The following is a 57,671-nucleotide window of genomic DNA, read 5'->3' as shown; positions in this document are numbered from 1 at the left end:
ATAACTATAATGGTACTAAATCACTTAATGGGGCTTTACACTCATCCAAAACAAGAGTGGCAAACAATTGAAAAAAATCACGAAGCACTGAAAAGTAGCTTAAGTCATGTGTTACTTATCGCACTAATTCCTGCAGTATGTTCATACTTTGCTACAGCCCATATTGGTTGGCATCCTGGTGTGGGCGAACCACTATTTTTAACCTCTAAAAGCGCAATGTTTATGTCTATTGGGATGTACTTCGGCTTGATTGTTGGCGTATTGGCATTAGCTTATTTGGCATTTTGGATGGGAAGAACGTTTGATGCAGATCCCACATATACTCAAGCACTAGAACTTGCTGCATATACTGCAACCCCATTGTTTATGGTCGGGTTATCCGCTTTATATCCTGTGCTTTGGTTTATTATGGTGGTGGGGTTAATTGGATTGGCTTACTCGGTATATCTGCTTTACGCTGGGGTCCCTATTATTATGAACATACCCGAAGAGAAAGGCTTTATTTACGCAAGTTCTGTAGTTACTGCGGGGTTGGTACTATTGGTCGCTTTGATGGCTTCAAGTATCATTTTATGGAGTGTGGGTTTTGGCCCTATGATGCAATAAAACCCTAAATCCTCGATATAAAAAAGGCGCTGCTAGCGCCTTTTTTGATCGTGCTATTTATCAATTGTACTCACTATGCGAACGTATCGCGCAGTGGCACCGTTAAGTTAAAGACTAAATGTTCTGCACTTGAGTCTTTACTATCAGCGCAAAAGTAACCTTCACGTTCAAATTGATAGGCTTTTTCAGCTTCAGCGCTCACGAGGCTTGGCTCAACTAAACCATTCACAACAACTAAAGACTCTGGATTAATCACTTCATCCACTGTCTCAAATGCTGCTGGGTTTTCATTGGTGAATAAACGATCATAAAGACGGAACTCAGCAGGTTTAGCCGTGCTGGCTTCAACCCAATGGATAACACCTTTTACCTTACGGCCGTCTGCTGGGTTTTTACCTAGCGTGTCAGCATCGTAAGTACAGTAAATAGTTGTGATGTTACCTTCAGCATCTTTATCACAGCGTTCAGCTTTAATGATGTAAGCATTACGTAAACGCACTTCTTTGCCTAAAACAAGGCGTTTGAAGTGTTTATTGGCTTCTTCTTTAAAGTCTTCAACATCAATAAACAGCTCGCGACCAAAAGACAGCTCGCGCGTCCCCATCGCTTCATTGTTAGGATGTGCTGGAGCCGTGATTTTTTCAGGCGAGGTATTAATGTAGTTTTCTATAACCACTTTAACTGGCCTTAATACTGCCATTGCACGTGGCGCATGTTCGTTTAATTCTTCACGAATACATGCGTCCAACATACCGACTTCAATCAAGTTTTCCTGTTTAGTCACGCCAATGCGTAAACAAAACTCACGAATAGAAGCGGGTGTATAACCACGACGACGTAATCCAGCAATAGTTGGCATACGCGGGTCATCCCAGCCATCAACCAATTTGCGAGTGACTAAATCGTTTAACTTACGCTTTGACATCAAAGTGTATTCAAGATTTAAACGAGAAAACTCATATTGACGTGTGCGATTAGGCGCTTGGAAATCATCTAAATGATCGAGTACCCAGTCGTACAAGCGACGATTGTCTTGAAACTCTAATGTACAAATTGAATGAGTGATATTTTCAATCGCATCCGAAATACAATGCGTGAAGTCATACATTGGATAAATGCACCACTTGTCACCGGTTTGATGATGATGAGCAAAACGAATACGATAAATAATCGGATCGCGCATACACATAAAAGGTGATGCCATATCAATTTTGGCACGAAGCGCACACTCACCTTCTTTGAACTCACCCATGCGCATTTTTTCAAATAGCGCGAGGTTTTCTTCAGGGCTAGTGTCACGGTATGGGCTATTTTTACCCGGCTCTTTTAATGTGCCACGGTACTCACGAGTTTGTTCGCCATTTAAGAAGCAAACATAAGCCAGACCTTTGGTGATGAGCTCCACTGCATACTGATGCAATTGGTCAAAATAATTTGATGAATAACGAATATCGCCAGACCATTGAAAGCCTAACCAACGCACATCTTCCTGAATAGACTTAACATAGTTAATGTCTTCTTTTTCAGGGTTAGTATCGTCAAATCGTAAGTTACATTGACCTTGGTAATCTTTTGCAATACCAAAATTTAAGCAAATAGACTTAGCGTGTCCAATATGCAAAAAGCCGTTAGGTTCTGGCGGAAAACGAGTATGAACTTGGCTGTGCTTACCGCTACTTAGGTCTTCGTCTATAATATTACGAATGAAGTTACTAGGACGTACTTCGGTGTCCACATGACTCATGGAATTCCTCTTGGCACACAATGGCAATATGAATAAAAAACAGATGATCCTACAGTTCTTCAGCAGTTACAACTACTAGCGCGGAAAAAGATCGTCAGATAAACAAAAAACATCAAATCACTCCAATAGAACCTGATTAGAAGGCTGTTTTCTTTCTTGAAAAGTAAAAACCCAGCTAGGCTGGGTTTTCAGTTTAACGTTAACTGTCCGACAATGGTTATTCAGTCACAATACGGATCCCAGGAATAATCTGTTGAGCTTGTCTGCCTTTTTTACTTAACCACATGTAAAAAGCAACTAATGCCACCGCAAAGAATCCAATCCAACTGGCCGACTGTAAAGGGTGTTGAGTAAACGTCGCCCCCTGATAGATAACTGTAGCTGAGCCGTATGCTAATGAAAACGTCCAAATTGCTGCAAATCGAGCCCACTTAGCGCCAAACTCATTAACTAAAGCCCCCATTGCCGCCACACAAGGTGTATAAAGCAATATGAACAATAGATATGAAAAAGCGGCTAACTGGCTTTTAAAGCCACTCTGTAACGCGCTAAAGGTTGAAGTATCAACAGACAACTCTGCTGCGGCTTCATCTAAATCAGTAATACTCGCTATCGCAATAGATAATGGATCATCTGGCTCAATACCCAATAAATTGGTAGGGATTGTGGCTAGGCCAACTTTAACGCTATCCCATATAGACAGCATTTCTTCTTCATCGCCATCAGCTGTGCTATATAAACTATTTAACGTACCTACCACCGCTTCTTTGGCAAAAATACCGGTAATAATACCCACAGTGGCTGCCCAGTTGTCTTGTTCAATGCCCATTGGTGCAAATAACGGCGTAACCTGTTGGCTGGCGACACTTAATAATGACTCTTTACTATCTTCATGGCCAAAAGAGCCGTCAGTACCAATTGCATTAACGAAGTTAAGCAAGGTTACAACAATAATAATGGTTTTACCTGCGCCCATAATAAAGCTTTTAGTGCGCTTTGTAGTGCGAGAAAACACCGCTTTAGTTTTAGGCATTTCATAACTTGGAAGTTCCATTACCACTGCGCTGCTTGTACCTGGTAATACTGTTTTACGTAATAGTAACCCAGTGCCAATAGCAGCAAAGATACCAATGATATACAGAAGGAACACTAAGTTTTGGCCAGATTGCGGGAAAAACGCTGCCGCAAATAACGCATACACTGGCAAACGAGCACTACAAGACATAAACGGGGCCATCATGCCTGTCACGATGCGTTCCCGTTCACTGCCTAGGGTTCTGGTTGCCATAATAGCCGGTACTGAACAACCAAAGCCGACAATCATAGGTACGAATGCTTTGCCAGGTAAACCGATGCGACGCATTAAACCGTCAACCACAAAGGCTGCTCGGGCCATGTAACCAGACGCTTCTAATACCGATAATGCTAAAAATAACGCCGCGACTACCGGAATAAACGTTGCAACAGTCTGAATACCTTGGCCAACCCCGCCAGCTAAAATGGTCACTAACCAATCAGGCGAGCCCATTGATGTTAATAACGCACCAAAGTGATCGACAAAAATTGACCCTGCTGTGATATCGAAGAAATCAATAAATGAGTTACCTACGTTAATACTGAATAAAAACATTAAGTACATAACGAACAGGAATACAGGAATACCCAAAACCGGATGCAACACCACTTTATCTAATCTATCAGAAGCACTGATGTGCTTTCCTTGGTTTACTGAAGATTCAAATACTTTTTGCACATAATCATATCGCGTCGTCGCGATCATAATCTCAATATCTTCGCCATTTTGCTCTGCACGTTGAGCACATTGTTGCACGGTCTCGTGTAGCTGTACTTCACTGGTACCACAAGCATTACCATGACAGTTAGCTAAAATAGATAAGGCTTGACCCCGGCTAAGTGTTGGTAGGTCTTGACTATCATTCTGGTTCTGTAACGCATTGATACTGGCTTCAATATCGTCAGAATATTGCAGGACTAAAGGTTTTGTTGCCTCGTTGCTGTTTAATAAGGTCAATACATCTGATTGTAATTGCTCAACATCAGCTTGATTACGAGAACTGATGGCAATAACAGGACAACCTAAACGGCTAGACATATCTGCAACATTGATATTGATGCCCAGCTTTTTGGCCGCGTCAATTTTATTAATAACAACAATAATCGGAATACCGAGCTCACGCAGCTGAGTCGTTAGGTAGAGATGACGCTCTACGTTTGTAGCATCAACAAGGTTAATAATGGCATCAACTTGTTGATTGGCTAGATAGTTTTGAGCAATTTGTTCATCTAAAGAACAATCACAACTGTTGCCGGCTGGCAATAAATCATAGATGCCGGGTAAGTCGGTGAGAGAGATTTCAACGCCAGAGTAATTGAATTTACCGGTTTTCTTTTCGACGGTGACGCCAGACCAGTTACCCACTTGTTGATTGGCACCAGTGAGCGCATTAAAAAGGGTCGATTTACCCGCGTTTGGATTACCTACCGTGACGCAATGGAATTGTTTAGTCATTAGTTATTACTACCTCAATGATATCGGCTAAATCACAACGCATACATAATTTACTGCCACGTAAATCTAATTCAACCCCAGATCCCATCGGTGCTCGGCGAATAAAAGAAAAATGTGTATTGGGTGTTATGCCCATTGATAACAACTTACGCTTTACGGTTTGCGGTAACGTTAATTGACCGATTTCAGAGATAATGGCGCGGTCACCTGCTTTTAGTTCACTCAGCTTCATGTAACATATACCTTCAACAACATTATTAACGTCTGAAATTTTATCTGAGCTTAGCCGGCGAAACTCGAATCTAGATCAAAGTTTTACCTGCTAACGAGAATAGTTTTCACTTGTATTACGTATTATGTGACAAATGCCCAATAGAATACAGTGCATGATGCAATTTATTTTCTATTTATGCGTAATATGAATACACAATTACAACCTTTGCGACGTTAATAAACCTAAGTAACAATCATCAAACCAAGTGCCATTTATGCAACTGTGTTGTCGTAATGTTCCCTCCAAAATAAACCCGACTTTCTCAAGAACGCGCTGTGATGCAATATTTTCACTGGCACAAATGCCAAAAAACTTATGCATGTTATATTGTAAAGATCCCCAATCAATAACAGCGCGTAAGCTTTCGGTGGCAAACCCCATACCTTGCTGGGATGGCGCAATCAAATACCCTACTTCTGCGCGCTTTAGCAATAAATCATCACACCTAAAACCTATTACCCCAACAAATTCGTGGGTATCAAAACGCTCAATGACTAAGGATAGCCATTCACCTGCCTCGAATACCCAAGGCTCAATGCGCTGAGCAAAAATAGCTTTGATATTGTCTTCACTCTCTACTGGGCGAATGTATTGTTGTACTGATGTATCTAAATGCAATGATAGAAAATCATCCCAATCCGCTAAGGTCAAATTACGTAACACCACTTTATCGGCGTATAACATTGCTTGCATAGTTAGCCTTCATGATTCTAAAAACGATTTAACATCCATAAAAAATGGCAGCCTAGGCTGCCATTTCCTCAATTAATGCATTAAGCATTAACCACGACTAGTCACTTCAAGTAAGTGATAACCAAATTGAGTCTTAACTGGGCCTTGAACAACATTTAACGGGGCACTAAATACCACCTCATCAAACTCTTTGACCATCATACCTGGACCAAAAGAACCCAAGTCGCCGCCTTGAGCGCCAGAAGGACAAGAAGAATTTGTTTTAGCGACATCTGCAAAGTCCGCACCGGCTTCAATTTGTTGCTTTAACGATTCGCATTGCTCTTGCGTGCTAACGAGTAAATGTCTTGCTGTTGCTTGTACCATATAAAGGCTCCTAAAAAATATTCTCAATTAAAAAATAACACTAACATAATGACACTAAGATGACACCGCAGGCTTGTTGATATGTAAAGGTTAAATAACCTAGAAAATCAACAAGACCTTAAGCACTCTATTCTAAACCATTATTTGGCTGATTCGGTTTTTATCCAAGTCGCGATCTTATTTTCCATTACGGCCATTGGTAACGACCCCGTAGTTAATAGTTGATCATGAAAACCTTTTAAATCAAACTTATCACCTAATGCTTTTTCAGCATCAGCACGTAAACGTAAAATCGTCAATTGACCCACTTTGTATGACAAAGCTTGACCAGGGATCGCCATATAGCGCTCTACTTCAGCGACGATATCAGACTCAGCCATTGGCGAATTGTCTTTCATGTATTGAATAGCTTGCTCACGGCTCCAACCTTTAGCGTGCAGCCCGGTATCAACCACTAAACGCATAGCTCTGAGCATTTCATCAGAAAGCTTACCAAAATATTGATATGGGTCATTGAACACGCCCATTTCAATTCCTAAATATTCTGCATACAAAGCCCAACCTTCTTCAAAGGCAGTATATCCTTGGAAACGTTGGAACTGAGGCACATCCGTTAATTCTTGTTTGATAGCTATCTGGAAGTGATGACCTGGAGCGGCTTCATGTAACGATAGCGTTGTCATTCCCCATTTAGGCTGGGCTTTTAAATTATACGTATTGATATAAAAAATACCCGGACGAGATCCATCTACAGCCGGAGATTCATATGAAGCACCTGCAGCCGATTTCTCCCTAAAGGCTTCTACAGGTTTAACGATATAATCGGCTTTTGGCATTACATCAAAATATTGAGGTAAAACCGCATTAATCTGATCTTTAATAGTCATATAACCATCAATCAAATCTTGTTTATCAGTAAAAAAGTATTGAGGCTCAGAAGATAATGAAGCAAAAAATGCGGTTAGATCGCCTTTAAACCCAACCTGTTCTCTGACCTTGTCCATCTCTGATAAAATTCGAGCGACTTCAGACAAGCCTATCTGATGTATTTCATCTACAGGCAATGTTGTGGTTGTATGGCTATTGGCCAGTTGTTGATACCAATCTTTACCATTTGGTAACCCCCACCAACCATCTGATGCTCTTGCATTTGGCAAATATACGTCATTAACATATTGACGTAACTGAGCTAAAGCGGGCAGTAATTCTTTTTCAATCACCGTTTGATATTGTTGAGTCAGATCAGATTTTTCATCCGCACTAAAACTCTCTGGCATCAAATTAATAGGCGAATAGAATAAGCTGTTCTTCGCACCTTCCACTAATTGGGCATCTAACTGGGGAATGATTCTTTCAACTAACACTCGAGGAAGTACGACTTTACTTGCTATCCCCTCATCCATACGTTGTTGAGCTAATTCTGTCCATTTAATGAATCCACGAAGCCTTGATAACCAATTTTTATAATCTTCTATCGTTTTAAATGGTTGTGCACTTTCACCCGTGCCCAATTGAACCATGGTAAACACGGTACTATAAAACTGATTAATGGGTAAAAAACGTTCTGGATACGTTTCGCCAATAAGCTCCATGTTGCGATCATACACAAACATGTCATAGCTTAATTTAAGCGGAGCAGATAATTGTTCGACATCTATTGATTTGGCTAAATCAAAATAACGGCTATTGAGTTGATGACGTTCGGTTAAGTATGCGTCAGTTAATGAACCACCAAATTGGTCGTTATAGTCGTTAACCCCAACAAAAGTAGCATAAATGGGTTCAAGTTTTAGCTGGTCATTAAAAAAAGCATCGACCATCGCCAAGTATTTTTCGGAAGCAGTTTGTTCCACAACCAAGCTCTTTGAAGCGCTTTGCGTATTGTTCACTTCAGGCGCAATAGTATTATCTGAACACCCTTGAGTGGCGATTAATAATGACACAGACAATGCCAACATCGTTTTTTTCATTGTTATTATTCCTTAACACATTCACACAGGGTTATAGGCTCACGCTGAAGGACACAGAATTAAGTCCATCTGTAAGCAATTTAAAAACTTGGATAAAATCATGACTACATTGTATCTATGCAGCGCATCACTTGAAACTAAACTTATTCAAATACACATAAATTAACAATTTAGTACACAATCCATGAGCAACCACTAAATATCAGGCAATAAAAAAGCCCCTAAAAAGGGGCTTTTTTTACTAACACTAGTCGTTAAAGCGTGACGTTGTGAATACGCGCTTTTTCTTTAATATAAGAAATATAGCTTCTTGCACTACGTTCAGTCTTCTTATCGTTGGCAGCAAGAACTGCACGATTATAAGCTGACTTGTACTTTTTCAAACTGAGGTACGCTAAAGCTAACTCAAATTGAGCTTCGCCAGGGTTATCAATCCCTGCATCAAGTGCTTTTTTGAGCACTGGAATTGCATCATTGAATTTTTGTTCTAAAGCTAAGATACGACCTTGCTTTAAGAATAAATCACCCTTATTGCTAACAGCAGCAGCTTTACCATAATAGTAAGCAGCTTCTTTTAGCTCTTTAGCATTATGATAAAAACCAGCAAGAGTAGATAAACTCTTCTCGTTTTCAGCAATAAGACCTGACTTCATGTGCTTTTCAAAAATTGTTGCCGCTTTGTAAGGCGAACCTTTTTGCGCTAACAATTGAGCTAAACGAGTAATGTTACCGTCTGTCTCTAAAAAGCCATTTTTATAAGCCAAATCATAAGTTGCTAATGATTTATCATAATCTTCAGTCATTAAGTAAAACTGAGCTAACTGAACCCATAGACGCTTGTCGTCTTGGAACAAAGGAACCATAACTTCTAATACTTTTACGGCTTCTTTGTACTTTTTCTGGTTAAAGTAAGCAGTTAACTTCATCTGATACAGACCTTTATCAGGTGCTTCAGCTAAAGATAAACCCTTATCAGCGACTTGCAGTACTTTGTTCCATTCTTTCAGTTCAGTGTGAGCAATACCGATTCGGCGATACATTTGCGCATCAGCTTTACAGGTAAAGTCCATCCACTTGTAATAGTATGGAATCGCTTCTTTAAACTTTTTTTCCTGTAGTAATAAATCCGCATACAAACGCATTGTTGCAGCATGATCTGTACCACCAAGAATATCAGCGTTTACAGCAGTCTTTAAATACTTGATTGCTGTACCCATCTGACCTTTTTCAGCGTAGAAGTTACCTAACATGCGATCAACATAAGCTTTGTCGAAATCGTTTTTAGCATTAGCTTCAAGCAATATTGAAATGGCTTGATCTAAATTACCTTCGGTATACGCTTCAAAAGATTTTTGTACTTTTTTAGCTGCACTTTCGCCTACTGCACGAGATTGACGCTTATCAATCTCACACTTTTCAGCTGCAAATGCAGCACCAGACAACATTGTACTTGTACAGACTGAAAGTAATAACGCTGTAGCGATACTAGTAACTTTACGCATTATCTACCTCCCTTCTCTAAAGTAAAATCAAGTTGTACTGTCATGCCAGTTTGTCTTAATGGCTTACCATCAACAATCTTTGGCTTATATTTCCACTTCTTCAATGCGCGAATCGCTTCGCGATCGAATAAACGCTTAGGTTCAGCTTTGATAACAGATACATCATCAACACCACCTAGTTCGTTAATAGTAAAGGTAAGTTGAACCCAACCCTCTTTACCATCTCGAGCTGCAGCAATTGGATACTGAGGCTCAATACGAACGATAGGCGTAGCATCACCATCACGGGTCATCATATTGCCTAGCTTGAAACCTGTACTTGGACCACCAGATTCAATCCCACCCATATTGAACGCCAAGTTGGTGTCAATATTAGATGTTGAATCAGGCGGAGTAGTATCCGGCTTCGGTGGCTGCTCCGGTGGTGGAGGTGGCTTAGGTGTAACCCTTGGTTTTTTCTGTGCCTTCGAATCCTGTTTATCCATCGTAATTTCAATAACAGGGGATTCCGCTGAATCGCCGTTGCGCTGCGCACCGCCGCCGACTAGGAAAGCCATGAAAGCAAACAGCCCAAAAGTCACTGCAGCACCAATGATTATTGATACGAGTGCTCTTAGCATATTACTCATTCCCCGCTGATACTGAAATTTTGTCAATACCCGCAGCTTTCACGTTATCAAGCACTTTAACAACTAGACCATGTAAAGCGTCTTTGTCTGCTTGAATCAATACAGCTGCTTCAGGTGCTTCAGCTAACATACGTTCTACGTTAGCGGTTACACGTTCGATATCAACCTGACGGTTTTCCATCATAATGACGCCAGTTTTGCTGATGCCAATAAAGATGTTTGCCGATGGTTTAGACGTAGCCTGTGACGCTTTAGGCTTGTTGTAGTCTAAGCCAGATGGCTTAACAAACGATGTGGTTACAATAAAGAAGATCAGCATGATAAACACGATGTCTAGCATCGGGGTCATATCAATTTGAGCTTCCTCTTCCATACTGGAATGCTTCTTACGTGCCATGTTCAATCTCTCTCTAGTGGTGAGGCATGCTGTCTTTTAGCTTTTCTAAACTGATTCTCATTTTTGAGTCTAAACGAGTGCTAAAGAAAACACCCGATAGAGCTGCAACCATCCCTGCCATAGTAGGCATGGTGGCCATAGAGATACCAGCGGCCATTAAACGAGCATTACTCGTCCCCTGAACTGCCATCACATCGAATACTGAAATCATACCGGTTACGGTACCTAATAAACCAATCATTGGACAAATGGCTACTAGGGTTTTGATTAACAGCATACGTGCATTCAAATCTTGCTTCGCTTGGGATACCCAAGCTTCACGGATACGGTGAGCATGCCAAGAAGTTGTTTCTTCTCTTGCTTCCCACGAGGCAATTACTGCTTGATGTTGTTTAGGTGATATCCAATTTAGATACCAATAACGTTCAAGCATTAACACCCACATTAGGAATAGCACTGCTGCAACCAACCAGAGGACATCGCCTCCGGAGGCCATGAAGCCCCTGACGGAATCCCATACGTCCATCAGGATTAGCATCATTAGTCAGCCCTCTTCTCAGCATGTTCTGCAATAATACCAGCACTTTGTTCTTCAAGAACTTGAACAATAGACTTACTACGTGCAACAACGATTGCATGCAATAACATTAACGGTAATGCAGCGATAAGACCTTGAACCGTAGTGATAAGCGCCATAGAGATACCACCAGCCATCAATTTAGGGTCACCAGTACCGAATAACTGAATTGATTGGAAGGTTGCGATCATACCGGTAACAGTACCTAATAGACCCATCATAGGTGCGATAGCAGCGATAACTTTAATAATAGAGATACGCGCTTCTAAAGCTGGCGTTTCTTTTAGAATAGCTTCATCCAGTTTTAACTCTAATGTTTCAACATCAACATCTTTGTTAGACTGGTAAACTTTCAAGATACGGCCTAGAGCATTGTTACCTGGGTTATCGATGTTCTTACGCTGACTATTCACTTTACCGCCAATAACAGTAAGTGTAACTAAGCGCTCAAGGGCAATTAATGCACCTAATGCAAGTAGAGCCAAAATAATATAACCAATTGTACCACCGGCTTCTAAACGGTCTTCAAGGCTAGCCTTGTTAGTGAAGATGTTTAGTAACACGCCACGTGCAGGGTCGATATAGAAAGGAGCATTACCAGAAGTGGTATTTTCCCATGAACCAACTGCACTCACTTGGTAACCTTCAGGCTGTTGAGATAACTCTTGAATCAAGCTTAATTCTGGCTTGTAAACAACATATTTACCTTCAGCAGTTAAGTTAAATGGACCAACACGGTGAATAGAAGTATTCACAACGTTACCGTCAATAGCAGTAACCGCGCCCTCAAACTTAACAACTTTACCCGATTGAACCATTTCAAATAATTGAGCTTCCCAGAATTGTTCTAGTTCTTCAATTTTTGGCAATGATTTACGAGCGCCTAAGTCAGCAATAAATGTATCGCGACCTGGAAACTGTGCACTGATATTCGATGCAGCAAGTTTACCAGCGAAATCGCCAGCTTCACCTTTAACAACACCGAACATTTCACCCAAGTCACCTTGAGCAGTTTTTAAGTCTTCTTCTAACTGAGCAATTTTACGCTCGTTATCTAAGAAGGCTTGGTTTAAATCTTTACCGCGCTGTTTTTCAGCAGATAAAGCGTCTTTTTCACGCTTAAGTAGAGCAGCTTTATCGCCACGTTCTGCTTGGAATTCTCTTTCGCGTTTAGCGTTGGTTTTACCGTCATTTGCACGATCAACTTTAACTTGCTGTAACAGCTGGTCAATAGTTTTCGGTGCATCAGCAGCAGAAACCATACCGGCTGTTAAAGAGAAAGTTGCAGCCACTAGCGCTGATGTAATTAACTTCTTCATTATTGTGCAGTCTCCGCAGCAGGAATTGGTAATGCGAATAGGTCTAGAGCGCCTTGCTTACGAGCAATACGAATACCTTTTGTAATATCGCGTAGGTAGCTGTCTTCTAACTTGTTCCAAGTTTTAGCGTCAGCGTCATACATCCATGCTATTTTCTGATCTAAGCTTTGTGCGTAAAGTGCAACGCGACCTAGGTTGAAGAAGTCAACTAACACTTCTTTACCGTCTAAGCTTAATTTACCAGTGTGAACTGCAACGAAGCTACCGTATTCACGTTCAATGCTGTATGCATCAAGGATTAAACGGTATTTCTCAGCAAGAGTTACTTCTGCTGTATTAAGAATACTTTTTAGGTTCTCAACACGTGCTTTACGAACTTCAGTGTTGAATGGAAGATCTAGGTTAACAAACTGATCTAGAGCCTCAACCATTTTAAACATTAATGGAACAACACCTTGACGTAATTTATCAACGCCATTGATGTCAGTTTGAATTAAATCAAGTGTTTTTTGTTGATCAGCTACCAAGCCTGCAACGTAATCATTATATGATTTTAATGACTCACGTTCGTCAGCAACGCTGCCATACTCAAAAAGCATGTCTTGTGCTTGGTCAAAATATTTGTCGACTTTCTGTTGTGACGCGGCAGACGCAGCATTAAGGCTGCTATCAGCTTTTTGAACGTCAGCTAGAGGACCTGCAACAACGAAGTTGCTACCCGCTAAAGCCAGTGCGCCAACAAGTGCAGTAGCGATTTTTGTTCTATTGCTTACCTTGGACATAGTTCCCAACCAATTTGAAGTGAATTAAAAAGTTCTACTAGAGCGTAAATAACGAATGATAAAAATTTGTTATCAATGTTAATTCGACTAAGTGTGTCTTTTTCTTGTGATTGTTAGTTTTTCTTCCCTTTTCTACGCCAGCTAAGGCGCAGACCCGTTGGCATCATTTCACAAAATGTTGACCTGTGTCAACATTTGCAAAGCGTAAAAACGACTAGAAAGAGCTGTTAAGACTAGCAATGTAAATGAAAGGTGAATAAATATACATCTTCAGCATAATTTTGTAGGATTGAATTGTTATTCTTGAAAAAGAAATTAATTTAAATCATTGACTTAAATTATAAAAAACGGACTTTTTTCTTCATACCGTATCGTTAACCTATGACACTAACGACTTTTCTAGCATCTAAATACCAGCCTAAAATTTCTTTTTGCTCATTTTTAAGAACTTTTACTTCATTTAACGTTAATGAGTTTTGCTTAAAAATAGCAATGAATTTGGCTAGTTTGTTTTCATCAAAAGAAGCGTTAACCAATTCCGTTAGCCTTAACTTTAACGTATCCATTTGTAATTTAATGAATTCGATAAATTGTTGCTTTTTTGCTAAAGGCCAAAATACCCCTTCTTTAAAAAACTGAGCAATGAACGTCATTAATTGGCTGTCCTGAGCAGATAGCTCATCATATTCAACTAAAAATTTAATCGATTGGTTGATTTTTATGCGCACACTTTCACAAACAGGATCTTGCTTTATTCGTGTAATATCATGTGCAGTTGTCATCGGTCCCATAGCAATTGCAATTTCACTTAAATATTCAATAAGCTCACTTGTTTGTGGTAAATCAATAAAACTTAATATTTTTTTATTTCTATTCAATATCATTGAATTATCATGATGGAAAACAATCGAAAATTGACCGTTCGCTCTAAGTATTCTTGAAGCTTCTTTTAGTGACGATTCTATACTGGAATATTCAAACCCAAACTGCGACATGTAAAGATCAATTGACTCATTCTCAAAAGGTAACGTTTCGCAGGCTGTATTTGATATCAATTCGATTTCAATTGTTGAATTTTCACTCTTATTATTTTCAGATAATTGCACTTCAGCAAGATCAACACCATACACCTTGCCGACTTTAGCGCTATTGCTTAATGATTCTCTTAATAATAAAGGAACAGAACCGTTACCTGTGCCGACATCTACCGCTATAAAATCAGTTTGCAAGATAGAAAAGGTATTCTCCCAAACGGACTGTAATATACCTTCATAATTACTAGATAATGAATCACCAAATGATGTTGTATGCCCTTGCCGCCAATACTCAGTCCAATGTTGAGTCACACTAAATTTTCCTTATAAAAGTTTCTATTATAATTTTTAGGATAAATACCATCGATATGTGATATATCAATCAAAAAGTTCATTCTGATTAAAGTTTTTCATATTAGTTTTACTTTTTTAACCTAAAAAAAACACTGATTAATAAAATTAACCAGTGTTTTTGTTATCTAACAATATTGATTAAGATTAGAAGTTCCATTCACCTGCTAGTGTATAAGAACGACCAATATGTCCTGAACTATATAGGGCATCATAACCATTACCGTATTGACCATTACTATCAAATACTGGATCTTCATCAGTGATGTTACGAGCACCTAGGGTATATTTACCATAAGCACCTGCATCATATGAGTAAGTCAAGTTATGGGTCATAAAGCTATCATTAGAACCATTAGTAGACAATGAACCAGTTAAGTTACCGCTACTGTCAGAGGTAGGCGTTTCATAGCTACTTGTAGAAGGAATATAATCAATGTTCCAAGCAAGTGAGTGATCATTCATCATCCACGTTGTTGTAAACTGAGTTTTATATTCTGGCTGTAGTGAGAAACCACCTTGATCTTGCACTGGTCCACCAACATACGAATCAGAATTATATTCAAAGAAATAGTTGGTACTAGAATTAAATCTAATATCACCGATAGAAGATGTTTCTAATAAATACGTTACGTTTACATTAGTACCAGTAACTTCCAAACCAGGACCATTAATAGTCGAAGTTCTAAATATAGGTTGACTAGCTCCATCAGTTGTACGATCAACAGTAATCTTAGCTGCATCTGGGTTAGCAGAGCCTAATAATTCCATCATGACAATATCTTGAATTGGTACAAAACGAATAGCATTATCAATTTTAACGTTATAGAAATCAGCGGTTACACTAAGTCCTTCTACACCACTCCAAACTACGCCGAAGTTAATTGTTTTAGATGTTTCAGCATCTAACTCAGCGTTTGCTTGACGAGTAGTATCGTATTGTAATTCAGGGCAGTCACCATCCGCGATACCTTGAGATCGGCAGTAAACATAGTCATTGGCATAGTCAGCAGCAAAGCTATCTGCTTGAGAAAGAGTTTCCAATGCAGGTGCACGGAACCCTTCACCGTATGATGCTCTTAACATCAAGTCATCTATCGGCTTGTAAGTCAATGAAACTTTAGGCGCTAAATTGGTACCAAAATCTGAATAGTCATCATAACGTGCAGCAATACCCAGTTCTAATTCATCCGTTAGTGGGAATACACCTTCATAGAATACAGCCCATGTATCACGGTCTCTACCAGATGAATTACCGGCTGAGCCCCCAACTAAACCGACCTCAGATTGTGCATCAACTGTAGATGAATATTTAATGTTTGCAGCTTCAGCCCCAACATAATGACCAATCGCACCACCAGGTAACTCACCACCATCAAAACTCACACCTACATAATATTGGTCTAGGGTATAGTCATCCTGTTGTAGTGTTGTTGTCTTCATATTGTCAACACCGTCACCTAACGGGATATCCAAATACAAGTTTGTATATAAGCCTGCATAGCTTAAATAATATTCACCGACTGATTTATTATTAGTGTTACTGTGATGATAAAAAGTTTCCCATACGGCAGTTTCACCAAAGTCACCTTCTAATCCAACCATATAATCTTGTGTCAAATCAGTAACATTACCATCACGGTTACCAAGCTGATACCAACGAAAACGTCCGTCAGTAGTATCATCATATGGATTATGTAATGAATTTGCAGGGATATCATCCCACCCAGCAGCTGCTGGAGCATAACGACCAAATGACTTGTTTTGCGTAATCATTGCACGAGACTTCATACGAAGATCATCAGTTATTTCATAGTTAGCGTTAACAAATATAGATTGACGATCAGTTGAAGCTTGGTTAGCTGACACACCAGAGTATGCAAAACCACAATATTGGTTAGCTCCAGATTCTAAAACACCAACAAAACCATCAACAGTATTGGCTAGATTTTCACACTCAGGCGAAGCCTCCCAAAGACCTGTATAAGGGTTTTTGATACTTGCTCCATAAGAACTGATACCTACTGAAGAATTATAGTCTAAAATACCATTACCATCAGCGTCTTCAGCAAAAGGAGCTGTATATGGACGGTCACGATCAAAAATAGGCTCTTGAACTTGTTTTTCAAAAGAGAATGTAATGTTGCCTTTATCACTACTGATACCTGTAGTGACAGAGAAATCATGTCCATCACCACCTTCATCATCAGGACGGGCGACACGACCAGTAATATTCAGACCTTCAAAATTCTTTTTAGTAATAATGTTTACTACACCAGCGATTGCATCTGAGCCGTAAACCGCTGAACCACCATCTTTAAGAATTTCAATTCTTTCTACAATAGACATTGGTATTTGGTTAATGTTGATAGCTGCGCCTGAAAGTGTTGGTGAAGCAGCTAGGCGAACACCATCTAACAAAACTAGTGTTCTTGAAGAACCTAAACCTAGTAAGTTAACACTAGCTTGAGATTGAGCACTACTACCTGAAGAAGGAACTAAAGAACCAAAACTATTGAATGTAGAAGAACGCAAGGCATCTGCAACACTATAGCGTCCCATGTCATTAAAGTCTTTAGCGTTAATTACTTCAACAGGTGATGCATTTTCGATATCAACTCTACGAATTCGAGAACCTGTAATTTCAATTCGTTCTACTTTTGCACCATCTTCTTCTGCTGCAATAACAGCAGGTACACTTAACGCTGCCGCTGCAGCACCACCGATCAGTGCTAAACGCACCGATTTAGCTAGAATATTCTTATGCATTGTCTATCTCCCTGGACTTAATATCTTTCTTATAATTCTAACGACCTTTTTAGGCGTTAGTTCAATGAGGGAATGCAACAGAAATCATCACAACCGCTCAATTACGTATGCAATAAAATCACATTTGATACAACTAATCAACAATTGAAGTGCCGTAAGCGCAAAAGTTAATCAAATGTGATCTCCATTCCTGTTAACTAAAATGGACACTAAAAAATAAAAACATTTAAAAGCATAGGTTTATAAAACTTTTGTTTTATTTTGATAAATTAGGGAACTTAAAAATAAAAAACTTAACATCCTGTTTTGCAGACTGATTTTTTATGCTAGGGCTGATTTTCGAATGGTGTTGCAAGCAATGAAAATTTAACATTTATAACAATAGAGTTTGTCGACGAGTTGTTAACAATTACATTGAATATATAAAACAATGGAGATTTAGGTACTTTTCCGGGATGTATTTAGGTGAATAATCGACCTTAATGATGGTTTGTTCGACTCATACGAGTGATACATAAGGCTGCGGTATTGATGTTGCATATTTACATATAGAGTATGGGTGGCGCTTTGGGGTAAACATAAAATCGCATAATGTTTGCGATAGGAAAGTGTGACGAGGGTACAATGTCATATTACAAGTTTCGCCATTAATAAGTTTTAAATTAACGAGAGTTGATCATTGACTAGCGCATCAAATCGTTGCCCACACAACTGTAAAATAGGTTCAGCAATCGGCTGTATTTGTTTACTAATGTAATATTCGTAATCAATATTATTGGGTTCTGCTTCGACAGGTTGAGCGCCTGTTGTCGTCATCCAATACCTGATTTGATGCCCTTTCCTTGTTGCTTTAGATGTACCCTGTATTTGTGCCAATTGTTTTGCCGCTTTGACATGGGGAGATGATTTTGCAGTGTAGTCTTCAGCATGACGACGTAAACGTTTTTTAAAGATGAGCTCAGAGTCTCTTTCACCTTTTTTTAGCGCGTCTAACTCTTGACGAAGGTAATCGATAACATCCTCACCGTTGAAAAACATCTCGTATAAGTCAAATTGCATCTTACGGGCGATAGGGCTCCAATCACTTCTCACCTGCTCCATGCCTTTGAACGTCAATTTAAGCTTACTGTCCGCCCCTAATGAAGCACCGACATAACGTTTTTTACTGCCTTCTTCAGACCCTCTTAACGTCGGCATAATGAATTGATCAAAGTGAGTTTCAAATTCTAACTCTAGAAAACTGTCTAATTGATATTCAGTCTCACACCAATCACGCCAGCGTGTTGTTATGCTGGTTGCGAGTTGCAACCCCAAGGCATTAATGTCTTTAATCCCATGATTTTCGCCAAGCCAAACAAAAGTGGAGTCTGTATCACCATAGATAACTTGATAACCTGATTCTTCTATCCATTGCTTGGTCAATTTCATAATTTGATGACCGCGCATGGTAATTGAACTGGCTAACTTTGCATCATGGAATACACACCCTTTTGAGCCTAATACACCGTATAAAGAGTTCATGATAATTTTTATCGCTTGCGATAACGGCGCATTTTTTTCTATTTTTGCCATTTCTCTTTGCGCTGCTAGGCTGGCAACTAAACCGGGTAAAATTGCGTTATCTCGCGCAAAATGTGCACCTAAATAACCTGGCACGGTTGAAGTATTATCACCTTGTTCGGCCAAGCGTAAGCCTTCCACTAATCCTTTGGGGTCAATTAAGAAAGTACGAATTATTGATGGGTACAAACTTTTAAAATCTAAAACTAATACGTCGTTGTAATGACCAGGGATAGATGACATGACATAACCGCCGGGGCTTTCAAGCCCTTGACTGACAGGATGTGCTGGAGCAACAAATCCATTGCGATGTAAGTGAGGTAAATATAAATGATAAAATGCAGCGATTGATGCACCAACACGACCAAACTCTAAACCTGTTAATTTTGCTCGTTCAATCGCAAAGTCAATCAACTGGGTTTTTTCAAAAATATCCCATACTAATCGGCTGTCGGTGATGTTATAAAATGCTAGCGCATTTTTATCGGTGTTAAATAACGTGGTAATTTCTTGGCCGCGGTTTTCAACATGATCAATGGCTTTACCTTCATCGAGCAGATTTCTTGATACAAACTCTAATGAAAAACTATCAAATTGATAAAATGCCGCTTTTAACCAATCAATGCCGTCAAGCACCACGCGCCCTGGCAACGAGAGTGTTTCGGGCCTAAATTTATCCGCTACCTTCCAGCTTAACTCTGTGCCACCTCGGCCTATTAATAATGGGATATGATGTACAATGCAGCGACGATATAATAAAGCTAAATCAAAAGTGACCACTGCCCAACCAATAATAATGTCAGGGTCGTATTGCTCAAACCAGGCAATCAGATGATGGATAAGTTCGACCTCATCTTTCACCCACACAATAAAATCATGGCTATCATTTTGCGGCTCGCCAACCATAAACACACATTGGTATCGCTCGCCATATAACCCAACTGAATAGAGTTCGCCATCAAAGCTGCACTCAAAATCTAACGATATTACTGATAAACTAATCTCAACATCGGTTGGTTCAGCTACGGGTTTTCGCGCCCGTTCCAGTGACATTAATGGCAATAAGGTATCGTGATTTGTACTGTGATACTCCCCCACACATTCAATATCAAGGGCGATAAAACGCTCGATTAAATAACGCTGTTCGGGTCTAATATCGGCTTCAAATAGCGTAATGCCGACATCATTAGCCACCCTAGTCAGCCCTTTTAATTGGCTGTTAGATTTTAAATACAGCGCACAGACGGGTTCATGCGCAAAACTGGTTAACCCAATAGACTCTGCCTTGAGCGTAAAATCGACTTTGTGAGTTAACACATCCAAATCTTGCTGACGACAAAAACAAATCACCTCACTGTGATGCAACTCAACTAAAATTGGCCCATTTGCGGTTTTTAAATAATATTGCAACACCAGCTGACCCTGACGATATATCGCATGGCGAGTCAATACTCTGCCCTTCACTCGCGGCAATGCAGATATGCTTTGACGAGCATGGGTGGAATGTTTTAATTGCGGCTGTAAATGTTTCAATGTTATTTATTACTTCGTAGCATGCTAATTCACTGTTATTATGTACAGCATAATTCAGACCACGCAGAAATCATACATCTATGCTACCGGATACGATAAAAAGTCAAATTCGCACCATTTATAAAGAAATTGCTAATGCTATGCCGCAATTTCGTTCTCGTCGCGAACAAAACTACATGGTAGCTGAAATCTCAAAAACCTTAGCGGGTGAGTATGACAAAGATCGGCGGATTATTGTGGTTGAAGCAGGTACCGGGATTGGTAAGTCACTGTCGTATATTCTTGGCACCATTCCATTAGCATTAGCCAGTAAGAAAAAGGTCTGTATTGCCACTGCAACGGTTGCATTACAAGAACAGTTACTCCACAAAGATTTACCGTTTTTTTTACAACAATCTGGCGTTGACTTTAAATTTGGTCTAGTTAAAGGTCGGCAACGTTACGTGTGCTTGGCCAAACTTGAAGCCATGATAGGCAATCAAGACAGCTCACAAATGGCCATGTGGCAAACAAAGCCAGATCAAAGCCAAATAAATGAACTGCAAAAACTGCATCAAGATTTCCATCAAAAACGTTGGAATGGTGAAATTGACACCCTGCAACATCCCATCCCAGACTTTTTATGGCAGCAAATATGTTGTGACAAGCACAGTTGTCATCGACAAGTATCAGCACATCACAACTGTCCATTTCATAAAGCACGTGAAGATGTTGATACCTGGGATGTGCTTATTGCTAACCACAGTTTGCTTTTTGCAGACTTAGAATTAGGTGGTGGGGTTATTTTACCTGATCCAGAAGACATGTTTTATGTTATCGATGAGGCACACCATTTACCGATTGTGGCAAGAGATTTCTCCAGCGCACAAGCCACGTTACGCGGGGCTTGTGATTGGTTAGAAAAAGCCTCTAAAACCTGCTCTAAGCTGCAAAATCAGCTTAAAACAAATAACATTATTGCTCCTGTGCAAGCCATGCTTGATCACACAACCGATTTAACCAACTTATTAACTCAAGTCGCGCATTATTGCGATACCCAACCGCAATTATTTGCCAACCCAGAAAGCCGACTGCGCTTTGAGCACGGGCAATTACCACAAGCGCTATTAATTCAGGCAGAAAACTTAGCCACGGCCTCTGGCGCTGCTGTTAAACAGTTTAATAAAGTGGTGTCGGTGCTAAGTGAGGCAATAAAAGACGGTGAAGTGCCTAAGCATCAATCTGAAGGGTTATTGTCTGAAACAGGCTTTATTTTACAACGTTTAGATAATTTACATAAGCTGTGGAAAATGATGGCCAAAGAAGACAGTAAAAAAGGTGCACCAATGGCACGCTGGGCAGAGTTAATAACAGGTAAGCAGCAGGATTACTTATTTTGCTCATCGCCCATCGAAGTCGGTTTTATGCTCGAGTCTATGTTATGGCAAAAAGCGGCTGGCGTTGTATTGTGCAGTGCAACATTACGTGCACTTAATAATTTTAACCATTTTGCCCATCAAGTCGGATTAGGCATTAATGATGGCACTCGATTTTTAGCCTTGTTGTCGCCCTTTGATTACGAAAATAACGCCACGCTGTTTATTCCACAAATGGTTACAGAACCTACCGATGATAACTATACGGCCGAGATTGCTGAGCATATTGTTGCATTAGTGGATGGCGAAATGGCCACACTCGTATTATTTGCATCTTACTGGCAAATGGAAAAAGTGGTCGATTTGGTCGAGGGCAAAATAGCCAAAGATCAGTTATTTGTTCAAGGTGAAATTCCAAGACAACAAATTTTAGAAAAACATAAGCAGCGTTGTGATGATGGTTTACCCAGTATTATATTCGGCACCGGCAGTTTCTCCGAAGGTCTGGATTTACCGGGCGACTATTTAACCAACCTAATTATTACTAAACTGCCTTTTGCTGTACCAACATCACCGGTAGAACAAGCCCATGCGGAATACGTAAAAGTAAAAGGTGGTAATCCCTTTTTACAGCTGACAATTCCAGACGCATCGCGTAAATTAGTCCAAAGTTGTGGTCGCTTGCTGCGTAAAGAGCAAGATTACGGACGAGTGACTATTTTAGACCGCCGCTTAGTGACCAAACGTTATGGCAAATCATTGATTGATGCCCTTCCCCCTTTTAGACGTGTTATTGAATAGGTATTGAGTTGGATTTATTATTAGACCCTAGCCATTGGGCAGTATTAGCGGTCATCGGAATTATTGCAGGTTTTATTGATGCCATAGTGGGTGGTGGTGGTTTATTGTCGATACCAGCATTGCTAACAGTAGGCATTCCACCTCATTTAGCCTTAGGCACTAATAAGTTAGCGGCATGTTTTGGCTCGTTAACCTCAAGTTTTACCTTCTATAAACAGCAATTATTTAACCCTGCATTATGGAAAGCCAGTTTTTTGGCCACCCTTATAGGCTCTGTCTCAGGATGTATTCTGGTTTTCCTCATTGACCCTACATGGCTAGAAAAAATCTTGCCGCTATTAATTATCGGCATTGCCATTTATACCTTATTCAGTCCCAAAGCCATGGGTGATAACAATGTCAGCCTCCCCATTGAACGTTCGTCTACTAGCAAACAAATCTCGCAAGGTTTTATACTTGGCAGTTATGATGGCTTTGCTGGGCCGGGTATTGGCGCATTTTGGACCGTGTCATCAGTATCAATTCACAAACTCCCTTTGTTACACAGCTGTGGTTTAGCAAGGGTGATGACCTCTGTGAGTAATGTTACTGCGTTAGTTATATTTGCCTCAATGGGACAAGTGCAGTGGATGCTAGGGTTATGGATGGGTGTTTGCATGATGGCCGGCTCTTATATTGGCGCACGAAGCGCAATTCGATTTGGCATTCCTTTTATTAAACCTATTTTTATCGTTATGGTATTGTCGATAGCCATTCACCTAACTTGGAGTGCTTGGGGATGAATACCCAACAACTGGTTTTAATGTTAAAGCAGCAACTGACTCAACTTGAGCAAGATGCCCTAATGCATGACCAAAATTTAGCACCCAACCAGCGACAAACCTTGCAACAAACCGAACGATTTAACAGCCAACTTTTCGCTCAACAAGGTGGTTTACTGAGTCCATGTATTTCACAACTTCGCCAAGACATTCAAAAACTAGAAAAACAATTATTACTTAAACTGAGTGGTCCTGTTATTCAACTCAGTTGTGATCGCATACAAGACCGCTTTATCGCACTAAAAAGAGCCTTGCTCACCACCGACATTAATTTAAAAGCCGAAGCACAACGTAAAGCCAGTAATCGGGCGCGTTATGCAAAAAAACAACAACAAGCGGTGCAAGACAGTGGATTTGGTTGGATAGCCAGTAATGTGATGCAAAACAGTCATCAGCTATATGCCGAACTGAACAAACATCTCAACTGGGCGAAAAAAATTGAGCAAAAAATACAACAAATGGAAGCAAATCTTGAATTCTGTCATAGTGATGACAAAATTCAATTGCAAAATGACATCCTTTTGATGCATCGTCGCTTAGGAAAATGTAAACAAGCAACAAGTTATATTGAAGAGCGCATTCAATTATTTGAACGACCTCGCCAAAGTTACCCTCGTTAAGGAGCAACAATGAAATCTGTATTCACCACTAGTGCGCTGTTAGCATTTTTAACTTCATCATCAGTATTTGCAGCTAATTTAACTATTCCCATGTCTTTTGAATATTTAGCTCTTGATGGCGAAGCAATTGAAACAAGTATGTTTAAACATCAATCCGACTTAACATTAGCCAATGGCACCCATAAAATCGCCATCCGCTATCATGATGTGGTCGATGACTCGTTCAGTGACAGTCAATCATTTGTAAAATCCACACCGTTCATTGTTACGCTAACGGTAGATGGTGATTATCAATACAGCCTAAAACCGGCTAATGGTGATGTCATCAAAAAGCCAAAAGCCTTTGCTAAGGCGCCACAAGTCGAAGTGAGCCGCCAGGACAACGGCTCTGTCTCTTATAGTGTTGAGCAAACCAATTTTGCAGAAGAAACCTTTATCACTAACTTGTTTAAAACCAATAAACAACAAGACTTTGAGAGCTTGTCTGCCTCAGCGACGGGAGATGGCAAAACGGTTGTCACACAGGCACCGGTGCAATCAGACATTGCTGTTGCAACCAATATGGCACCCGTGGCGGCTGTAACGTCAGTAACAACCAAAGTACCCGCTGACAAAGCAACAACCCCAGCACAAGCTGAGCAAATGTTGCAGTACTGGTGGTTACAAGCAGATGAAAAAACCCGCAAAGAATTTATGGGTTGGGCCATTAAGCAACTTTAAATGTTAACAGCCATTCCCTTTGTGTATCACGCCAGCTATTCTCGGCTGGCGTTACCTCGCACCCATCGATTTCCAACCACAAAATATCAACTGCTATATGAATATGCACTTGAGCAACAATTACTGCTTGAGTCAGCAATGCATACTCCTGCCCCCATCAACATCGAAACACTTTACACTGTGCATTGCCCGCAATATGTTAATCAATTCATCAACGGATTGCTCGAGCATAAAGCGCAACGACGTATTGGGTTTCCTTGGAGCGAACATCTTGTCACCCGCACCTTACATGCCGTCAATGGCACAGTATTGTGCAGCCAATTAGCATTAGAATATGGTTTTGCGGTGCATTTAACCGGCGGATATCATCATGCTCATTATGATTTTGGCAGCGGGTTTTGTGTCTTTAATGATTTAGTTCTTGCGGCAAAGGTTGCCATCGACAGCGGTAAAGCAGATAAAATATTGATATTTGATTGCGACGTACATCAAGGTGATGGCACCGCGACATTAGCTCAGCAGTATCCCAATATTATTAGCTGTTCAATCCACTGCGCGCAAAACTTCCCCTCACGCAAGCAGCACTCAGATCATGATATTGATTTAAACAAAGGCTGCAGCGACCAAGAATATATTGAGCACATCCAACAAATACTGCCTTTCCTTATTCGGATGCATCAGCCTGATCTTATTATTTATGACGCCGGGGTAGATATTCATCAAGACGATGATTTAGGATACTTCAATATTTCGACCCAAGGTATATTAGCAAGAGATACCCAAGTGATATCAATAGCCAAAAGCCACAACATCCCCCTTGCAGCTGTGATTGGTGGAGGCTATAGTCGTAATGAAGCCGAGTTAACTCATCGACATAGCCAACTACTTGTGGCAGCAAATGAGTTATGGTTAAGCAAAGGCGACTAATCAACATAGCTCGTGTAGCAAACGCTTACACGTAATATATTCGACATAGACGTCGACAACACACTGGTCTCAATGGAGCATATAATGCACTTAGATATTCGTAACTATTATGAAGTTCTATTAATGGAAATACTGAGAGATGAAGGCTTAATGGAAGAGCTGCCTGAAGAATACTTGGCCGATTTATGTTGCGTCACGCTAAATCAATTACCCGTGCGTTACATCCGTCACTTAGTCGATACCTATTTTTTTGAAAATTACCAAGAATTGCACATGATGAAAACAGAGATTTACGATGCGCTTGAAAAGTCTCGTCAATTTCTTAAAGCCAATTTACAAAAACGCTTAAAAGAAGAAGCAGAAATAGCAGCGGCACAGCAAATTTAAAGATAATTATTCGAGGGTATGCGTAGTTTACTGCCCTTTTAGGCAACAAATTAAAGATAGATGAACTAGTGAAAATGATGTGGGGATAAATTTGGAGGTTCCCCTAGAGCCGACACCCCGGCACACGAGTCGCTTGCTGCGGTTGCTCCCTTCCGGGTCTGGCCGAGTTCACAAGTTATCATTGCGGGGGGACCCTAGGGTCACCATTGACTTCTGATAAACAAAGCTTGTTTTTCAGAACGAGGCGATTATCCCCTAACCTATTGGCTTGATCAAGCCTTAATCTTAATAACTGTGTAATCACTAGCTTAGTTGCACAATACTTATGCAAATTCAACCAATATGCATTACATCAACTCGCTAAGTGAACGCCTTGATTCGATTTCTTTGTATAATTATTTGTAATCAAGCTTATGCCCGCCAAAGTTGTTCTCAATCGCTACTCTCAATTAGGCAAAGATTAACTTAAGCTAAGTTAAGGACAAAATTTTGGTTTTAACTGCTTGTGAATGACATTCATTATTTACTCCCAAAGTAATAGTCAGATCTTAGTCACAACTCTACACTTATTTCGATGAGTAACTTGCAAAGGTTAGCTAATATGAAAATTGAATAAAATCCGCACACTGTTAACCCTTAGTGAATTGCGCGATAACTAAAAAATGCAGGGAATAGATGATGAAAACAATTACCGTTCGTCCCGTAACAAAAGCGGTGCTAAGTGCAGGGCTAATCGCTTTGGCACTATCAGGCTGTGGAGGCAGCGATGGTGCCAATGGTGAAGATGGCCCAGATGGCATTATCGGTGTCAGCATTGACAGCGCATCAACACTAAAAGCCACAATGACAGATGCAACGGTGACAGACGGTAAAGTCAACGTCACTTTTAGCCTCAAAAACGGCAATGGCGTAGCTGTACTTGGGTTAACAAAAGATCATGATCTTCGCTTCGGCATTGCACAATTAACGCCTGTTACCGAAATGGTCGGTGACACACAAGTCGATCGCGGCTATCAATGGCAGTCTTATATTAATGTGTTAAAACAGCCGAATACCAGTACGATCCCCGATGGCGAAACCAATATAGCCCCCTCAGCTCAATACCAAGCAGAAGTAGAAGCCGCTTCTGCTTGCGATACTTGCTTTGTTGATAATCAAGACGGGACGTATCAATACACATTCCAAACCAATGTTAGCCAAATAACAGAACCATTAACGATTACCTATAATCAAGATAATACCCAGCGTATTACCTTAGAGTTAAAACAACCGCTCATTACTGCAAATGCACATTATGACTTCCAGCCATCTACTGGGTTAACCGAAGATATCGCCTCACGAGATGTGGTTTCAATTGAGGCCTGTTATACCTGTCACCAACCAGATAGTCTTGAATTACACGGTGGCCGCAGAATTGATCTTGAAAACTGCGCATCGTGCCACACGGCTACATCTGGCGATCCTGAAACCGGCAACAGTGTTGACTTTGGCTACATGATCCACGCTATCCATAAAGGCCAAGACCGCGTAACACATACAGCAACGACGGAAGAAGCTGCGCCGTATAAAGTCATTGGTTATGGCGGTGGTGTACATGATTATGGCAATGTGATGTATCCACAAAAACCTGCTGCTGATTGTAGTGCATGTCACGTTGAAGGCGCTAATGCCCCTCAAGATGCCGCATTATTTAACGCCAATAAAAGCGACACCGCTTGTATTGCTTGTCATACAGAATCAGCCTCTGAACATCATGTTGGTTTAAGTACACAATGTACTTCATGTCATATTGAAGAAGGTTACGCTCGCAGTGCAAAAGAAGCTCACGGCGATGTGATGAAGGCCTATAACGAAACCCAAACCATGAATGTCGTCTTTAGCGATACTACCGTTACTGCTGAAGGCAAATTTAGTACGACCGTTAAATTTACCGATGCATCGGCAAATGTCATTGCTGCTGAATTTGTCGACACTGGCAGTCGCATCGTGATGGCATGGGACAGCAACATAGATTACCCAGCTTATAACGATGCCAGTTACAGCAACAGACGTATTAAACTCAGTGAAGGGATAGCAAACGCAGACAATAGTTGGACCTTAGTGTGGAATAGCGTCACGCTACCCACTGACTATGTGGGTAAAACGTTTGAACTTTGGTCAGCGGTAACCGCGTGTTACAACAATGGCGGTTATGGTCGCCCAGAAGTGAAGTTAACCGCATGCTCTGCCGATGATGTGAGAAAAGTTGAAATAAAAAGCAGTGCATATCATTTTGTCATGGCGGCAGCGGCAGTAAATACTAGCCAAACCGCGGCATCTCGCCGAAACATAATTGATACAACAACTTGTCAAGGATGTCACAACCAAGAAGTATATCACTATGACAATGGCGTCAACTGCCAAACTTGCCATACCTCGGATAAAACGCTAAAAACTGATGCAACCTATCCAGGCGGTAAAAAATCGACCAGCTTTGCGTTTAAAGCACACAGTGCTGAAGGTCACTATCTTAAATATGCGGGTGTTGAATCAGGTACAGTGTTAAAGACTGACTGTAAAACATGTCACACCACTGGCGGCATAACGCTAGGCCGCGCAGAAGATAGAGTATGGCGATACGCTGATACCGAAACAGGTGCTGATGTTTGGGTGTCATCTGACACTGGCGCATGCTTAAGCTGTCACCAAAAATACATTACTGATGCCACCGTGTCTCACATTGAAACCAATGGCGGTATTACTGACGGCATGAGTGAAGATGATGTGCGCACACGTTCAGCAGAAATGTGTTCAACCTGTCACACACCAACACGTATTAATGAAAGCCACGGCTTTTAACGCCAATACACGATAATCTGTCGTAATGATTAAAAGACCCTAGCTTTTGCCTAGGGTCTTTTTATATTACGAACAATTAATATGCTTTAAGTCAGTATTTTATATACCTCTTTATTAATAGCCTGATCACCATCACACAATTGCGTTCGCTTTACAGACGTCTTGTTGTTTGTAAAGTAATCTTGGTATTGGGAAACCTTATTCCAACATCAACTTAACTGAATTCGATATTGCAGAACATACTGCCAGTAAGTTAGATGGATGACCTTTGCAGGGAAAAGATGATGAATATAACACACACAAAAATTGCATTATTACTTGCTATGTCAGCATCAATGACACTGGTAGGTTGTGGCGGCGGCAGTGACGGCGAACCAGGTAACCCTGGAAATCCAGGTGGTGAGCCAGCGGTAACCATTCAAGTGCTTAACCTTGATATTACCGATGTGACCTACCAAGACAACAAGCCAACAGTCACTGTATTTGCGACCAATGAAAATGATCTGCCTATCGCAGGAATATCAGCATTAGAAGTCAAAAAAGTGGTCCAGTTAATTCCTGCCGGTGCTAGCGGTGCAGGTAATTCAGCCCTATGGCAATACATTGGGTCGGAAAAAACATTTACCGATTTAGGCAACGGTAAATACACTTTTACTGTGGCTGTTGAAGGGTTTAATCCAGAACTCACACAACGTTACAATGTGATATCAAGTGCATCAACACTCCTTGATGGCGTCTCAACATCACCCAGAGCTGAAATCACAGAAGACTTTGACGGTGAAGGCTATAGTGCTAAATACACCAAAAATATTGTTAGCGATGCCACCTGTAATACTTGCCACGTAAAAGGCGAAAGCATTTATCACAGCTATACCGACTTAACGACCTGTGTAAGTTGTCACACCAACGAAATGGCAATCGAAAAAGACAAAGTACAAGTCGACTTTAGCCACCTTATTCATAACGTTCATAACAACGCAAAAATGTACGGACGTAATCTCGATAAAAGCGCAGAAGCCGCGCACGCAATCGTGCAAGACAACTGTACAACGTGCCATGTTGAGTCAGAACAATTAACTGAATGGAATAACTGGACACGCATTCCAACCATGGAAGCGTGTAGCAGCTGTCATAGCGACATTGACTTTAAAACAGGTCAAGGCCACCCGCAACAAGTTGATAACTCAAACTGTATCGCTTGTCATAATGCAAGCTGGACCGAAACCTTACATACCTCAGCCTTTGGCGAGAAAAAAGCCTTTATCAACCAATATGGTATGAGTGCGACATTGGTCGCCAATAAAGCCACAGCAGAAGATAAGTCAGCCACGTTATCAGTAACCATGTTAGACGCTGCTGGCGCAGTAATTGATGCCACTTCACTTGTGAGCAAAATCCAACGTCTTGAAACCATCACTAACGTTGGGCCAAACTTCCCTATCATGGGGTACAACGCCAGCCCAGGCAGTGGACTTGCTAAAGTGAGTAAAGACTTTATTAAAGTGGGTCTGTTGCAAACGGATGTAACCATTGCCGATGGCAAGCTAGTTTACAGCATCGCATCGCTACCTTTTGGTAGTGGTGATACCGACACAGCCTTTAGCTTTATTGGCCTAGAAATGTGTAACGACGGGAGCCAAGCAATCGATTGTGCCGATGGCGTCGCCACCACCAGTATGAAAGCAGAACTTGCCCATGCAACTTACTCAGGTAATGCCCCTAGTTACCGTCATATCGACTCAGTTAATTTTGCTTCTTGTGAAAGTTGCCATGGAGAAACCTTTGAACTGCATAAAGGTTATCATGCTGGATTTATCATGACTGAACAATTGGGCCGTGAGCTAAATGGAGAAATGACCGTAGGTGTGGATGGATGTGTCACTTGTCATACACCAGACGGAACCTATGCTTCTGGCGCAAACCAAGGCGCACTTGAAATGAAACTTCACAGTGTACATGGCGAGCAAGGTATTATTAAAGACTGTACTCAATGTCACGACGACTTCAACCTAGATGCATTTAAAGTGAAAGGCGCCCTTGCCACTTCAGCGGGCTTATACACCACACCTATCACAGCAACATGTGCATCTTGTCATGGCTTTGATGAAATCTCGCAACATGCCACCAGCCAGGGCGCTATTGTCAACGGTAGCTACCAAGAAGCAAACGATGCTGCGCAGTTAGAAACCTGTTTCTACTGCCACGCACCTAGCATTGAAAATCACACTCAAGTAAAACTGTAATCTGTTCATTGAGAGAGAAGCCAGGCTTCTCTCTCAAGCTGTGACATACATTATCAGACTGTTGATCATCACAATGGACAAATTAGGAAGTCTACTTATGAAGACCACAAACCAAATTAATACCCTACTACTCGCCCTACTTTGCTTGACGGCATCAACCGTATTTTTGTCAAATCAAGTACACGCTGCAAAGTGGGATGCCACCATAACACCGGCTGAAGTTGAAGCCACACTCGATAAAAAATTCGCCGAAGGAAAATACTCCCCTAAAGGCGCTGACTCATGTTTAATGTGTCATAAAAAATCAGAAAAAGTCATGGACCTCTTTAAAGGTGTCCATGGTGCAATTGATTCATCAAAAAGCCCAATGGCAGGCCTACAGTGTGAAGCATGCCACGGCCCATTAGGCACCCACAATCGCGGCGGCAAAGAGCCGATGATTACCTTTGGCCCGAACTCAAGCCTCGCAACCGATAAGCAAAACAGCGTTTGTATGAGTTGTCACAATGACGACAAACGCATGACATGGGAAAGCAGCCATCATGCAAATGCTGACGTAGCCTGTGCTTCTTGTCACAGCGTTCATGCCGCGCACGACCCTGTATTATCAAAGCAAACCGAAATGGACGTTTGTACCAGTTGTCACACTAAACAAAAAGCCGACATGAACAAACGGACAAGTCATCCTATGAAATGGAACCAAATGACCTGTAGCGATTGTCATAATGCCCATGGCAGCTTAAGTGATGCAGATCTTGTTCAACCTACTGTTAACGAAACTTGCTATACCTGCCATGCAGAGAAGCGCGGCCCAAAGCTGTGGGAGCATGCACCCGTGACAGAAAATTGCGCAAATTGCCATAACCCTCACGGGTCGGTTAATGATGCAATGTTAAAAACGCGTGCTCCACAATTATGCCAGCAATGTCACTCAGGCGACGGCCACACAAGTAGTGCCTACCTTGGCAACACCGATATGGGTTCAACAGTAACTGGCAATGCATTTACTGGCGGACGAAGCTGCTTAAACTGTCATAGCCAAGTCCATGGATCAAACCATCCATCGGGCAAGTTATTGCAGCGCTAAGGAGATAACGACATGAAAACAAAATTAAACATCATCACCTTAGCGTTATTATCAAGTTGTAGTTTTGGCTTATTCGCACAAGGCTATGGCTTAATGAATGCAAAAACAGACAGCGTTAAATTCGATGCCTGGCAATGTAAAGGTTGCGTGGTTGAAACTGGCACAACTGGTTACGTCGAAGCAGGCATAGCCTATAACGGCGAAGATGATATTCAATCAGCCAATGCATTCAATAGCAGTAACCAAGTAGCAGGCAAAGTAGACGCGGATATTCGCTATAAAGGCGAAACAGGTTATCAAGCAAATGTTGAGGCTCACAATCTCGGTATGGATAATGGCCGTATCGATATCGATGTCGGTAAACAAAGCGTATATAACATCAATGTTAACTACCGCTCTTTTGCCCACTATCAATCAAACAGTGCGTTAAGCCCATATCAAAATATTGGTAGTGATTACCTATCACTGCCAGACAATTGGGTCACAGCAGGCTCAAGCCCTGACATGCCAATGCTCTACAGTAGCTTAAATCCTGTAGAACTATCATTAACGCGTGACCGTACAGGGCTTGGGTTTGAATACCAGACAGAATCGCTGTTTACCACTTATGTGAATTTTCAACGTGAAGAGAAAACCGGTACTAAAACCACATCAGGCAGTTTTTATAACCAGTCTATGATGTTGGCAGAGCCTGTCGATTACACCACCGACATCCTCAATGCGGGTATTAAGCTTCGCGGAGACAATTGGTTTACCAGTGTAAATTACACTGGCTCAGTGTTTAAAAATGACAATAATCAACTCGGTTTTGACAGCGCATTTAATCCAACGTTTGGCGCACAAACGACGGGCTATATTGCACTAGATCCTGATAACGAAGCCCACACAGTGTCTTTATTAGGTCAATATAATATGGCCATGACGAACCTAAGTGGTCGCTTACTAATTGGGCAAATGACGCAAGATCAAACACTCACGACTATAGGTTACGGATACCCACTCCCCGCAAACAGTATTGATGCAAAAGTGGATATCACAGGCGCGACCTTAAAGGCGGTGACACGACTTAACCGCGCTTGGCGTGTCAGTGGCAGCTATGACTACAACGACCGAGATAATAAAACCCAAATCGAACAATGGACCCAAATCAGTATCAACGATGTCACCGGAGAAGCTGCGTACAACACGCCGTATGATCTCACCACTCACCGCGCCAAATTATCAAGTGACTATCGTATTACCCACGGTATAAAGCTTGATGGCGGTTACGACTTTAAGCGCGAAGAGCGTAGCTATCAAGACCGTGAAACCACCGATGAAGACACCTTATGGGCGCGGGTCAATGTTAACAGCTTTGACATGTGGAATATGTGGTTAAAAGGCAGCGTGAGTCAGCGTGATGGCTCACAATATAACGCATCGATGTCATCGTCATCAGAGCAAAATGCACTATTACGTCGTTACTATCTTGCCGATCGTGACCGCAGCCAAATAGAAGCACGTTTCAGCCATACACCTTTAACCGATTTAACCGTCGACTTTGGCGCACGCTACGCATTAGATGATTACACTGAGACCGACATCGGTCTCACCAAATCAACAGACACTTATTATGATATTAATCTGCATTACATGGTCAACGCAGATCTATCGCTAAATGCATTTTACAATCATCAAATCATTGAATCTGAACAATCAGGCAGTTCAAATTTCAGCGTCGCCAACTGGCAAGCTGATATTGAAGACACCATTGATTATGTCGGCGCAGGTATGAGTTACAGCAACTTAATGGACAGTCGACTAAAACTAGGCTTAGATTATGCTTACTCAAATTCAGACAGCACCACTCAAGTGAGCCAGGGGATCACCGGCGATTACGGCGATTACTTTGCAAAAGTGCATAACATCAATCTATATGGCCAATATCAAGCAACTGAAAACATGAGCATTCGTGTTGACTACAAAATGGAAAAATACCTTGATAACGACGACGCCAACGACCTCAACCCAGACACCATCTGGAACGTAGTCAGCTTTGGCAATGTCGACCATGATTACACTGCACATATGATTATGCTGAGCATGCGCTATAGCTTATAAAGACTTATAAACGATAGTGTTAACGATTAAATGCCAACATCTTTATGTTGGCATTTTTATATTGTGGACAAAAAACTTGCAACACAACCGAATTTAACATTATATTAACAAGGTGAATACCTTGTGATTGAAATTTGGGCAAAAGGATGTTGCCCACATTTTCTTGCTATTTCCCTACCTCTCCCTCCTCAAATGCATTTTTTTAACATTGACTGCCACTATCAACACACATAAGTTATCATGATCTCAATGGCGGCGTTATTGCCACACACGATGGAAGTTCGAGGGGATCATGCTTCAAATTGATACAGATATTGCGGGTAAAATTGTCGACCGCACAATGAAAATAATTGGCCATAATATCAATGTCATGAACGCACAAGCTGTCATTCTCGGTTCAGGTGAAAAGCACCGTATCGGCACCATTCATGAAGGGGCTTTACTTGCCATTAGCCAAAACCGTAACGTCGAAATAAATCACACCATTGCAGCTAATTTACAAGGCGTAAAACCAGGGTTAAACCTTCCTCTGCACTACCAGGGGCAAGTTGTTGGCGCAATTGGCATCACAGGCGAGCCTGACACCTTAAGCCATTATGGCGAATTGCTTAAAATGACGGCTGAAATGATTGTCGAGCAAGCTAACTTGCAAGAGCAGCTACAGTGGCAAAATCGCCAAAAAGAAGAGTTTATTTCACAGCTTATTCTTGCGAGCGAAGCAGAACTGCCGTCACTAAAACAGTGGGCATTGCAATTGGGTATTGATTTATCCGTGCCACGAGTTGCAGCCATCATTGAACTCGACAGTCATAACGCGGCTTTTCAGCAAGACAATCAAGCACTCAAACAAGTGATGTACTTGCTGCAACACCCCATGCGTGACAATTTAATCGCTATGACATCGCTCACTCAATTAGTGATCCTTAAACCGGCATTTCTAGACGGTAAGCAATTTGACCCCGAACTTGAAAGCCAGCGCATCGATAAATTACTCAAACGCCTGCCAGCAAACATGCAATTGCGTTTACACATCGCATTAGGGCATTATTTTAGTGGTGATTTAGGCATTACATACTCTTACCGTACAGCCCAAGAAACCCTCGACATTGGCAAAAAATACCACCCAGAAAAAAGCAAATACCTTTATCAAGACTACAGCTTACCGGTGTTACTTTCGGGCTTGCGTCATCACTGGCGAGGTAATGCACTTGCAGCGCCTTATCAAAAGTTGATTGAAGCTGACAGTAATCAACAATTACAAAAAACCTTAGCGGCATATTTACAGCACATGGGTGACTTACAAGCGTGTGCTAACAGCTTGTTTATCCATAGAAATACTCTTCGTTATCGCCTTGATAAAATCCAAAACGTGACCAATATTGATTTACATAATTTCAATGGTTTACTCAGTTTGTACCTAGGGCAACTTATCCACCAGCCGGAATAAATTAACCAACACAATTAATTGTGCATATGCACAACAAACAAAACAAAATCCCTACTCAGTTAATGCAAATGAACAAAGCAATTTTGGCCTAATGATTTACTATTGTTGAGTGTTTTTACCCTCAAACAATAATAATGAGTAACCTATGGGCTTAATATTGATCCTACTCGGCGTTATCGCGTTTATCGTGGTTGCCACCTCCAAATTTAAACTACATCCGTTCTTAACCTTAATCTTAGCGTCATTTATTGCCGCTTTTGCTTACGGCCTGCCAAGCCAAGAAATTGCCAAAACCATCACTAACGGTTTTGGTGGCATTCTTGGTTACATTGGTTTGGTGATTGTCTTGGGGACAATCATTGGCACCATTTTAGAAAAAAGTGGCGCGGCCATTACCATGGCAGAAGTGGTCATTAAGCTTTTTGGACAACGTTTTCCAACCTTAACCATGTCGATTATCGGCTACCTGGTATCAATCCCGGTTTTTTGTGACTCAGGTTTCGTGATTTTAAACTCACTAAAGCAATCAATGGCTCACCGTATGAAGGTGTCTAACGTGGCAATGAGTGTTGCGTTAGCGACGGGGCTTTATGCTACCCATACATTTGTACCGCCAACGCCAGGGCCAATTGCCGCTGCAGGCAACTTAGGCCTAGAGTCACAATTAGGCTTAGTCATTGCTGTCGGTGTTTTTGTGGCCGCTATCGCTGCATTTGCAGGCATGCTTTGGGCTAATCGCTTTAAAAACGAAGAACCTGACGGTGAAGGCGCAGAAGAGTTAACTCAACAACTTGATCAACTCGATGACCTTAAAAATGCATACGGTAAATTACCAAGTCCAACTAAAGCATTTGCACCGATTTTTGTACCCATTGTGTTGATATGTTTAGGCTCTATCGCCAGCTTCCCGTCAAAACCACTTGGCGAAGAAGGCATATTTTCAATATTGGTGTTTTTAGGTCAACCGGTTAATGCCTTAATGATTGGTTTGCTGCTGTCTTTATCACTTTTAAAAAGTGATAAAAAAATTGCCGAGTTCAGTGAGCGGATCAGTCAAGGTTTAGTGGTTGCTGCACCTATTTTACTGATCACGGGTGCCGGTGGCGCATTTGGCGCAGTGTTAAAAGCAACAGAAATTGGCGCATTCCTTGGCAGCAGTTTATCGGCATTAGGCGTCGGGATATTTATGCCCTTTATCGTGGCCAGTGCATTAAAGTCAGCACAAGGTTCATCAACGGTAGCTTTAGTGGCCACTTCAGCATTGGTCGCACCATTATTGGGTGATATCGGTCTTGATTCTGAAATGGGCCGGGTACTAACAGTGATGGCAATTGGCGCTGGCGCAATGACAGTATCGCATGCTAATGACAGCTTCTTTTGGGTTGTCACCCAGTTTAGCCGCATGAGTGTTAAGCAAGCTTACCGCGCACAAACGGCAGCTACATTAATCCAAGGTGTCACCGCCATGATTACTGTGTACCTCCTCAGTTTATTTTTACTGTAAATTATCAGGGCCATATATGAAAATCGTAATTGCACCAGACTCGTTTAAAGAAAGCCTTAGTGCACTTGAAGTGGCAAACGCTATTGAGCAAGGGTTTAAGCATATTTTCCCCGATGCGCAATATTGTAAAGTTCCCATGGCTGATGGTGGCGAAGGAACAGTACAAGCTATGGTGGATGCAACCGGTGGACATATAATAGAACGTCGCGTTACAGGGCCATTAGGCACTCCGGTAAAGGCATTTTATGGCATTCTTGGGCAACCTGATGCAAACGGTCAGCATACTGCCGTCATTGAGATGGCGGCTGCATCAGGCCTTCATTTAGTGCCACCAACACAACGAAACCCGCTATTGACCACCAGTTTTGGTGTTGGCGAATTAATCGCCGATGCACTTAATCAGGGGATCAGGCACATTATTTTGGGCTTAGGTGGCAGCGCGACCAATGATGCTGGCGCCGGCATGATGCAAGCTCTTGGTGCAAAACTCACTGATATTGCAGGGACCAATATTAAATTGGGTGGTGCAGCACTTGCGACATTGCACAGTATCGATATTCAATCACTGCACCCAAATATCAGTGATTGCACAATAGAAGTCGCCTGTGATGTAGACAATCCATTATGTGGGCCTCGAGGGGCTAGTGCCATTTTTGGTCCACAAAAAGGCGCAAGTCCTGCCATGGTAGAACAACTCGACCAGGCATTAGCCCACTTTGCCAATGTGATTAACCGTCAACACACACCACAGATTACATTGGATTGTGAACATCAAGCTGGAGCGGGCGCGGCGGGTGGAATGGGATTTGGCGTAATGGCACTTTTAGCCGCGACCTTAAAACCTGGAGTTGAAATTGTCACCCAAAGCGTTGAGTTGGCAAAACATTGTCAAGATGCAGATTTAGTCATTACAGGCGAAGGGCGTATTGATGCTCAAACTGTCTATGGCAAAACCCCAATGGGTGTGCTAAATGTAGCCAAAAGATACAACGTGCCCACAATTGCGATAGCAGGCTGCTTAGGTGATAACGCTGATGCGATTATTCAACATGGAATGAAAGCCATCTTCCCTATTATTCCCGCGGTGCAATCGTTAGAACAAGTCTTGTCTGATGCTCAGGTAAACCTAACCAATACGGCGCAGAATATTGCCGCGGTATGGTCCCTCTCATTCAAGCCAAACTAAGTGTAAAATGAGCCACAACCAGCGCCTAATACTCAATAGTGTTAGGCGCTTTTTAATGCGTAAGTAGTATAAATACTTGAAGCTAAGCAAGGCTTACAGTAAAGTTAGCACCCTCTTTTAGTCCTGTAGACATAGCGCGCATTTTAACGCATTTATCATCGTCTATAGGATGCAGTTTTCACCACAACGGCAAGCACAATGACCTCAAAAATTCCGCGTCAAGCACAGGCTTCAGCAGACAGTTTATTGCGGATTTTTACCGCACCTGAAGATGCTTCATCGACGCTAAGCATTATTGAACAGAGGTTATCTCAAGACTTAGCCGGATTTTTAGGTAACAGCATTGCGGCATTAGAAAAGCCATTAGCTGAAATTGAAACTGATTTTAATGCCCATCAAATTCCAGTAGACCCCACTTTTGTGTCTGACTACGCTGACGAAATCATGCGTAATTTAGTGGCCCACTCCGTTCATACTGCGGCGCCGAGCTTTATTGGCCACATGACCTCTGCCCTGCCATATTTTGTACTGCCGTTGTCTAAAATGATGGTCGGATTGAATCAAAATTTAGTTAAAATTGAAACATCCAAAGCCTTTACCCCGCTTGAACGTCAAGTGTTAGGCATGATGCACCACCTCGTTTATCAACAACCAACTCACTTTTATGACCAATGGATGCACAGCGCCAATCATTCCTTAGGTGCATTTTGCTCTGGTGGCACTGTCGCAAACATCACCGCATTATGGATTGCCCGTAACCGATTGCTCAAACCGCAAGATGACTTTAAAGGCATCACCCGCGAAGGCATGCCAAAAGCGCTGCGGTTTTATGGATTTGATGATTTAGCCATTTTAGTGTCTGAGCGTGGCCATTACTCTCTTGGTAAAACCGCTGACTTACTCGGTATTGGTCGCGACAACATTGTGAGTATCCCAACGGATCATGACAATAAAGTCGACGTTGAGGCAATGCGCGCAGCCGCTAAAAAATTAGCGACACAAAATATTAAAGTGATGGCCATTGTCGGCGTTGCAGGTACAACCGAAACCGGCAATGTCGACCCATTAACTGAACTGGCTCAACTTGCGGCAGAATTACAATGCCATTTCCACGTTGATGCTGCTTGGGGCGGCGCAAGCCTATTGTCGAACAAATACCGCCATTTACTCAAAGGCATAGAACTTGCTGACTCGGTCACCATTGATGCTCATAAACAAATGTATGTGCCAATGGGAGCCGGCATGGTGATATTTAAAGATCCTGAGCTAGCACAAGCCATCGTGCATCATGCTGAATATATTTTACGGGTGGGTTCTAAAGATTTAGGCAGCCAAACATTAGAGGGTTCTCGCCCAGGCATGGCTATGCTAGTACATGCGTGTCTGCAAATTATTGGTCGCGACGGTTATGAGATTTTAATTAATAACAGCCTAGAAAAAGCCCGTTATTTTGCATCGATTATTGAGCAACACCCAGAGTTTGAATTAGTGACCAAACCTGAGTTGTGTTTACTCACTTATCGATATATTCCCAGCACAGTTCAGCAGTTACTTAACGAAGCAGTAGCAAGCAATAACGAGCCTTTGGTTCGTAAAATCAATGAGCTTCTCGATGGCTTAACCCAATTTATTCAAAAGCATCAACGTGAACAAGGTAAGTCATTTGTCTCTCGTACCCGTATTAAACCAGCCAAATATTTCAGGCAGCACACCACAGTATTTAGAGTGGTATTAGCCAACCCTCTCACCAACGAGCAAATATTGCATGACGTGTTGACTGAACAAGTTGAGATAGCCACGTTGGACAATGAATTTTTACCACAAATCATAGCATTAATGAATTAAGCTGAGTGAGCTGAGTGAGCTGCAACTTAAAAAGCCTATTTACTATTGAAAAATCAACAGTAAATAGGCGTTATCAACCAATGTCATTTGCAAACCACATGTAAAAAGATCTACTCTTAAAAAGTGAATACCTCTACAGACTTGTTCAATTGCGCAGAAATACCTTTTAACTCAGTCGCGGTATGGCTGTTACTTTGTGCACTATCAAACGTCTCTTTTGCCAAATCATTAATCGCCACAATACTTTGATTAATTTCTGCCGCTACATGGGTTTGCTCTTCAGCAGCCGTGGCAATTTGGTTATTCATATCTAAAATCAACGACACTGACTGCAAAATAGCTACTAATGCTTCGTTTGCACTGGCAGAACGCGCCGCAGTACTTTGGGCATTTTTCATATTCACTTGCATCAAACTCACCGACTCTTTTGCTTCAGTCTGCAATTTGCTGATCATATCTTGAATTTCACGAGTACTTTCTTTAGTACGATTAGCCAAGTTTCTGACTTCATCTGCCACCACAGCAAAACCACGACCATGCTCACCCGCTCGCGCCGCTTCAATAGCAGCATTAAGCGCTAAAAGATTGGTTTGCTCCGAAATGCTATCAATCACTTCCAAAATGCCGCCAATGCGCTGAGTTTCTTGCTCAAGTCGAGTCGTTACTGATACCACTTTATCTAAACCGCCCACTAGGGTGGTAATTTCAGTATTCATTTCATTCACGATTTGGATACCGCCTTCTGACGACTTTTGCGCTTCATCTGCGGCCGTCGACGCCTGTAAAGCATTACGAGCAACTTCATCGACAGTAACCGTCATTTCATTCATGGCGGTCGACGTTTGCTCTAACTGCAACATTTGTGATTCCGAACTTTGACTCACATTTGATGCTGCTGAAAACATTTTATCTGAAGATTTCATTAACTCAGTACTTGCGCTATTTATGCGCTGCAGTGTGGAGGTGAGTTGCTTCACCATCACTAACGTAGCGGCGTACACGCCGGTTTCATCGCCAGTTCCAATCCCTGCAGCAGATAAATCCCCTTTAGCGACTCGTTTAACGATTTCTTCAATATCGGTTGGTTCACCGCCAATTGGGCGGTACATGAGCCGTGTCACTAATACATACGTTAGCGCCAATGACGCCAATAATGCCAACACAGCAATACCTACGCTCAGTATTAAGTTGGTTGTTGATGCGGCATTAATATTCTGCCAACGATCCCAAGACCATACACTCCAGCCTAAGGCGGCTAACTTAGCATTGAGTGCAAAGTAATCCTCGCCAGCCTGTTGGTAATTTATCCCTGTTGAATCACTGTTTTTAAATGGGGCAAAATCAGGTTGTACATCGAATAAATTTTTACCAATCTGGTCAGGATACTTAGAAGCTAAAATAAATCCATCTTCTCGGCTCACATACAACTGGCTACTTTCAGACAATCCAGCAATGAAATCGGTAATCGATTGCACTCCAATATTAACGCACAATACCGCTATTGTTTTTCCTCCACGGATAACAGGAACGGCAACCGCCATTACCGGTGTTCCGGTACTACTAATATAAGGAGTCGTGACAATATATTGCTCGCCAGCAAAGGCCCTTACATACCATTCACGCTTAAGCTCTACTGCATTAAAGTTTGGAATTACGCCATTAGGTAAATACGTTTCACCATTTTTCAGCCCAATATAGGCTTCTAACACACCGAGATCTTTCTCTACATGAGCCAACTGTAGCTTAATTTCATCAATATTAAGTTGCCCCTCATCTATTGGCATATTTGCAGCGACTAACGACAAGCTGTCAAAGTAACGTAGCATTCTTTGTTCTAATGCATCCGCGATCAGATGAGCTTCATTACCTAATTTTTCACTGTAATCATGTACAGATGATGCTTTAAAATTTAAGTAACTCACGGTAGTGATCAATACAATTACGGCAGCAAATAAACCACCAATAAAGCTGACCAACTTGAATTTTGCGCTCATTGCCACTCCTAAATTATTGTCATACTTTGAATCATAGTTATTTTTGAGTAATTGATATTTTTGAGTAATTGAACTTTTGAGCCATGTCATTAACAGATATAGCAACTTAATATGTATAACTATAAGCCACTGTGGAGATTTGGTGAGACTTTATAAAGTGACTAAATACTTTATCGGTTCAAAACCCAAAAATTAAATAGCTGCACGGCATAAATATGCCGAAAACAGTATCCATCAAAAAGACATGCGAATGATCAGGAGCGAATAGATCCCAGATAGCGCTATAACTATAGTCAGTCGTCGTATCATTGATTTGAGAGTCAGCAATTATTTAAACCAGGCTTGAGTAACCTTGAGAGCAAAAATCTTCTGCCAGACCTGCACGATTAATGGCCAGCAAACTAAATCATTAACATAAATCTTGAGTGATGCAGACAAATCAGAAGTTGCGGAGCTATCTATTTAAGCGAGCTCAGGGTTTCGCTTAAATCACATCTATAAAATACTCCATAAACTCTGATTTAGTTGACTGTCTGTCCGGCCCAAACATTACGAAGCAAGGTATTGAATCCATAAAAGACTTTTAAAATCTTTCCCATATCAACGATAATTAACATCCAAATCAATGAATCACCGACTGAGATAGACAACTGGTTTAAAGATGAAGCCTGTATGAGTAAACAAATTACCACCATCAGGATTGCTCCAGAGAAAGCAGCGAGTAAATTTGCGACCTGAACAATAAGAACATCATATTAGGCGTAAACTAGAGGCGAGTTGGCAGGGTCAGAACGGAGGAACAAGGGTGCAAGACGACGAAACTACGTGATCTCATGACCAACGTAAATGATGCCGCAGTGCAAATATAAATATTTACTCTGTTCTTACTAAATTCTGATTGTTAAAAGACTACCCTATGTAGATTATAGGTAAGAAAAAATACCCTATTATGTAGTATTCTAGAGCAAAAAGATTGGCTGGATCCTCGAGCAAATAATCCATTTGTTAATTAAGCCAGCTTGATAAGTATCATAATTCACTTTACTACGAGTAACGTCATGATTAATCAGCTACAAGAAAAATATCAACTGTCGTTATTGTTGCTACTCAGTGCTGTCGCTGTGTTAGGCGTTTCCCCATTTGTAGTGATACGTTATTTGGCTGGAAACTTCACGGCGACTATCATTGATACAATACTTATCCTAGGGATTATATCTTTAGTCACATACGCGTATTACTCGAAAAAAATCCGAATGGTAAGTGCGGTGATAGCAGTATTTATTAATGCAGGTGTTGTCATCATCGCAATCGCTAACGGAGTCGATAGTTTTTTATGGGTTTACCCCGTCTTCGCAAGCACTTTCATTTTGGTAAAGCCAGTTGAAGCCTTTTGTATAAATATTATCGCCGGTATTTCGGTAGTAGAACTATCTGATATTTTTAACACTATTTCAGAGGACTCTTTCATTATAACAACGTCAATGTTGTCATTAAGTGCCTTCGTTTATGCCAGCCATGGGTTAAAGCAATTTCGTTTACTTGAAACACTTAATACGGTGGACGTATTAACGGGTGCCTTTAATCGTCGAGCAATGAGTTCAGATTTGAAAGTCGCTCTGGCTAACGCCGAGCATAACGATATTAAATATTTTTTGGTCATACTAGATTTAGATTATTTTAAGAAGGTTAATGATAAATTTGGCCATGCTGTTGGTGACAAAATACTGCAAGACTTTGTCACCATTACCACATCGAACATTCGTAAATATGACAAACTTTACCGATTTGGTGGGGAAGAGTTTGTACTCTTAATTCCCGAGAATAACGATAGACAACATACGTTTTTTGATGACCTTCGAACAACGATTAAAAAGGAGTTAACAACACCAGATGGTGAAGAGGTAACGGTGTCATTTGGTGTTGCTCATTGGGTACCAGGTACAACCGAAGACACTTGGTTGCAACGTGCCGATGAAGCACTTTATCAAGCTAAAGCAAAAGGTCGTGATTGCGCAGTTTTTAGCCATAAATAGTGTTATTAACACATGATGGTGAGATGTCATTATTCACAAAAATTGCTCAGTCTAACAAGACGTTATTTAGCATTTTGGTTAACTTGTATTTTATTTAATTCTTGAGACAACATGTTTTCCATTGTGTCGTGTTGCGGCAACTTTTTTTCAAGGATATCAACTAGTTCATTATATTTGGGCGAACCACCTAATTGTGGCAGTATTATAGTGAAAAAGACTAAGAAAATAGCCAGATAGGTAAACTGTTCATGAGGCAAAACACCAAACAACATGGCGATTAAAAGGCCAACTAATATCATGAATAACACGGGCTGCATCCACTTACTTTTATTACGTGATTTCATAGCAGCTTTAATCACTGCGATTTCCTTTTGAGACATATCCATTATCAAATATCCATAAAAAATGCGTTAACACTTATTCGTAAGGCGGTTTTCAAAACATCAATCACTGATAGGATAAGATCGATACCCCATCTACATTCTGCTATAACGTTTTACAAACATAAAATACATCAGAGCTTTATGCTGGCTCACGAAGCAATACATCAATACCTGTTGCCTGCTAAAATGATTAACAGGTTGAACCGTATGATCTGATGACACCTTATTTTAACAAACCTGTGCGTTAATACTCTGCTTTAAATTCTTTGCAATTAGCTTATTTTCTTTGTCGCTTTTTTCGCCGTAAGTCACGGGCCATGGCGTCTGTCGTTGGGTATTTTGGTAACACGAACCATAAAACAACATAAACGAATATTGGAATAGCAAAAAATAGGCTAGTTAACAAAAATGCTAACCTGATGCTGTTTTTTCGCAAATGGTAATATTCTGCAATACCCGAGCAAACGCCAGCAATAATTGCAGATTCGCCACGAGTTAGCACTTTTATATCATCTAGACTTTCCAAGCCGTTGATTTCCTCTTGGTCTGGTGTAACGAAGCATCATGACGTTAATAACCGTAGGCCATAAAATTAACGCTACGGTGCTTAATGCTCTGACTACTTGTTAAGTTTCTTCTTTGATTTTGTTAGCATATTTACCAAAGACTTTACCCGTTGTGGCCCATACCATCACGCCGCCCCAGGCGATAAAAGACAGACCAGCTGGGATACAAGCCAATAGAATGTATTTAAAGTGTTTTCTATTAAAAATTAACGAAAGAAGTGCTGGAAGAAACCAAAGAATAAGCCCGCCTATCACTAACGCAGCCATAAACATATAGTTGTCACTTGCCAACATTTTATCTATAAAATCCATTTACTTAATCCTTTTTAAAATTGATAAATCTTACTCATATTTAGACATAACGCAGCAAAGAGAAAATCGTCATCTGCTCGTTTTGTTAGCTCTTTGCCATGCACGTTCACATTGAAATTACACCAATATAAATAACAACTCGGTAACATTACAATAGTCATTGCTGAATATGCAACTAAAACAGGCACAAGGCATTGTTTAACATTTAGATACTGAAAGTAAAAAGGAAAGTGCAAATACACGGTACAAAACGATCATCCTGAAAAAAGGTTACTTGTTATTTAATTTCGTACTTTATCCAACGCCCCGCAAACGGCATTAACGCCTTGAATCGCTCTTGGGGTTGCACGGTGCAGTAAGTCTGCATCGAACTGATATATATGCTGGTTTTTTACTGCGGGGAGTTCTGGCCAATCGGTCCAGTTAATGCCTAAAATATTGCCTTCATCTTGGCTTTGTAAAATCACTTCTGCATCGGTTAATAACACATTTTCGATGCTTATTTGTGGGTATTCGCTGGCGGCATCATAAAACACATTTTCACCATGACACACTTCAATAAGTTGCTGGATCCAACTGCCCTTAGCTACCGTCATTAGTGGGGTTGACCATAATTGATAAAACACTTTCACTGCTGGCTTAGCTTGATTTTGACTTTTAATGTCGGCTAATTGCTGACGGTAATTTGCCGCGACTTTATTGGCAATCGCTTCGTGTCCTGTCAATTGCCCAAGCAGTTCAAGATCGCTCGCAACGTCAGCTAAGGTTTTAGGGTCGCTATTAACCACTTTAAAACCTAAATCTTGCAGTTGCTTGATGTCTTCCATTTTATTGCCGCTTTGCCACACTACGACTAAATCTGGATTTAACTCAATAACTCGCTCAATTTGCACCCCATAATAGCCCCCAATACTTGGGATGGATTTAGCTTGCTCAGGGTAATCTGCATAATCAGTGGTGGCGACAATGGCATCGCCCGCGCCAATGGCGTAAAGCATTTCAACACTTTGCGGTGACAAGGCAATAATTCGTTTAGCTGGCGCTACTGGCCCTGCGCCGTTTACAGAAAGCTCATTAGCCGACACTGTTGCAAAAGCCGTTGAGGGTACACTCGGTAAAATAATTAACGTAAACGCCATCGACAACGAAACAAATAAACGTAACAAAAGGATATCCTTAACAGCTTAAGTAACCAGAATAAAGGTGACAAAAATTCATAAAATGACTATTCGACCAGTTTATCTGGCCAACCATAGTGCTCAATATAATTAACTAAGTTTTTAGGTCGATAATTATTGTCGTTCAACCAACGTGTTTTCACTGATTGATGCAATAAAATAGGCACTAATTCAGGATCAAGTTCACGAATAAAACGCTTTTTAATGCGATAAAAACTACGATACGATTCATTAATATCAGCCATTGGGTTAGGCAATAGCGCGTCAGATAAATGCAGCTCTACCGTTAACTTAAACGCTTTGGCTTGGCTCAACATCCATTGCAACGCAATGTCCGACAAGGTACTACCATCTTTATTGGGTGCACAACTACCACCAATATTACTGTGAGCCCCCGCAAACCACACTTGTTGAATATCAATGCCACTGCGAGGTTGCCAAATAGTGGGTTCAAAATCACTTCGATGTTCGTCCAGCGCTAAAGCATGACGCGCCACTTTAACATTGCGCCCAAGTTTGGTGTCGTAAAACTCGTCTTTGTCTTCAAATAGCCCTAAAAATGACACTGGAATCCCCATTGCGCCCACGGTATCCCACACGCCCACAAAAGCCACTTCGCGCGATGGATGTGAATACTGCTGCCTAAATTCAACCGAACGCTCACCTTCGGGCGCAAACGGTTTCGATTTCATTTTATAGTGTTCAAATGCTTGTTGAATCAATTTGGCATCGGGGCGAGTAATTATTCCGCAATTATTAATTAAGCCGCACAAACAGCGGACAGTGTAGGCTCCACGACTAAAACCGAATAAATAAATGTCATCACCTGGGGAGTAGTTTTGCACGATATAGCGGTAGGTATCCATGATGTTTTTATGTAAGCCGCGCCCTGTTGCGCCACCAATTAATGCGTCATGATAAGAACCGATGCCCCAGTCATAAAAGACCTGTTGCGGCACGCCATCATCACCTAACGGTTTAATCGCTCGGGCGAGTTTGAGTACATTGGTTGCGTGATCTTTTTCAAGATCCTTTTCAGGCCGATTCCATGTACCATCGGCACAAATCACAATTCGTTTTTTCATCACTGTCCCTGCTCCTTGCCTAAGTCGTCCTGTCATAGTCGTCCTGCTATCACTATAGACTAAAAGCCTATTTGAACCCGCCTGAAAATAACCAATACTCTTCAATTAACCCTCAGCAAAAGGAACTGCGATATGATCACTGCAGAACAAAGTGTATTAATGATTGTTGACGTGCAAGGTAAGCTTGCCCAAGTAATGCAACAATCGGCTATGTTACACCAAAAGTTGGCCGTATTAATTCAAGGCGCGCAACTTTTTGATATTCCTATTATTTGGCTAGAGCAACTGCCTGAAAAACTGGGGCACACCAGTGACGAGTTAACACAAATACTCTCAAAAACGACTCAACCCATCGCAAAACAACACTTCAGTGGTTGGCATTGTGATGAGGTAAGGCAGCAGCTCAACACATTAAACCGTAGCCAGGTTATTTTGGCCGGGATAGAAACCCACGTGTGTGTATACCAAACCTGCCAAGACTTACAGGCCAACAACTTCCAAGTGCATGTGGTTAACGATGCGGTGTCATCAAGAGAATTAGAAAACAAAAAACTAGGAGTACAAATGATGCTAAACGATGGCGCTAAACTCACTAACGTTGAGTCGCTATTGTTTGAGTTACAGAATGTGGCCCAAGGCGAGCGCTTTAAGGCATTACTCAAGCTGATAAAGTAGCCATATGATGCCAGTATGAGTATGATGTTAAGCACAAATATAACAATAACATCATACTGCTATGCACTCATTTGATCGGCCCATTATTATTTTATCCGCGCCACGTTCTGGCAGTACCCTACTGTTTGAAGTGCTGTCAAAAAGCCAATCCCTGCATACTATTGGCGGTGAAAGCCATGCATTGATTGAAACCATTCCTCAACTCAATATTGCCTATCGTCAGTTTAGCTCCAATGCCTTGAGCGCAGACGACATTGACGATGAGTTAGCTCAGCAATTACAACAACGCTTTAGTGATGAGCTGCGAGACAGTAAAGGCCAAAAACCTAAAACATCATCGGTTAGGCTGCTTGAGAAAACCCCAAAAAACAGCTTACGAGTTGATTTTTTTAATGCGCTATTTCCAGATGCGTTGTTTATATACCTAGTGCGCGAACCCAAAGAAAATATCAGCAGCATTATGCAAGCCTGGCGTTCCAATAAATTTGTGACCTACCCTAACCTTCCCGGTTGGGATAAACGTCATTGGTCACTGCTATTACCTCCAAACTGGCAAAAATTAAACAAGCAACCGCTGCACAATATCGCGGCGTTTCAATGGCAAGCGGCTAACGATGCCATTATGAGTCAATTGCAAAAGTTACCATCAGGGCGTTGGTGCATGTTGTCGTATGACCAATTAGTGTCTCAACCTGAACAAACCGTTAGCGCCCTGTGCGAGTTCACTGGCGTTGAGTTCGACCCAGATTTAGCCGCCCTATGCAGCCAACCTTTACCGCATTCGCGCTACACGATTACCACACCTAAAGCCAACAAGTGGCTAGACAATTATCACGATATTGAAAAAGTGTGGCCCAATATTGCCAATACCCTTGGTCACATTAATCAGCATTTGAGCGCACACGGCCAGCCTGTTTTTGAAGCTCAATGGCAAGTTCATGATATTGCACCGCCACAGCCTAAGGCCGATTTTGCTGCAGTGCCACGTAATAGCCCATGCCCATGCGGCTCAGGTAAACGCTTTAAACAATGCCATGGCGCATTAAGTTAATTTATAGAGAGACATATTAATGAAGTTACCTCATGAATTTTATCAGCTCCCTTACCGCTTTGATGTGCCTAAACTCATTGAAGAAATTAGCCAATTTACCGAAGATGATTGGGTGACTCACCACGAGGGATTTCAAGGCAATTCGGCCATTCCATTAATATCGGTCAATGGCGAGTTTAATAACGATTTTAAAGGGCCAATGAAGCCAACTGCCGCGCTTGAAAAAAGCCCCTACATTAAGCAAATATTGGCCTCATTTGGTGAAGTATTGAGTCGTTCACGCTTAATGCGTTTAGCGCCAGGCGCACAAGTGCCATTGCACTCAGACATTAATTACCATTGGTATAAACGGGTTCGAGTGCATATTCCGATCACCACCACCGAAAAGGTTCAGTTTTATTGTCATGATAAGCAAGTGCATATGGGAGCAGGAGAATGTTGGATTTTCGACTCGTGGAAATACCATAAAGTTGAAAATAACAGCGATCAATATCGCGTTCATTTAGTGATAGATTTGGCAGGCTCAAGTGCATTCTGGCGAACAATTTTCAACCACTCACGGGCAATTATTGCCCCGCAAACGCCGCTATTAGTTTGTAGCAGTATCGATTATCAGCCAGAGACCCTGCCTGAAATCATCACCGAGCAATATAATGCGCCTATTATTATGCCGGTGGCTGAAGTGGAATACTTAACTAATGAGCTGCTTGCAGAAGTAAAGCATAACCCACAAAATCCAGCGGCCGAAATTGATGCGTTTAACCTATTAATTGCCGAGTTTGTTGCCGATTGGCGCATGCTATGGCTGCAGTTTGAATGCCAGCAACAAGGTTGGCCGCAGTATCATGCCCTGCGTGAGCACACCATGAAAAAAGCCATCCAACAAGTGCCGTCACTGCAATTAACCCACTCTGGCTCTGCGGTTAAAGCATTTGAGCAATTAGTGATTGTGGCGTGTATGAATATCGAACTAAGCCAAACTCGTCAAAGTCCGCCTCATCAAGCCGCTCAAGCTAAGCCTAGACCTACGCCTCAATCTCAACCTCAACCGAGCGTAATGGAACCTTCGGCGACGGCTACACCTCAACAAGAGATTGCAGCACCGCCAACACGCAATAGCCCTTGCCCTTGCGGCAGCGGCGAGCGCTATAAAGCCTGCCACGGTAAAATGAGTTAATACCACCCTTAAAAAATCATTACATGACAAAGGCGCCATATCGGCGCCTTTGTTATTAACATTCCATCGTTTAAGTATTGCTTTATGTATTGGCGAATAAAGTCACATCGTTGTTAACCAAAAAACTGCTGTGCAGCTTTTTGAGCTATCGCGTCTAACTTGGCAATTTCAACTGGCAGATAGTCGCGGTACTTATCACTTTGGCCAATGGCTTTTGGGTTCATTGGTTGTCTCACCTGACTGGCACTTGGCGTTAATACTGCACGCTTTGACTCATAAAACGTAAAACACTGCGCCTGGGTCTCTAAGCCGCAATAATCTAACATTCGCTGAATTTGCGCCTGTGGCTGATTAACCAACTGTTCAAAACACACATGCAGGATTTCATTAGGATACAGCGTGTCCCAATGCGCCATGATATCCAAATAGTGGCCCCAGTATGTGCTGATTCCATCGAGTGAGTAAGAATAGTCATGACCATGACTAAAATATTGTTTAAACACACTTAAGCCATTATCGACCGTATTGCGCACCACGTTGATGATTTTGGCTTGAGGAAACAGGCTTTTAATCAAGCCAATATGCAAAAAGTTATTTGGATTTTTATCAATCACATACACAGGTGCATCGTCAAAATAGTGATTCACTTCAGCCAAATATTTTACCTTAAAGGCATTCATCTCGGTGGCGGTTAAGTTATTTAGCCGCGCTTGATAGCCGCCCGACATTTCCAGTTGCAGTGCAAAACGCTCCATAAATGGCAGTTCATCCGTCGCGCCAACCTGGGTATGACACGCTAAAATTTGCTCCACCAATGTAGTGCCAGAACGCGGCATGCCTACGATAAAAATCGGAGTTTGGCTATGTACGGCCTGTCGATCAATCTGTGCCGACGGCAGATGTTTTAACAGTGAAAACACCAAATTTGAAAACAGAGCCTGCTTAAAAGGCCGTTGACTGAACATTAACTCATTAGCCTTTAACATCGCCTGACACGCTTTATTAACTTGCTCGTGTTGCTCATAAGCCTTACATAACGCAAATTGAATCAAGCTATGATTGCTAACACTTAACTGAGTATCAGCTGCGCAGCGTTCAAGCTCGCTAATATCATCTACGCTAAATTGATAACGCTTTAAATCGGCCAGACTCCAGTAACCCACACCATATTGATTACCACTTAAGCTAATGTATTTTTTGTAAAAGTCAGCAGCTATATCGGTGTTACCTTTAGCTTTATGAATATGACCTAAATTAAGCATTACGGCAGGTTCTGGCATATTATTGCGCACACACCAGTCAAAGCATTGCTCTGCCAGCGCCATGTTTCCCACTTTAGTGGCAACCATCGCCAGCTTATAACGATACTGAGGCGAAGTCGGCTCAAGCTCACACAACTGCTGTAACAATTGCAAAGCCGCAAAATGGTCTTCTTTTACTTCACTAACCCTCAATAACCCCGACAATACATTAACAGAGGTTGGCCCCAGTGCTTGCGCCGCTTTAAGATGTGATTCAGCCTCTTGCAGTTGTTGCTGCTGCAAATAAATTAACCCCAACATGGTTAATGCTGAAGCATTATTGGGGTCACGTTTAACCACTTTGCGAGCATACATTCTGGCCGACGAGTAATTTTTAGATTGGAAAAGAGACTCTGCCTGAGATAAATATTGTTCAATAACGCTCACATCATGATCCTTTAATTATTATTTTATCAATTTAAATTGATTATCCTGATTAAAGTGAGGTTATCACAACTCACACTGGCGACTGAACCCAATATTAATCTTAATACTGAACGAAATAGCCCATGCTTGCGTATTACATCGCATTAGATATAGAGCATTGAATGCTCCAATGATACTGTAAGTAACCTAAGTTCGGGATAATAAACGCCTTTCAAACAGCCCTTTGCCCTGCTAACTGCGTAGAATCGACTTACAATAGGCTAGCTATTGACGCGTCAATTCGTCTTGTTAGCAGAACAAATAACAAGCTTGAAAGTGAGAAGAGGTAAGGTGTTGATTTTAAATAGCATAAGCTCATCCATTGTCCCAAGTTCAGGTTAAATAGATGCCCTTAATATTCGCCCCCCAAAGCATAGTGAGTTGCCATGAAAAATAATGAAGTAAAAGTCCCCAGTGGCCGTCTGTCCCGTTTATCAAAAATAGGTGGGCTAGCATCGCGCTTGGCAGGTAACGTATTATTTGAAGGGGCAAAGCAACTTAGTAAAGGCCAGTCGCCTAAGCTACAACAACTGGTGATGACGCCATCGAACATTGGTCATGTAGCCGAAAAATTATCGCAATTGCGCGGTGCGGCCATGAAAGTCGGTCAAATGTTGTCAATGGATGCCGGTGATTTAGTCGCGCCTGAGCTAGCTGAAGTGCTCGCCAAGCTGCGCTCGGACGCTAAAGTCATGCCGCACAAGCAATTAACCACCTTACTGGTACAGCAATGGGGCCGTGATTGGTTGGCGCCTTTCGCCCAATTTGAACTGCGCCCTTTTGCAGCTGCTTCGATTGGCCAGGTGCATTTAGCCTATTTAGATACCGGTGAAAAATTAGCGGTTAAAATTCAGTATCCCGGCGTACGAGACAGCATCGACAGCGACATTGATAACGTTGCCACTTTATTGAAAGTATCGAGGCTGATCCCCGCAAACGTCAAGCTTGATACCTTACTCTCCGAAGCCAAAGCCCAATTACATAATGAGGCCGACTATCACTTTGAGGCAGAGCAAATCACACTTTATCAGCAACAACTTGGCGATAATCCGCATTTTATTGTCCCTAAAGTCTATTCAGCACTGAGCAATAACAACATCTTAACCATGCAATTTGTTGAGGGTACGGCCATTGAATCAGTCGCCCAGGCCTCACAAGAGGTGCGTAACCGCGTTGCCAGCCGATTAATGGAATTATGTTTTAAGGAGTTATTTGAGTTTAAGTTACTGCAATCGGACCCTAACTTTGCCAATTTTCAATATCAGGCTGACAGCGAAAAAATTGTTCTATTAGACTTTGGCGCCACGCGCAGCATTAGCGATAAATTAGCACAAGGTTATCGACAGCTGATGGCTGGCGCACTTAAGCACGACAAAGTACAAATGGCCACTGCAGCTCAACAAATTGGCTTTTTTCAAGATGCGATTGACCCTGCACATAAGCAATTAATTATTGATATTTTCTATCAGGCTTGCGAGCCATTGTATTTTGATGGCGAGTACGATTTCGGGCAAAGCACGCTAGCCAAACGCATAACTCAAGCAGGCAAAGCCATGAGTACTCAACAAAATGAATGGCATACACCACCAACCGATGCTATTTTTATTCATCGTAAATTAGCAGGCATGTATTTACTGGCGGCTAAACTCAAGGCTAAAGTGAACGTTGGCGAGCTATTTTCTAAGTATCGAGATTAAAAACACGGTAATGATGCCTGTTAAATTGCACATTTACTCAACCAAGGCATCATTATGACATTGAATCATTTTTGGCGGTTTTGTTCTCTCATTAACGTAGCGATGCTCATGTCGATACTCATGATAAGTGCACCTTCATTTGCCCATGAAATCGAACAACAACCTGCTCAAAGCAACACCGATGCAGTAAAAAAGCCACAGCAGCAACTCACTGAACTCACCCTATCTCCCCTTGTGCCAGATGTGTATTTACACCAGTCATATAAACAGGTCAGCGGCTTTGGATTAGTTGAGTCTAATGGCTTAGTGGTGGTGCAAAACAAGCAGGCGTTTATTATTGATACTCCCTGGACAGATAGCGATACCGCCAAGCTTGTGGATTGGATTACCCAGCAAGGTTTAACCGTTACAGCCAATATATCGACTCATTCACATCAAGACCGCGCAGGTGGAATTGGCTACCTTAACAGCCAAGGCATCGCCACTTGGGTGTCAGATAAAACCCAACGCCTATTAACCGCCAACAAACTCAGCACTGCAAGCCACACATTTAGCACTAAGCAACATACGCTTCAGCAACAACTCATTGAAGTGTATGACCTAGGCGCTGGACACACGGTCGATAACCTGGTGGTATGGCTGCCTAAGCAACAAATTTTATTCGGCGGCTGTTTAATAAAATCACTGAGTTCACGCACTCTTGGTTATACCGGCGAGGCTGACCTAGAGCAATGGCCGCTGACGGTGGCAAAGGTACAAGCACAATTTACTCAGGCAAAAATAGTCGTACCCGGGCATGGCAAAATAGGCGATACTTCACTGCTAAGCCATACCATAGACTTATTAACACAGTAATTTCATATCAGCACTGATTTAATAATGCACTATTTGAAACCACATAAAAACCATATAAAAACCATATAAAAACAGTTAGTTAATTTACAGTTCATTTGAACTTACACAAGGAGAGTCACCATGTTTAGTCACGTTATGCTTGGCGTTAATAATATTGAAGCGTCAAAAAAATTCTATGATGCCATTTTAGGCGCATTAGGTATTGCTGAGGGTAAAATAGATCCTAAAGGTCGTTGTATCTACATGACTCCAACAGGTATTTTATTACTCACTAAACCGATTAATGGTGAGCCAGCATGTCACGGTAATGGCTCAACTATTGGTTTTGCTGCTGAAACACCTGCATTAGCCGATGCATGGCATGCAGCTGGCGTTGCTAATGGCGGCACCGCCTGTGAAGACGCTCCGGGCGTACGTTCAGGTGCTGGGATGGACTTATACCTAGCCTACCTGCGTGACCCAGATGGCAACAAGCTGTGTGCTCTGCACAGAGTGTAATTAGCTTCAAGAATTAACCTCAGCTCAGCCAGAGTTAATAAACGAGGAAGGCCTGCCTGGTTCACAGTCAGGCCATCACTTTAGTCAAGGTTACTGATGCATCACACACCACTACGGGGTAAAATAGCCGCCCGTTTATGCTGTGAGTGTATGTAATGACTGTTAGCGATCCGTGTTTTATTCCTTTTACTGATGCGATAGCGTTCAATAACACAGTTGTAGAACAAGGATTACCTGAGTCTTTTACCTTCCCGTTTTATTACCAACCTCACCCATTAACCATACTGGCAGCACAGCAGTTGCAACAGGAGTTGCTTGAGGCTCATCCGTGGCAGCATAACTTTGGCCTACACAGCCAACAAGATCGTGGCATGGTGATTGGCAAGATGTTTGGAGTGTTGGTGGTAAAAGACACTCTTGGGCAACTGGGTTTTTTAGCGTCATTTTCAGGTAAATTAGCCGATCAAAATATCTTGCCGCCATTTGTACCGCCTGTGTTTGATATGCTGACCCAAGACAGTTTTTTTAGTCATGAAAATAAACAGATAAACCAAATTAATCTGTCAATAAGCCAGCATGAAAGTGACCCTTTGTTAGCCAGCTTAACTCAGCAATTCGCTCTGCAACAACAACAAGCAGAACGAGAACTTGAGCAACAACGTAACGCAATAGTTGAATGTCGCAAACAGCGTAAGCTTCAGCGTGAGCAAGCAGATGATGCATTAGCGCAGGCCGATATCAGCAGTGATGAGCATAAAAGCTTGTCTATCGAACTCAGCCGTCAAAGTGTGCAGCAAAAGCATCAGCTAAACGCGTTAAAGCACCAGTGGCAGACTCAAATTGAAGTAACCAAAGTGGCCTTAGATGCACTTGTGCAACAAATCACGCAGCTTAAACGTCAGCGCAAACAGCTATCAAATGGATTACAAAACAAGCTTTTTGCTCAATATCAGTTTCTAAATGTCTTGGGTGAAACGCGTGATTTAAACGATATATTTAATGATGCACCGAATCATTTACCACCAGCAGGTGCGGGTGAATGTGCTGCACCTAAGTTACTGCAATATGCGTTTTCTCATCAATTTACTCCCATTGCCATGGCAGAGTTTTGGTGGGGCTCATCACCTAAATCTGAGATAAAACAACACAAAAATTTCTACCCAGCTTGTCACGGAAAATGCCGCCCTATTTTAACCCACATGCTTAAAGGCATGCAGGTTGATGCCGATCCACTATTGATTAATCCGGGTAAAGATCAGCATATTGATATTATTTATCAAGATGATGCGATGGTAATTATTAATAAACCAGCAGAGCTATTATCGGTACCCGGTAAAAATATTACCGACAGCGTATTTAGCCGTATGCAACAACAATTCCCTAATGCTACGGGGCCGTTAATTGTTCATCGTCTAGACATGTCTACATCAGGCTTAATGGTGATAGCACTCACCAAAGAAGCCAACAAAGCCTTGCAGCAGCAATTTATTCAACGCAGCGTGACTAAACGTTATATCGCGTTAATTGAAGGTGTACCGAGCCAAGATGAAGGCGATATTAGTTTGCCATTGCGGGTAGATTTAGACGACCGTCCTAAACAGTTAGTGTGTTATGAACATGGCAAACATGCAGAGACATTTTGGCAAGTACATCAACGTCTTAATCAACGCACGTTAGTGCACTTATACCCTAAAACGGGGCGTACTCATCAATTGCGAGTGCATTGCGCTCATCATGATGGTCTGCACATGCCGATTGTCGGTGACGACCTATATGGCGTTGCAGCAAACCGTTTACACTTACATGCTCAATATTTGGCGTTAACTCACCCAAAATCTGGTGAAGCAATGGTATTTGAAGTTAAAGCGGATTTTGAATAACCCTATTAAAGTAATAAAACCCTAAAATAATAAAACCGATATT

Annotated in this window: 45 protein-coding genes and 1 other RNA gene; 23 read left to right on the top strand and 23 right to left on the bottom strand. The window is 41.6% G+C overall.

All coding sequences use genetic code 11. The features are described from left to right. Positions 1 to 9: 9 nt before the first annotated feature. Positions 10 to 606, top strand: coding sequence for a Yip1 family protein (locus AC19MV_RS00780; protein WP_432405153.1), 597 nt, complete (start codon positions 10 to 12; stop codon positions 604 to 606). A gap of 73 nt (positions 607 to 679) precedes the next feature. On the opposite strand, the gene glnS is transcribed toward AC19MV_RS00780, so the two are convergent. The 15 genes from glnS to AC19MV_RS00705 form a co-directional block, all read right to left on the bottom strand. After that, positions 680 to 2,350: a glutamine--tRNA ligase gene (glnS, locus tag AC19MV_RS00775; RefSeq protein WP_498297710.1), complete on the bottom strand. Its 1,671-nt coding sequence runs from the start codon at positions 2,348 to 2,350 to the stop codon at positions 680 to 682. Between the two features lie 217 nt (positions 2,351 to 2,567). After that, the gene (feoB, locus tag AC19MV_RS00770; RefSeq protein ID WP_498305259.1) at positions 2,568 to 4,880 is read right to left on the bottom strand and encodes a Fe(2+) transporter permease subunit FeoB; all 2,313 of its coding nucleotides are present in this window, start codon (positions 4,878 to 4,880) and stop codon (positions 2,568 to 2,570) included. Next, on the bottom strand, positions 4,873 to 5,112 hold the full coding sequence (locus tag AC19MV_RS00765) for a FeoA family protein (RefSeq protein ID WP_188739786.1): 240 nt from the start codon (positions 5,110 to 5,112) through the stop codon (positions 4,873 to 4,875). Before AC19MV_RS00765 ends, feoB begins: the two co-directional genes overlap by 8 nt. Before the next feature lie 198 nt (positions 5,113 to 5,310). Continuing rightward, entirely contained in the window at positions 5,311 to 5,847 is a 537-nt protein-coding gene (locus AC19MV_RS00760) for a GNAT family N-acetyltransferase (protein ID WP_498305257.1), read from the bottom strand. Positions 5,848 to 5,934: 87 nt separating this feature from the next. After that, on the bottom strand, positions 5,935 to 6,213 hold the full coding sequence (locus AC19MV_RS00755) for a peptidylprolyl isomerase (protein WP_432405139.1): 279 nt from the start codon (positions 6,211 to 6,213) through the stop codon (positions 5,935 to 5,937). A gap of 140 nt (positions 6,214 to 6,353) precedes the next feature. Then, positions 6,354 to 8,183: a DUF885 domain-containing protein gene (locus tag AC19MV_RS00750; protein ID WP_498305255.1), complete on the bottom strand. Its 1,830-nt coding sequence runs from the start codon at positions 8,181 to 8,183 to the stop codon at positions 6,354 to 6,356. A gap of 254 nt (positions 8,184 to 8,437) precedes the next feature. Further along, positions 8,438 to 9,685, bottom strand: a complete 1,248-nt coding sequence (locus AC19MV_RS00745) for a tetratricopeptide repeat protein (protein ID WP_498305253.1) — start codon at positions 9,683 to 9,685, stop codon at positions 8,438 to 8,440. After that, entirely contained in the window at positions 9,685 to 10,305 is a 621-nt protein-coding gene (locus AC19MV_RS00740; protein ID WP_498305251.1) for an energy transducer TonB, read from the bottom strand. Before AC19MV_RS00740 ends, AC19MV_RS00745 begins: the two co-directional genes overlap by 1 nt. A 1-nt stretch (position 10,306) precedes the next feature. Beyond that, positions 10,307 to 10,711 carry an ExbD/TolR family protein gene (locus tag AC19MV_RS00735; RefSeq protein WP_124016392.1) on the bottom strand — a complete coding sequence of 135 codons (405 nt, stop codon included), beginning with the start codon at positions 10,709 to 10,711 and terminating at the stop codon, positions 10,307 to 10,309. A 13-nt stretch (positions 10,712 to 10,724) separates the two neighbouring features. Further along, a complete protein-coding gene (locus AC19MV_RS00730) occupies positions 10,725 to 11,252 on the bottom strand; it encodes a MotA/TolQ/ExbB proton channel family protein (protein WP_011638074.1) in 528 nt (175 codons plus the stop codon). Next, positions 11,252 to 12,607 (bottom strand): MotA/TolQ/ExbB proton channel family protein, encoded by a 1,356-nt coding sequence (locus AC19MV_RS00725; protein ID WP_498305249.1) that lies wholly within the window; start codon positions 12,605 to 12,607, stop codon positions 11,252 to 11,254. The genes AC19MV_RS00730 and AC19MV_RS00725 overlap by 1 nt, the downstream gene beginning before the upstream one ends. Further along, positions 12,607 to 13,389: a DUF3450 domain-containing protein gene (locus AC19MV_RS00720; RefSeq protein ID WP_432405121.1), complete on the bottom strand. Its 783-nt coding sequence runs from the start codon at positions 13,387 to 13,389 to the stop codon at positions 12,607 to 12,609. The genes AC19MV_RS00725 and AC19MV_RS00720 overlap by 1 nt, the downstream gene beginning before the upstream one ends. A 374-nt stretch (positions 13,390 to 13,763) precedes the next feature. Next, entirely contained in the window at positions 13,764 to 14,735 is a 972-nt protein-coding gene (locus AC19MV_RS00715; protein WP_498305247.1) for a class I SAM-dependent methyltransferase, read from the bottom strand. A gap of 186 nt (positions 14,736 to 14,921) precedes the next feature. Beyond that, the gene (locus tag AC19MV_RS00710) at positions 14,922 to 17,543 is read right to left on the bottom strand and encodes a TonB-dependent receptor plug domain-containing protein (protein WP_432405116.1); all 2,622 of its coding nucleotides are present in this window, start codon (positions 17,541 to 17,543) and stop codon (positions 14,922 to 14,924) included. 657 nt (positions 17,544 to 18,200) lie between these two features. Next, entirely contained in the window at positions 18,201 to 20,585 is a 2,385-nt protein-coding gene (locus AC19MV_RS00705) for a DNA polymerase II (RefSeq protein ID WP_498305797.1), read from the bottom strand. Positions 20,586 to 20,716: 131 nt separating this feature from the next. On the opposite strand from AC19MV_RS00705, the gene dinG reads away from it, so the two are divergent. From dinG to AC19MV_RS00675, 6 genes are all read left to right on the top strand, one after another. Beyond that, complete coding sequence (dinG, locus tag AC19MV_RS00700; RefSeq protein WP_432405111.1) at positions 20,717 to 22,792, top strand: ATP-dependent DNA helicase DinG; 2,076 nt, start codon at positions 20,717 to 20,719, stop codon at positions 22,790 to 22,792. 8 nt (positions 22,793 to 22,800) lie between these two features. Next, positions 22,801 to 23,574: a TSUP family transporter gene (locus tag AC19MV_RS00695; protein ID WP_498305245.1), complete on the top strand. Its 774-nt coding sequence runs from the start codon at positions 22,801 to 22,803 to the stop codon at positions 23,572 to 23,574. Continuing rightward, on the top strand, positions 23,571 to 24,233 hold the full coding sequence (locus tag AC19MV_RS00690) for a primosomal replication protein (protein WP_432405103.1): 663 nt from the start codon (positions 23,571 to 23,573) through the stop codon (positions 24,231 to 24,233). The genes AC19MV_RS00695 and AC19MV_RS00690 overlap by 4 nt, the downstream gene beginning before the upstream one ends. A 9-nt stretch (positions 24,234 to 24,242) precedes the next feature. Beyond that, positions 24,243 to 24,953: a DUF2057 domain-containing protein gene (locus AC19MV_RS00685; protein ID WP_498305243.1), complete on the top strand. Its 711-nt coding sequence runs from the start codon at positions 24,243 to 24,245 to the stop codon at positions 24,951 to 24,953. Continuing rightward, positions 24,954 to 25,880: a histone deacetylase family protein gene (locus AC19MV_RS00680; RefSeq protein ID WP_498305241.1), complete on the top strand. Its 927-nt coding sequence runs from the start codon at positions 24,954 to 24,956 to the stop codon at positions 25,878 to 25,880. Between the two features lie 84 nt (positions 25,881 to 25,964). Next, positions 25,965 to 26,267: a late competence development ComFB family protein gene (locus AC19MV_RS00675; RefSeq protein WP_188954750.1), complete on the top strand. Its 303-nt coding sequence runs from the start codon at positions 25,965 to 25,967 to the stop codon at positions 26,265 to 26,267. Between the two features lie 100 nt (positions 26,268 to 26,367). Here AC19MV_RS00675 and ffs read toward each other — a convergent pair. After that, positions 26,368 to 26,465, bottom strand: an RNA gene (gene ffs, locus AC19MV_RS00670) — signal recognition particle sRNA small type. A 477-nt stretch (positions 26,466 to 26,942) separates the two neighbouring features. Here ffs and AC19MV_RS00665 point away from each other — a divergent pair. The 8 genes from AC19MV_RS00665 to panP all read left to right on the top strand — a co-directional run bounded on the left by AC19MV_RS00665 (position 26,943) and on the right by panP (position 40,517). Continuing rightward, positions 26,943 to 29,105 carry an OmcA/MtrC family decaheme c-type cytochrome gene (locus AC19MV_RS00665; protein ID WP_498305239.1) on the top strand — a complete coding sequence of 721 codons (2,163 nt, stop codon included), beginning with the start codon at positions 26,943 to 26,945 and terminating at the stop codon, positions 29,103 to 29,105. Positions 29,106 to 29,386: 281 nt separating this feature from the next. Continuing rightward, positions 29,387 to 31,348, top strand: coding sequence for an OmcA/MtrC family decaheme c-type cytochrome (locus AC19MV_RS00660; RefSeq protein ID WP_498305237.1), 1,962 nt, complete (start codon positions 29,387 to 29,389; stop codon positions 31,346 to 31,348). Positions 31,349 to 31,445: 97 nt separating this feature from the next. After that, a complete protein-coding gene (locus AC19MV_RS00655; RefSeq protein WP_498305236.1) occupies positions 31,446 to 32,435 on the top strand; it encodes a DmsE family decaheme c-type cytochrome in 990 nt (329 codons plus the stop codon). A 12-nt stretch (positions 32,436 to 32,447) separates the two neighbouring features. After that, complete coding sequence (locus AC19MV_RS00650) at positions 32,448 to 34,535, top strand: MtrB/PioB family decaheme-associated outer membrane protein (protein ID WP_498305234.1); 2,088 nt, start codon at positions 32,448 to 32,450, stop codon at positions 34,533 to 34,535. Between the two features lie 292 nt (positions 34,536 to 34,827). Next, a complete protein-coding gene (locus AC19MV_RS00645; protein WP_498305232.1) occupies positions 34,828 to 35,982 on the top strand; it encodes a sugar diacid recognition domain-containing protein in 1,155 nt (384 codons plus the stop codon). A gap of 145 nt (positions 35,983 to 36,127) precedes the next feature. Further along, positions 36,128 to 37,486: a GntP family permease gene (locus AC19MV_RS00640; protein ID WP_498305231.1), complete on the top strand. Its 1,359-nt coding sequence runs from the start codon at positions 36,128 to 36,130 to the stop codon at positions 37,484 to 37,486. Positions 37,487 to 37,502: 16 nt separating this feature from the next. Next, on the top strand, positions 37,503 to 38,672 hold the full coding sequence (locus AC19MV_RS00635) for a glycerate kinase (RefSeq protein ID WP_498305229.1): 1,170 nt from the start codon (positions 37,503 to 37,505) through the stop codon (positions 38,670 to 38,672). Between the two features lie 198 nt (positions 38,673 to 38,870). Next, a complete protein-coding gene (gene panP, locus AC19MV_RS00630) occupies positions 38,871 to 40,517 on the top strand; it encodes a pyridoxal-dependent aspartate 1-decarboxylase PanP (protein WP_498305227.1) in 1,647 nt (548 codons plus the stop codon). Positions 40,518 to 40,633: 116 nt separating this feature from the next. Here panP and AC19MV_RS00625 read toward each other — a convergent pair whose 3' ends face one another. Continuing rightward, on the bottom strand, positions 40,634 to 42,511 hold the full coding sequence (locus tag AC19MV_RS00625; protein ID WP_498305225.1) for a methyl-accepting chemotaxis protein: 1,878 nt from the start codon (positions 42,509 to 42,511) through the stop codon (positions 40,634 to 40,636). Between the two features lie 1,058 nt (positions 42,512 to 43,569). Here AC19MV_RS00625 and AC19MV_RS00620 point away from each other — a divergent pair. Further along, on the top strand, positions 43,570 to 44,544 hold the full coding sequence (locus AC19MV_RS00620; protein WP_432405065.1) for a GGDEF domain-containing protein: 975 nt from the start codon (positions 43,570 to 43,572) through the stop codon (positions 44,542 to 44,544). A gap of 62 nt (positions 44,545 to 44,606) precedes the next feature. Here the strand turns inward: AC19MV_RS00620 and AC19MV_RS00615 are convergent, their stop codons facing one another. From AC19MV_RS00615 to AC19MV_RS00595, 5 genes are all read right to left on the bottom strand, one after another. Next, positions 44,607 to 44,930, bottom strand: a complete 324-nt coding sequence (locus AC19MV_RS00615) for a hypothetical protein (RefSeq protein ID WP_498305223.1) — start codon at positions 44,928 to 44,930, stop codon at positions 44,607 to 44,609. A gap of 274 nt (positions 44,931 to 45,204) precedes the next feature. After that, on the bottom strand, positions 45,205 to 45,429 hold the full coding sequence (locus AC19MV_RS00610; RefSeq protein WP_498305796.1) for a PspC domain-containing protein: 225 nt from the start codon (positions 45,427 to 45,429) through the stop codon (positions 45,205 to 45,207). Positions 45,430 to 45,553: 124 nt separating this feature from the next. Then, positions 45,554 to 45,805, bottom strand: coding sequence for a superinfection immunity protein (locus AC19MV_RS00605; RefSeq protein ID WP_432405056.1), 252 nt, complete (start codon positions 45,803 to 45,805; stop codon positions 45,554 to 45,556). A 281-nt stretch (positions 45,806 to 46,086) separates the two neighbouring features. Then, positions 46,087 to 46,944 (bottom strand): cobalamin-binding protein, encoded by an 858-nt coding sequence (locus tag AC19MV_RS00600; protein ID WP_498305795.1) that lies wholly within the window; start codon positions 46,942 to 46,944, stop codon positions 46,087 to 46,089. Positions 46,945 to 47,030: 86 nt separating this feature from the next. After that, a complete protein-coding gene (locus AC19MV_RS00595; protein ID WP_498305221.1) occupies positions 47,031 to 48,068 on the bottom strand; it encodes a T6SS phospholipase effector Tle1-like catalytic domain-containing protein in 1,038 nt (345 codons plus the stop codon). 132 nt (positions 48,069 to 48,200) lie between these two features. On the opposite strand from AC19MV_RS00595, the gene AC19MV_RS00590 reads away from it, so the two are divergent. From AC19MV_RS00590 to AC19MV_RS00580, 3 genes are all read left to right on the top strand, one after another. Further along, positions 48,201 to 48,743 carry a hydrolase gene (locus AC19MV_RS00590; RefSeq protein ID WP_498305220.1) on the top strand — a complete coding sequence of 181 codons (543 nt, stop codon included), beginning with the start codon at positions 48,201 to 48,203 and terminating at the stop codon, positions 48,741 to 48,743. Between the two features lie 61 nt (positions 48,744 to 48,804). Next, a complete protein-coding gene (locus tag AC19MV_RS00585; protein WP_498305218.1) occupies positions 48,805 to 49,794 on the top strand; it encodes a sulfotransferase family protein in 990 nt (329 codons plus the stop codon). 19 nt (positions 49,795 to 49,813) lie between these two features. Beyond that, positions 49,814 to 50,971: an aspartyl/asparaginyl beta-hydroxylase domain-containing protein gene (locus AC19MV_RS00580; protein ID WP_498305217.1), complete on the top strand. Its 1,158-nt coding sequence runs from the start codon at positions 49,814 to 49,816 to the stop codon at positions 50,969 to 50,971. Positions 50,972 to 51,084: 113 nt separating this feature from the next. Here the strand turns inward: AC19MV_RS00580 and AC19MV_RS00575 are convergent, their stop codons facing one another. Further along, entirely contained in the window at positions 51,085 to 52,659 is a 1,575-nt protein-coding gene (locus AC19MV_RS00575; protein WP_498305215.1) for a tetratricopeptide repeat-containing sulfotransferase family protein, read from the bottom strand. 425 nt (positions 52,660 to 53,084) lie between these two features. On the opposite strand from AC19MV_RS00575, the gene AC19MV_RS00570 reads away from it, so the two are divergent. The 4 genes from AC19MV_RS00570 to AC19MV_RS00555 all read left to right on the top strand — a co-directional run bounded on the left by AC19MV_RS00570 (position 53,085) and on the right by AC19MV_RS00555 (position 57,628). Next, on the top strand, positions 53,085 to 54,395 hold the full coding sequence (locus tag AC19MV_RS00570) for an ABC1 kinase family protein (protein WP_498305214.1): 1,311 nt from the start codon (positions 53,085 to 53,087) through the stop codon (positions 54,393 to 54,395). A gap of 54 nt (positions 54,396 to 54,449) precedes the next feature. After that, on the top strand, positions 54,450 to 55,250 hold the full coding sequence (blaDIM, locus tag AC19MV_RS00565) for a DIM/SIM/IMP family subclass B1 metallo-beta-lactamase (protein ID WP_498305213.1): 801 nt from the start codon (positions 54,450 to 54,452) through the stop codon (positions 55,248 to 55,250). A 120-nt stretch (positions 55,251 to 55,370) separates the two neighbouring features. Next, positions 55,371 to 55,748 carry a VOC family protein gene (locus AC19MV_RS00560; protein WP_432405512.1) on the top strand — a complete coding sequence of 126 codons (378 nt, stop codon included), beginning with the start codon at positions 55,371 to 55,373 and terminating at the stop codon, positions 55,746 to 55,748. 155 nt (positions 55,749 to 55,903) lie between these two features. After that, the gene (locus AC19MV_RS00555; protein ID WP_498305212.1) at positions 55,904 to 57,628 is read left to right on the top strand and encodes an RluA family pseudouridine synthase; all 1,725 of its coding nucleotides are present in this window, start codon (positions 55,904 to 55,906) and stop codon (positions 57,626 to 57,628) included. The last annotated feature ends 43 nt before the right edge of the window (positions 57,629 to 57,671 follow it).

It is taken from the genome of Shewanella sp. MF05913, from assembly GCF_059758095.1.
Note: the sequence above shows the minus strand (reverse complement) of the source record. Positions and strands in the feature narration are given on the sequence as shown.

Coding starts and splice junctions, on each gene's coding strand:
- AC19MV_RS00780 (WP_432405153.1), top strand. CDS start 10: ATGGTACTAAATCACTTAATGGGGCTTTACACTCATCCAAAACAAGAG.
- glnS (WP_498297710.1), bottom strand. CDS start 2,350: ATGAGTCATGTGGACACCGAAGTACGTCCTAGTAACTTCATTCGTAAT.
- feoB (WP_498305259.1), bottom strand. CDS start 4,880: ATGACTAAACAATTCCATTGCGTCACGGTAGGTAATCCAAACGCGGGT.
- AC19MV_RS00765 (WP_188739786.1), bottom strand. CDS start 5,112: ATGAAGCTGAGTGAACTAAAAGCAGGTGACCGCGCCATTATCTCTGAA.
- AC19MV_RS00760 (WP_498305257.1), bottom strand. CDS start 5,847: ATGCAAGCAATGTTATACGCCGATAAAGTGGTGTTACGTAATTTGACC.
- AC19MV_RS00755 (WP_432405139.1), bottom strand. CDS start 6,213: ATGGTACAAGCAACAGCAAGACATTTACTCGTTAGCACGCAAGAGCAA.
- AC19MV_RS00750 (WP_498305255.1), bottom strand. CDS start 8,183: ATGAAAAAAACGATGTTGGCATTGTCTGTGTCATTATTAATCGCCACT.
- AC19MV_RS00745 (WP_498305253.1), bottom strand. CDS start 9,685: ATGCGTAAAGTTACTAGTATCGCTACAGCGTTATTACTTTCAGTCTGT.
- AC19MV_RS00740 (WP_498305251.1), bottom strand. CDS start 10,305: ATGCTAAGAGCACTCGTATCAATAATCATTGGTGCTGCAGTGACTTTT.
- AC19MV_RS00735 (WP_124016392.1), bottom strand. CDS start 10,711: ATGGCACGTAAGAAGCATTCCAGTATGGAAGAGGAAGCTCAAATTGAT.
- AC19MV_RS00730 (WP_011638074.1), bottom strand. CDS start 11,252: ATGATGCTAATCCTGATGGACGTATGGGATTCCGTCAGGGGCTTCATG.
- AC19MV_RS00725 (WP_498305249.1), bottom strand. CDS start 12,607: ATGAAGAAGTTAATTACATCAGCGCTAGTGGCTGCAACTTTCTCTTTA.
- AC19MV_RS00720 (WP_432405121.1), bottom strand. CDS start 13,389: ATGTCCAAGGTAAGCAATAGAACAAAAATCGCTACTGCACTTGTTGGC.
- AC19MV_RS00710 (WP_432405116.1), bottom strand. CDS start 17,543: ATGCATAAGAATATTCTAGCTAAATCGGTGCGTTTAGCACTGATCGGT.
- dinG (WP_432405111.1), top strand. CDS start 20,717: ATGCTACCGGATACGATAAAAAGTCAAATTCGCACCATTTATAAAGAA.
- AC19MV_RS00690 (WP_432405103.1), top strand. CDS start 23,571: ATGAATACCCAACAACTGGTTTTAATGTTAAAGCAGCAACTGACTCAA.
- AC19MV_RS00685 (WP_498305243.1), top strand. CDS start 24,243: ATGAAATCTGTATTCACCACTAGTGCGCTGTTAGCATTTTTAACTTCA.
- AC19MV_RS00680 (WP_498305241.1), top strand. CDS start 24,954: ATGTTAACAGCCATTCCCTTTGTGTATCACGCCAGCTATTCTCGGCTG.
- AC19MV_RS00675 (WP_188954750.1), top strand. CDS start 25,965: ATGCACTTAGATATTCGTAACTATTATGAAGTTCTATTAATGGAAATA.
- AC19MV_RS00665 (WP_498305239.1), top strand. CDS start 26,943: ATGATGAAAACAATTACCGTTCGTCCCGTAACAAAAGCGGTGCTAAGT.
- AC19MV_RS00660 (WP_498305237.1), top strand. CDS start 29,387: ATGATGAATATAACACACACAAAAATTGCATTATTACTTGCTATGTCA.
- AC19MV_RS00655 (WP_498305236.1), top strand. CDS start 31,446: ATGAAGACCACAAACCAAATTAATACCCTACTACTCGCCCTACTTTGC.
- AC19MV_RS00650 (WP_498305234.1), top strand. CDS start 32,448: ATGAAAACAAAATTAAACATCATCACCTTAGCGTTATTATCAAGTTGT.
- AC19MV_RS00645 (WP_498305232.1), top strand. CDS start 34,828: ATGCTTCAAATTGATACAGATATTGCGGGTAAAATTGTCGACCGCACA.
- AC19MV_RS00640 (WP_498305231.1), top strand. CDS start 36,128: ATGGGCTTAATATTGATCCTACTCGGCGTTATCGCGTTTATCGTGGTT.
- AC19MV_RS00635 (WP_498305229.1), top strand. CDS start 37,503: ATGAAAATCGTAATTGCACCAGACTCGTTTAAAGAAAGCCTTAGTGCA.
- panP (WP_498305227.1), top strand. CDS start 38,871: ATGACCTCAAAAATTCCGCGTCAAGCACAGGCTTCAGCAGACAGTTTA.
- AC19MV_RS00625 (WP_498305225.1), bottom strand. CDS start 42,511: ATGAGCGCAAAATTCAAGTTGGTCAGCTTTATTGGTGGTTTATTTGCT.
- AC19MV_RS00620 (WP_432405065.1), top strand. CDS start 43,570: ATGATTAATCAGCTACAAGAAAAATATCAACTGTCGTTATTGTTGCTA.
- AC19MV_RS00615 (WP_498305223.1), bottom strand. CDS start 44,930: ATGGATATGTCTCAAAAGGAAATCGCAGTGATTAAAGCTGCTATGAAA.
- AC19MV_RS00605 (WP_432405056.1), bottom strand. CDS start 45,805: ATGGATTTTATAGATAAAATGTTGGCAAGTGACAACTATATGTTTATG.
- AC19MV_RS00600 (WP_498305795.1), bottom strand. CDS start 46,944: ATGGCGTTTACGTTAATTATTTTACCGAGTGTACCCTCAACGGCTTTT.
- AC19MV_RS00595 (WP_498305221.1), bottom strand. CDS start 48,068: ATGAAAAAACGAATTGTGATTTGTGCCGATGGTACATGGAATCGGCCT.
- AC19MV_RS00590 (WP_498305220.1), top strand. CDS start 48,201: ATGATCACTGCAGAACAAAGTGTATTAATGATTGTTGACGTGCAAGGT.
- AC19MV_RS00585 (WP_498305218.1), top strand. CDS start 48,805: ATGCACTCATTTGATCGGCCCATTATTATTTTATCCGCGCCACGTTCT.
- AC19MV_RS00580 (WP_498305217.1), top strand. CDS start 49,814: ATGAAGTTACCTCATGAATTTTATCAGCTCCCTTACCGCTTTGATGTG.
- AC19MV_RS00570 (WP_498305214.1), top strand. CDS start 53,085: ATGAAAAATAATGAAGTAAAAGTCCCCAGTGGCCGTCTGTCCCGTTTA.
- blaDIM (WP_498305213.1), top strand. CDS start 54,450: ATGACATTGAATCATTTTTGGCGGTTTTGTTCTCTCATTAACGTAGCG.
- AC19MV_RS00560 (WP_432405512.1), top strand. CDS start 55,371: ATGTTTAGTCACGTTATGCTTGGCGTTAATAATATTGAAGCGTCAAAA.
- AC19MV_RS00555 (WP_498305212.1), top strand. CDS start 55,904: ATGACTGTTAGCGATCCGTGTTTTATTCCTTTTACTGATGCGATAGCG.